This is a genomic window from Hwanghaeella sp. LZ110, assembly GCF_048892525.1.
Lineage (GTDB): Bacteria > Pseudomonadota > Alphaproteobacteria > UBA8366 > Aestuariispiraceae > Pacificispira.
This window is the reverse complement of record NZ_JBLZHT010000011.1, coordinates 1-57,550: the sequence shown is the minus strand read 5'-3', so window position 1 is coordinate 57,550 and position 57,550 is coordinate 1. Positions and strand designations below refer to the sequence as shown.

General features: G+C 55.8%; 56 protein-coding genes, 2 tRNA genes and 1 pseudogene (1 of these 59 cut by a window edge). 30 read left to right on the top strand and 29 right to left on the bottom strand.

What is annotated here, in order from left to right:
* The 6 genes from ACOSDM_RS18315 to ACOSDM_RS18290 all read left to right on the top strand — a co-directional run.
* Positions 1–790 carry the 3' portion of an AI-2E family transporter gene (locus ACOSDM_RS18315; protein WP_420726010.1) on the top strand. The gene continues 302 nt to the left of window position 1, outside the view, so only the last 790 of its 1,092 coding nucleotides appear in the window; the start codon falls outside the window, past its left edge; the stop codon is at positions 788–790.
* A 498-nt stretch (positions 791–1,288) separates the two neighbouring features.
* Positions 1,289–3,139: a ribonucleoside-diphosphate reductase subunit alpha gene (locus ACOSDM_RS18310; RefSeq protein WP_420726069.1), complete on the top strand. Its 1,851-nt coding sequence runs from the start codon at positions 1,289–1,291 to the stop codon at positions 3,137–3,139.
* Between the two features lie 140 nt (positions 3,140–3,279).
* Positions 3,280–3,741: a MarR family winged helix-turn-helix transcriptional regulator gene (locus tag ACOSDM_RS18305; RefSeq protein WP_420726009.1), complete on the top strand. Its 462-nt coding sequence runs from the start codon at positions 3,280–3,282 to the stop codon at positions 3,739–3,741.
* A 31-nt stretch (positions 3,742–3,772) separates the two neighbouring features.
* On the top strand, positions 3,773–4,177 hold the full coding sequence (locus tag ACOSDM_RS18300; protein ID WP_420726008.1) for a DUF1398 domain-containing protein: 405 nt from the start codon (positions 3,773–3,775) through the stop codon (positions 4,175–4,177).
* Between the two features lie 72 nt (positions 4,178–4,249).
* Positions 4,250–4,942 carry a haloacid dehalogenase type II gene (locus tag ACOSDM_RS18295; RefSeq protein WP_420726007.1) on the top strand — a complete coding sequence of 231 codons (693 nt, stop codon included), beginning with the start codon at positions 4,250–4,252 and terminating at the stop codon, positions 4,940–4,942.
* A 57-nt stretch (positions 4,943–4,999) separates the two neighbouring features.
* A complete protein-coding gene (locus ACOSDM_RS18290; RefSeq protein ID WP_420726006.1) occupies positions 5,000–5,725 on the top strand; it encodes an SOS response-associated peptidase in 726 nt (241 codons plus the stop codon).
* Positions 5,726–5,757: 32 nt separating this feature from the next.
* Here ACOSDM_RS18290 and ACOSDM_RS18285 read toward each other — a convergent pair whose 3' ends face one another.
* The 3 genes from ACOSDM_RS18285 to murA are packed head-to-tail and all read right to left on the bottom strand — an operon-like array spanning position 5,758 to position 8,693.
* Positions 5,758–6,531, bottom strand: coding sequence for a creatininase family protein (locus ACOSDM_RS18285; RefSeq protein ID WP_420726005.1), 774 nt, complete (start codon positions 6,529–6,531; stop codon positions 5,758–5,760).
* Between the two features lie 50 nt (positions 6,532–6,581).
* Entirely contained in the window at positions 6,582–7,394 is an 813-nt protein-coding gene (locus ACOSDM_RS18280) for a phosphate/phosphite/phosphonate ABC transporter substrate-binding protein (protein ID WP_420726004.1), read from the bottom strand.
* A 24-nt stretch (positions 7,395–7,418) separates the two neighbouring features.
* On the bottom strand, positions 7,419–8,693 hold the full coding sequence (gene murA / locus ACOSDM_RS18275; protein WP_420726068.1) for a UDP-N-acetylglucosamine 1-carboxyvinyltransferase: 1,275 nt from the start codon (positions 8,691–8,693) through the stop codon (positions 7,419–7,421).
* Between the two features lie 503 nt (positions 8,694–9,196).
* Between murA and ACOSDM_RS18270 the strand changes: the two genes are divergently transcribed.
* Both ACOSDM_RS18270 and queF read left to right on the top strand, forming a co-directional pair.
* Positions 9,197–9,271: transfer RNA gene (locus tag ACOSDM_RS18270), tRNA-Thr, on the top strand.
* A gap of 61 nt (positions 9,272–9,332) precedes the next feature.
* Entirely contained in the window at positions 9,333–9,800 is a 468-nt protein-coding gene (gene queF, locus ACOSDM_RS18265) for a preQ(1) synthase (protein WP_420726003.1), read from the top strand.
* A 4-nt stretch (positions 9,801–9,804) separates the two neighbouring features.
* Here the strand turns inward: queF and ACOSDM_RS18260 are convergent, their stop codons facing one another.
* Positions 9,805–10,005 (bottom strand): hypothetical protein, encoded by a 201-nt coding sequence (locus tag ACOSDM_RS18260; protein WP_420726002.1) that lies wholly within the window; start codon positions 10,003–10,005, stop codon positions 9,805–9,807.
* Between the two features lie 271 nt (positions 10,006–10,276).
* Entirely contained in the window at positions 10,277–10,660 is a 384-nt protein-coding gene (locus ACOSDM_RS18255; RefSeq protein WP_420726001.1) for an Ltp family lipoprotein, read from the bottom strand.
* 233 nt (positions 10,661–10,893) lie between these two features.
* Between ACOSDM_RS18255 and ACOSDM_RS18250 the strand changes: the two are divergent.
* Positions 10,894–11,061 (top strand): annotated as a pseudogene (locus tag ACOSDM_RS18250) (NADPH-dependent 7-cyano-7-deazaguanine reductase QueF); the annotation flags it as partial.
* A 3-nt stretch (positions 11,062–11,064) separates the two neighbouring features.
* Here ACOSDM_RS18250 and ACOSDM_RS18245 read toward each other — a convergent pair.
* Positions 11,065–11,577: an invasion associated locus B family protein gene (locus tag ACOSDM_RS18245; protein WP_420726000.1), complete on the bottom strand. Its 513-nt coding sequence runs from the start codon at positions 11,575–11,577 to the stop codon at positions 11,065–11,067.
* A 132-nt stretch (positions 11,578–11,709) separates the two neighbouring features.
* Positions 11,710–11,952, bottom strand: coding sequence for a hypothetical protein (locus ACOSDM_RS18240; RefSeq protein ID WP_420725999.1), 243 nt, complete (start codon positions 11,950–11,952; stop codon positions 11,710–11,712).
* Between the two features lie 289 nt (positions 11,953–12,241).
* Between ACOSDM_RS18240 and ACOSDM_RS18235 the strand changes: the two genes are divergently transcribed.
* The 7 genes from ACOSDM_RS18235 (at position 12,242) to ACOSDM_RS18205 (ending at position 20,986) form a co-directional block, all read left to right on the top strand.
* The gene (locus ACOSDM_RS18235) at positions 12,242–14,098 is read left to right on the top strand and encodes an SLC13 family permease (RefSeq protein ID WP_420725998.1); all 1,857 of its coding nucleotides are present in this window, start codon (positions 12,242–12,244) and stop codon (positions 14,096–14,098) included.
* Positions 14,099–14,148: 50 nt separating this feature from the next.
* Entirely contained in the window at positions 14,149–15,159 is a 1,011-nt protein-coding gene (locus ACOSDM_RS18230; protein WP_420725997.1) for an amidoligase family protein, read from the top strand.
* Positions 15,156–15,833 carry a gamma-glutamyl-gamma-aminobutyrate hydrolase family protein gene (locus ACOSDM_RS18225; protein WP_420725996.1) on the top strand — a complete coding sequence of 226 codons (678 nt, stop codon included), beginning with the start codon at positions 15,156–15,158 and terminating at the stop codon, positions 15,831–15,833. The genes ACOSDM_RS18230 and ACOSDM_RS18225 overlap by 4 nt, the downstream gene beginning before the upstream one ends.
* Before the next feature lie 157 nt (positions 15,834–15,990).
* Positions 15,991–17,142: a phosphoserine transaminase gene (locus ACOSDM_RS18220; protein ID WP_420725995.1), complete on the top strand. Its 1,152-nt coding sequence runs from the start codon at positions 15,991–15,993 to the stop codon at positions 17,140–17,142.
* A 4-nt stretch (positions 17,143–17,146) separates the two neighbouring features.
* Positions 17,147–18,727: a phosphoglycerate dehydrogenase gene (gene serA, locus ACOSDM_RS18215; protein WP_420725994.1), complete on the top strand. Its 1,581-nt coding sequence runs from the start codon at positions 17,147–17,149 to the stop codon at positions 18,725–18,727.
* Positions 18,728–18,826: 99 nt separating this feature from the next.
* Entirely contained in the window at positions 18,827–20,113 is a 1,287-nt protein-coding gene (gene phaZ, locus ACOSDM_RS18210; protein WP_420725993.1) for a polyhydroxyalkanoate depolymerase, read from the top strand.
* A 54-nt stretch (positions 20,114–20,167) separates the two neighbouring features.
* The gene (locus ACOSDM_RS18205) at positions 20,168–20,986 is read left to right on the top strand and encodes an FG-GAP repeat domain-containing protein (RefSeq protein ID WP_420725992.1); all 819 of its coding nucleotides are present in this window, start codon (positions 20,168–20,170) and stop codon (positions 20,984–20,986) included.
* A 16-nt stretch (positions 20,987–21,002) separates the two neighbouring features.
* On the opposite strand, the gene ACOSDM_RS18200 is transcribed toward ACOSDM_RS18205, so the two are convergent.
* Positions 21,003–22,208 (bottom strand): pyridoxal-phosphate-dependent aminotransferase family protein, encoded by a 1,206-nt coding sequence (locus ACOSDM_RS18200; RefSeq protein WP_420725991.1) that lies wholly within the window; start codon positions 22,206–22,208, stop codon positions 21,003–21,005.
* 176 nt (positions 22,209–22,384) lie between these two features.
* Here ACOSDM_RS18200 and ACOSDM_RS18195 point away from each other — a divergent pair, with 176 nt between their 5' ends.
* A complete protein-coding gene (locus tag ACOSDM_RS18195; protein ID WP_420725990.1) occupies positions 22,385–22,717 on the top strand; it encodes a zinc ribbon domain-containing protein YjdM in 333 nt (110 codons plus the stop codon).
* 253 nt (positions 22,718–22,970) lie between these two features.
* Positions 22,971–23,453 (top strand): hypothetical protein, encoded by a 483-nt coding sequence (locus ACOSDM_RS18190; protein ID WP_420725989.1) that lies wholly within the window; start codon positions 22,971–22,973, stop codon positions 23,451–23,453.
* Positions 23,454–23,489: 36 nt separating this feature from the next.
* Here the strand turns inward: ACOSDM_RS18190 and ACOSDM_RS18185 are convergent, their stop codons facing one another.
* Together ACOSDM_RS18185 and ACOSDM_RS18180 are read right to left on the bottom strand one after the other, a co-directional pair.
* Positions 23,490–24,227, bottom strand: a complete 738-nt coding sequence (locus tag ACOSDM_RS18185; protein WP_420725988.1) for a pesticin C-terminus-like muramidase — start codon at positions 24,225–24,227, stop codon at positions 23,490–23,492.
* A 1,171-nt stretch (positions 24,228–25,398) separates the two neighbouring features.
* A complete protein-coding gene (locus ACOSDM_RS18180) occupies positions 25,399–26,331 on the bottom strand; it encodes a hypothetical protein (RefSeq protein ID WP_420725987.1) in 933 nt (310 codons plus the stop codon).
* Positions 26,332–26,439: 108 nt separating this feature from the next.
* On the opposite strand from ACOSDM_RS18180, the gene ACOSDM_RS18175 reads away from it, so the two are divergent.
* Together ACOSDM_RS18175 and ACOSDM_RS18170 are read left to right on the top strand one after the other, a co-directional pair.
* Positions 26,440–26,904: a hypothetical protein gene (locus ACOSDM_RS18175; RefSeq protein WP_420725986.1), complete on the top strand. Its 465-nt coding sequence runs from the start codon at positions 26,440–26,442 to the stop codon at positions 26,902–26,904.
* Positions 26,905–27,024: 120 nt separating this feature from the next.
* Positions 27,025–27,858: a hypothetical protein gene (locus ACOSDM_RS18170; RefSeq protein WP_420725985.1), complete on the top strand. Its 834-nt coding sequence runs from the start codon at positions 27,025–27,027 to the stop codon at positions 27,856–27,858.
* On the opposite strand, the gene ACOSDM_RS18165 is transcribed toward ACOSDM_RS18170, so the two are convergent.
* The 16 genes from ACOSDM_RS18165 to ACOSDM_RS18090 form a co-directional block, all read right to left on the bottom strand.
* Positions 27,855–28,952, bottom strand: a complete 1,098-nt coding sequence (locus ACOSDM_RS18165; RefSeq protein ID WP_420725984.1) for a hypothetical protein — start codon at positions 28,950–28,952, stop codon at positions 27,855–27,857. The two genes, ACOSDM_RS18170 and ACOSDM_RS18165, sit on opposite strands and share 4 nt — an antisense overlap.
* Before the next feature lie 258 nt (positions 28,953–29,210).
* A complete protein-coding gene (locus tag ACOSDM_RS18160) occupies positions 29,211–29,807 on the bottom strand; it encodes a hypothetical protein (protein WP_420725983.1) in 597 nt (198 codons plus the stop codon).
* Entirely contained in the window at positions 29,804–31,471 is a 1,668-nt protein-coding gene (locus ACOSDM_RS18155) for a peptidoglycan-binding domain-containing protein (protein ID WP_420725982.1), read from the bottom strand. The genes ACOSDM_RS18160 and ACOSDM_RS18155 overlap by 4 nt, the downstream gene beginning before the upstream one ends.
* A gap of 803 nt (positions 31,472–32,274) precedes the next feature.
* Positions 32,275–32,350, bottom strand: a tRNA-Phe gene (locus tag ACOSDM_RS18150).
* 126 nt (positions 32,351–32,476) lie between these two features.
* Positions 32,477–32,695, bottom strand: coding sequence for a DNA gyrase inhibitor YacG (yacG, locus tag ACOSDM_RS18145; protein ID WP_420725981.1), 219 nt, complete (start codon positions 32,693–32,695; stop codon positions 32,477–32,479).
* Positions 32,692–34,077 carry a ribonuclease E/G gene (locus ACOSDM_RS18140; RefSeq protein WP_420725980.1) on the bottom strand — a complete coding sequence of 462 codons (1,386 nt, stop codon included), beginning with the start codon at positions 34,075–34,077 and terminating at the stop codon, positions 32,692–32,694. Before ACOSDM_RS18140 ends, yacG begins: the two co-directional genes overlap by 4 nt.
* A 6-nt stretch (positions 34,078–34,083) precedes the next feature.
* Positions 34,084–34,668 carry a Maf family protein gene (locus tag ACOSDM_RS18135; protein ID WP_420725979.1) on the bottom strand — a complete coding sequence of 195 codons (585 nt, stop codon included), beginning with the start codon at positions 34,666–34,668 and terminating at the stop codon, positions 34,084–34,086.
* Position 34,669: 1 nt separating this feature from the next.
* On the bottom strand, positions 34,670–35,110 hold the full coding sequence (locus ACOSDM_RS18130; protein WP_420725978.1) for an arsenate reductase ArsC: 441 nt from the start codon (positions 35,108–35,110) through the stop codon (positions 34,670–34,672).
* 46 nt (positions 35,111–35,156) lie between these two features.
* A complete protein-coding gene (locus ACOSDM_RS18125) occupies positions 35,157–35,651 on the bottom strand; it encodes a UPF0262 family protein (RefSeq protein ID WP_420725977.1) in 495 nt (164 codons plus the stop codon).
* A gap of 57 nt (positions 35,652–35,708) precedes the next feature.
* Complete coding sequence (gene hisD / locus ACOSDM_RS18120; protein WP_420725976.1) at positions 35,709–37,028, bottom strand: histidinol dehydrogenase; 1,320 nt, start codon at positions 37,026–37,028, stop codon at positions 35,709–35,711.
* Positions 37,018–37,683: an ATP phosphoribosyltransferase gene (hisG, locus tag ACOSDM_RS18115; RefSeq protein WP_420725975.1), complete on the bottom strand. Its 666-nt coding sequence runs from the start codon at positions 37,681–37,683 to the stop codon at positions 37,018–37,020. Before hisG ends, hisD begins: the two co-directional genes overlap by 11 nt.
* A 99-nt stretch (positions 37,684–37,782) precedes the next feature.
* Positions 37,783–39,612: a glutamine--fructose-6-phosphate transaminase (isomerizing) gene (gene glmS, locus ACOSDM_RS18110; protein ID WP_420725974.1), complete on the bottom strand. Its 1,830-nt coding sequence runs from the start codon at positions 39,610–39,612 to the stop codon at positions 37,783–37,785.
* A gap of 28 nt (positions 39,613–39,640) precedes the next feature.
* A complete protein-coding gene (gene glmU / locus ACOSDM_RS18105) occupies positions 39,641–40,996 on the bottom strand; it encodes a bifunctional UDP-N-acetylglucosamine diphosphorylase/glucosamine-1-phosphate N-acetyltransferase GlmU (protein WP_420725973.1) in 1,356 nt (451 codons plus the stop codon).
* 143 nt (positions 40,997–41,139) lie between these two features.
* Entirely contained in the window at positions 41,140–41,355 is a 216-nt protein-coding gene (locus ACOSDM_RS18100) for a hypothetical protein (RefSeq protein ID WP_420725972.1), read from the bottom strand.
* Between the two features lie 272 nt (positions 41,356–41,627).
* The gene (locus ACOSDM_RS18095) at positions 41,628–43,250 is read right to left on the bottom strand and encodes a trimethylamine methyltransferase family protein (protein WP_420725971.1); all 1,623 of its coding nucleotides are present in this window, start codon (positions 43,248–43,250) and stop codon (positions 41,628–41,630) included.
* Between the two features lie 188 nt (positions 43,251–43,438).
* A complete protein-coding gene (locus tag ACOSDM_RS18090) occupies positions 43,439–44,086 on the bottom strand; it encodes a PAS domain-containing protein (protein WP_420725970.1) in 648 nt (215 codons plus the stop codon).
* Positions 44,087–44,642: 556 nt separating this feature from the next.
* Here ACOSDM_RS18090 and ACOSDM_RS18085 point away from each other — a divergent pair.
* A complete protein-coding gene (locus tag ACOSDM_RS18085; RefSeq protein ID WP_420725969.1) occupies positions 44,643–47,105 on the top strand; it encodes a GcvT family protein in 2,463 nt (820 codons plus the stop codon).
* A gap of 61 nt (positions 47,106–47,166) precedes the next feature.
* Here the strand turns inward: ACOSDM_RS18085 and ACOSDM_RS18080 are convergent, their stop codons facing one another.
* Positions 47,167–47,640, bottom strand: a complete 474-nt coding sequence (locus ACOSDM_RS18080) for an Lrp/AsnC family transcriptional regulator (protein WP_420725967.1) — start codon at positions 47,638–47,640, stop codon at positions 47,167–47,169.
* A 127-nt stretch (positions 47,641–47,767) separates the two neighbouring features.
* On the opposite strand from ACOSDM_RS18080, the gene rocF reads away from it, so the two are divergent.
* The 4 genes from rocF (at position 47,768) to ACOSDM_RS18060 (ending at position 51,557) form a co-directional block, all read left to right on the top strand.
* Complete coding sequence (gene rocF, locus ACOSDM_RS18075) at positions 47,768–48,730, top strand: arginase (RefSeq protein ID WP_420725966.1); 963 nt, start codon at positions 47,768–47,770, stop codon at positions 48,728–48,730.
* A gap of 23 nt (positions 48,731–48,753) precedes the next feature.
* Positions 48,754–49,968: an ornithine--oxo-acid transaminase gene (rocD, locus tag ACOSDM_RS18070; protein ID WP_420725965.1), complete on the top strand. Its 1,215-nt coding sequence runs from the start codon at positions 48,754–48,756 to the stop codon at positions 49,966–49,968.
* Between the two features lie 109 nt (positions 49,969–50,077).
* A complete protein-coding gene (locus tag ACOSDM_RS18065) occupies positions 50,078–51,013 on the top strand; it encodes a methyltransferase domain-containing protein (RefSeq protein WP_420725964.1) in 936 nt (311 codons plus the stop codon).
* Positions 51,014–51,113: 100 nt separating this feature from the next.
* Positions 51,114–51,557, top strand: coding sequence for a DUF2948 family protein (locus tag ACOSDM_RS18060; RefSeq protein WP_420725963.1), 444 nt, complete (start codon positions 51,114–51,116; stop codon positions 51,555–51,557).
* 70 nt (positions 51,558–51,627) lie between these two features.
* Here the strand turns inward: ACOSDM_RS18060 and ACOSDM_RS18055 are convergent, their stop codons facing one another.
* Complete coding sequence (locus tag ACOSDM_RS18055; protein WP_420725962.1) at positions 51,628–53,103, bottom strand: peroxidase family protein; 1,476 nt, start codon at positions 53,101–53,103, stop codon at positions 51,628–51,630.
* Positions 53,104–53,361: 258 nt separating this feature from the next.
* On the opposite strand from ACOSDM_RS18055, the gene paaA reads away from it, so the two are divergent.
* Genes paaA through paaE form a run of 5 tightly spaced genes read left to right on the top strand, consistent with a single transcriptional unit; the run spans position 53,362 to position 57,087 of the window.
* Positions 53,362–54,339, top strand: a complete 978-nt coding sequence (paaA, locus tag ACOSDM_RS18050; protein ID WP_420725961.1) for a 1,2-phenylacetyl-CoA epoxidase subunit PaaA — start codon at positions 53,362–53,364, stop codon at positions 54,337–54,339.
* 21 nt (positions 54,340–54,360) lie between these two features.
* Positions 54,361–54,654, top strand: coding sequence for a 1,2-phenylacetyl-CoA epoxidase subunit PaaB (gene paaB / locus ACOSDM_RS18045; protein ID WP_420725960.1), 294 nt, complete (start codon positions 54,361–54,363; stop codon positions 54,652–54,654).
* Between the two features lie 3 nt (positions 54,655–54,657).
* Positions 54,658–55,431, top strand: coding sequence for a 1,2-phenylacetyl-CoA epoxidase subunit PaaC (paaC, locus tag ACOSDM_RS18040; protein ID WP_420725959.1), 774 nt, complete (start codon positions 54,658–54,660; stop codon positions 55,429–55,431).
* A complete protein-coding gene (paaD, locus tag ACOSDM_RS18035; protein WP_420725958.1) occupies positions 55,431–55,967 on the top strand; it encodes a 1,2-phenylacetyl-CoA epoxidase subunit PaaD in 537 nt (178 codons plus the stop codon). The genes paaC and paaD overlap by 1 nt, the downstream gene beginning before the upstream one ends.
* Positions 55,968–55,983: 16 nt before the next feature.
* Entirely contained in the window at positions 55,984–57,087 is a 1,104-nt protein-coding gene (gene paaE / locus ACOSDM_RS18030) for a 1,2-phenylacetyl-CoA epoxidase subunit PaaE (protein WP_420725957.1), read from the top strand.
* A 43-nt stretch (positions 57,088–57,130) separates the two neighbouring features.
* Here the strand turns inward: paaE and ACOSDM_RS18025 are convergent, their stop codons facing one another.
* A complete protein-coding gene (locus ACOSDM_RS18025; RefSeq protein WP_420725956.1) occupies positions 57,131–57,406 on the bottom strand; it encodes a hypothetical protein in 276 nt (91 codons plus the stop codon).
* Positions 57,407–57,550: the final 144 nt, after the last annotated feature.

Sequence of the window (57,550 nt, the reverse complement as noted above, 5' to 3'; positions counted from 1 at the left end):
CGTCACCGCAGCCCTGCCGGGTTATGAAGAAAATATCCGATCAATGCTGGATAACAGCCTCGCCTTTTTTGGCGTGCGGGAGCTTCCCAGCGTGCAGGAACTTATCAAACAGATCGATGTTGGGAAAACCTTGGGCAGCACCGTCAGTGCTGTCGCGGCAATCACCGGCAACATGATGACGGTATTATTCTATATCATCTTCATTCTGTTGGAACAGGTGACTTTCGGGAAGAAGGTGAAGGCCCTGTTCCAGAAGACAGATGATCGCAAGCGCGCACAAGAAATGATCGAAGAGATCACAAAGGACATCCAAACCTATATCGGACTGAAAACCTTTGTAAGCGCGATCACCGGCATATTCAGCTATGGCGTCATGGCGGCGGTCGGGGTGGATTTTGCCGGTTTTTGGGCCGTGCTGATCTTCATCCTGAACTTTATTCCTTATATTGGCTCATTGGTGGGCGTTGCCTTCCCAGCACTTTTGACCCTGGTCCAGTTCGACTCGCTGATTCCTTTTGTTGTCACAGGAACAGTGCTGACCAGCGTTCAATTGGCTGTCGGCAATTTGATCGAGCCACGCCTGATGGGCAGGTCCTTGAATCTCAGCCCTCTAGTCATTCTGTTGTCCTTGGCGATATTCGGCCAGATCTGGGGCGTTGTGGGTATGGTTTTATCAATGCCCTTCATGGTTATTGCCATGATCGTTTGCGCCAATTTCGCTGCGACCCGCCCCGTTGCCATCATCCTGTCGGCATCAGGCGATGTGAACAAGCGCCATCCCTTTCTTTAGCCGCCTGTCTTCCAAACAGAATCACAATAACTTCCCCCGCTTTCCGATGTAGAGCGCATGAGCCTCAATTGAGTCTCAAACTTGTCATTTTTGCCTTTGACACGGACTCGCGGTTCGCTATATCTTGTGTCTCGCAGCAAAGAAGGTCGATATCTTGTGGGTAATATCGTTAATATCCACAGGAATTCAGTCCACAGCCTGTGAATAACGGGAGCAAAAGCGTCCTGCAGTTTGGCCTAACCCTATGCTATTTAGCGGGTTCAGGCAGACCCTTTGGGGGGACGACAAGCTGGGGATAACAGATTGAACCGAGATGGTCGCATCGGACCGAATGACTTGGGGGTAAGACACGTGCCAGACGGATCCATGAAAGCGTCACAAGACGACGCTCTGTTCGAAGACCTCGACGCCAAGCTGAACAAGGCCGCGCAGAATACGCGCGCCCCCTCCCCACAGCAGGAAGCCCCACAGCAGGAAGAAGGCGATCTGGGTATCCAGATGCGTGACCTTAAGCAGAACGAGCGCGGCATCCAGGTTCACGTGGATCGCAGCCGTGATGCGTTGCTGACGGAATTTGGCAAGGCGACTCTTAAAGACCGCTATCTGATGCAGGATGAAAGCTATCAGGACATGTTCGCCCGTGTCGCGATGCATTATGCGGATGACTCGGCCCATGCCCAGCGCCTGTATGATTATATCTCCAAACTTTGGTTCATGCCCGCCACCCCGATCCTGTCGAATGGCGGGACGAAGCGCGGCCTGCCGATCAGCTGTTTTCTGAATGAAAGCAATGACAGCCTGGAAGGCATTGTCAGCCTGTGGAACGAAAATGTCTGGCTGGCGGCCCGTGGCGGCGGCATTGGCAGCTATTGGGGCAATCTGCGCTCTATCGGTGAAACCGTCGGCGGCAATGGCAAGACATCCGGTGTCGTGCCCTTCATCCGCGTCATGGATTCCCTGACGCTGGCGATCAGCCAGGGCTCCCTGCGTCGGGGCTCTGCGGCCGTCTATCTGCCGATCTGGCACCCAGAAGTCGAAGAATTCATCGAAATTCGCCGCCCGACCGGTGGCGATCCCAACCGCAAGGCACAGAACCTGCACCACGGAATCGTCATTACCGACGACTTCATGCGCGCGGTTGAGAATGATGAAGAATGGAAGCTGGTTTCGCCTAAGGATCAGAAGATGGTCCGTATGGTGCGCGCCCGCGACCTTTGGATCCGCATCCTGACGGCACGCATCGAAACCGGCGAACCCTATATCGTCTATGGCGATCACGTGAACCGGAACCTGCCCGAACAGCAAAAGCTGGCAGGATTGACGGTCAAAACCTCAAATCTGTGTTCAGAAATCACCCTGCCGACCGGCATCGATCATCATGGCAAGGATCGCACCGCTGTCTGCTGCCTCTCTTCCCTCAATCTAGAAACATTTCTGGATTGGCAGGATGAGGAGATGCTGATCCCGGACGTGATGCGTTTCCTGGACAATGTGATGCAGGATTTCATCAACAATGCCGGATCCGAGTTTGAAAAGGCGAAATATTCCGCGATGCGTGAACGCTCTGTCGGTCTGGGCACGATGGGCTTCCATTCCTTCCTACAGGCGATGAAAATCCCGATGGAAGGCGTCATGGCCAAGGTGTGGAACACACGCATGTTCAAACATATCCGCATTCAGGCCGATGCAGCCTCCAAGCAATTGGCAGAAGAACGCGGGGCCTGCCCCGATGCCGCTGAATTTGGCATTATGGAGCGGTTTTCCAACAAAATGGCGATTGCGCCCACGGCGTCGATCTCCATCATCTGTGGCGGCACATCACCTGGGATTGAGCCGATAGCGGCGAACAGCTTTACCCATAAAACGCTCAGCGGCTCCTTCACCGTTCGCAACCGGCACTTGAAGGCCCTGTTGGCGGAAAAGGGCAAGGATGACGACGATACCTGGTCTTCCATCTCCATCAATGAAGGCTCTGTCCAGCATCTGGACTTCCTGACCGATGAAGAAAAGGATGTTTATAAGACGGCCTTTGAAATTGATCAGCGCTGGCTGGTGGATCATGCGGGGGATCGGTCCCAGTATATCTGTCAGGCACAATCGCTGAATCTGTTCCTGCCGGCTGACATCCATAAGCGCGACCTGCATCAATTGCATATGCGGGCGTGGAAGCAGGGCGTGAAAAGCCTGTATTACTGCCGCTCCAAATCGATCCAGCGGGCAGAGGCCGACGACACGGTCCGTATCAAGGCATCTGGCACCGTCTCCCTACCCTTTGCGGGTCTGGTGAATGCGGGCGAAATGCCAAAGGCCGTCCAGCCGGATTACGAGGAATGCCTGAGCTGCCAATAATCAGCTTGCGCTCTCTTTAAGAAAACCCTCCCAAATCGGGAGGGTTTTTTCTTTGCGGCACATCAAAAACCAATCCTTCCGACATTAATTGACTAGGAAACTATCCTCGTATAGTTTCCTAGTCAATTATTGGAGGTTTTATGCCCCCCACGCGCCCTATTTCGGACCTTACCGCGCATATCGGCTACTGGCTGCGTATGGTGTCCAATCATGTCTCTGCCGCCTTCGCGGCCAAACTGGCGGACAAGGGGATAACTGTTGCTGAATGGTGTGTCATGCGCGCGCTGTATGATACAGACGCGATACCGCCCAGCCACCTGGCGCAAGGGATGGGACTGACCAGGGGCGCAATCACCAAGCTTGCCGACCGATTGATTGCAAAATCCCTGATCCTGCGCCAGGCCAATGCTCAGGATGGCCGCGCACAAACCCTTGCCCTGACCGAAGCGGGTCGCGCCCTGGTGCCGGACCTAGCGGCACTTGCAGATTTCAATGATGCAGAATTCTTTGACGCACTGACCCCGGAGGAACGCGAAACACTGATCCGTTTGCTGAAAAGCCTGGCCCAACGCGGCCAGATGACCACCATTCCGATTAAATAAGCACAATCCCCCCTCTTTCCGAGACCCCGATATGAACGAACACCACAAAACCATTGCCCAAACCTGCCTTAAGGCGGCGGAAGGAAACACCATGGCCTTTCCACAGATCGTGGGAGCCTTGAGTGACGCTGGATTTGAAAGCTATGCGATCGACTTCCGACGAGCGACCGCAACCTACTATTTGCCCGAGGGGGAGAGCATCGAACTGCCAACACACAGGGTCGATTCAGCAATCGCACCGGCATTTGATACAACCCGCATGCAGGCTGCGATCCGCGACGCACAGCAACAAGTATCCGGCTATACCTATCAGGGATTCTGTGAAAAGGCGGCCATGGCGGGCTGTGCTGGGTATATCGTGTCATTCTGCGGTCGCCGCGCGCTGTATATCGGGCGCAAAGCCGAAACCCATATCGAATATTTCCCAGACCAATAGGCAGCAGCACTTGTCGATAGGCCCTGCCCCTCTCATACTCACAGGGTGTTATCGTATAAGGACCGCCCCTCCGTGGTAAAAGCTTTGATCTTTGATGTCTTCGGAACCGTTGTGGACTGGCGCAATGGGGTTGCCAATGCCGTGCGGGAGGCGGGGTTGCCCGTGGACCCGCTGGCCTTTGCCGATGCCTGGCGCGGCAAGTATCAGCCCAAGATGCAGGAGGTGCGCAGCGGCAATCGCCCCTATGTCGCACTGGATAACCTGCATCTGGAAAACCTGGAAGCGACCCTGGCGGATTTTGGCCTGCAGAAAGATCTCAGCGCCGCGCAAAAGGCCAATCTGAACCGCGCCTGGGAGAAGCTGCCACCCTGGCCGGACAGTGTATTGGGCCTAACCACGCTGAAGCGGCATTTCACCCTCGGGACATGCTCCAATGGCTCGGTCAGCCTGATGACCAATCTGGCCAAATTTGGGTCCCTGCCCTGGGATCATATTCTGGGAGCGGAGATTGCCCAGGGCTATAAGCCGGACCCGAAGGTCTATCTTGCCAGCGCCGCTGCCCTGGACCTGCCGCCCGATCAGGTCATGATGGTGGCCGCCCATAATGGCGATCTGGCCGCAGCCCGCGCGACCGGTCTGAAAACCGCTTTCTTTCCAAGGCCAGTCGAATATGGCCCCGGACAGAAGGGCGATTTGAAGGCTGAGTCAAACTGGGACGTGGTCGCCAATGATCTGGTCGATCTGGCACAAATTATGGTGCGGTAAGGGATCGATCGACTATGCTGCCCCCCATCAAAACTGTAAAAGGCGAGACAGGCTGACATGTGCGGGCGTTATTCCCTGACCACGCCGGTGGACGGCATTCGGAAATTGTTCGGCTTCAGCCAGATCCCGAACCTGCCCGCCCGCTATAACATCGCCCCGACCCAGGCAGTGCTGGCCGTGCGCCGCGATGATCAGGGGCGCAGTGCCTTTATGGCCCGCTGGGGCCTGATCCCCAGTTGGTCCAAAGACCCCTCCATTGGCGCGAAGATGATCAATGCAAGGGCGGAGACGGTTCAGGAAAAGCCATCCTTTAAAACCGCCTTCCGCCGCCGCCGCTGCCTGATCCCTGCGGACGCCTTTTATGAATGGAAAACCATTGGTGGCGCAAAACAGCCCTTCCGCATTGCCTTTGAAGACGCCACTGTCTTCGCCTTTGCCGGATTGTGGGAAAGATGGCAGGGCGCGGACGGATCGGATGTGGAGACCTGCAGCATCGTCACCACAGAGGCCAACGCCGCCCTGGCCGACCTGCACCACCGCATGCCGGTCATCCTGGACAGTGATCTGTTCGAAACCTGGCTCAGCGGCCCGGAAGATGCGGCTGCCGCCACGATGCAGCCCTATACCGGCCCCCGCATCCTGACCTACCACCCCATCTCCCGTGCGCTCAACGACGTGCGCAATGACGATTCCAGCCTGACAGCCCCCGTCACCCTGGACGAAACCCCCGAACCAGACCCTGCGCCAAAGAAAAAACCAACGGATCAGTTATCGTTGTTTTAGAGCATCATGCGCCCGCATGAGCGCACATCACACTAACCATCCATCGCATCGAATTCTGAGAGGAATTCGGCGAAGCGGGTGGCGGCGGTGGTCAGCAGGGTCTCGCCGATTTCTGCGCTGGCGGCTTTGGCATTTCCCGCAGCCCCGTCTTTGTTCAGATCCCCCATCAGCCAGCCCAGTTTGACGGGCTTTCCGCCGACACCGACATGGCTGTGGGTCTTCGCCCAGTCTGCGCCTTTGGACGGGAAATCCTGGGCCTTGGCCATTTTCACACGGTCCGGATGGGCGGCCAGCATGGCGCTGGTTTCCATCTGACCGCCATGGATGCCATGGATCAATTCCTGGGCATCCAACACGCCTTCCTGCCCCGACAGGGCATACCAGGAGGTGTGGGCGGTCAGCAGGCCGTGCTGGGCCCGCAAGTCCCGTGCGACGATGTCCATAACCGACACATTGCCGCCATGGCCGTTGAACAGGACCAGCTTCTTAACTCCTGCCCGCGCAACACAGGCGCCGATTTCCATCCAGACGCGGATCGTGGTTTCGGCAGACAGGCTGAGCGTGCCGGCGAAGTGTTCATGTTCCACACTGCGCCCGATGGCCTGAACCGGCAGGGTCAGAACGGTCAAGGCCGGATCGACCTTATCTGCCACCCGCGCCAGCACGGCCTGGGCCAGGTCGGTATCGACCGATAGCGGCAGATGCGGGCCATGCTGTTCCGTCGCCCCCAGCGGCAGCACGGCAATGGTGCGCGCCAGGTCCAGCCCATCAAATTCTTCTGTCGTCAGATCAGCCCAAGGGCGCATTGTCATCCTATCGGTAAGCATGTCGTGAAAAGTCTGTCACGGGGGCCGCCTCAGGCCAAGACCGGATAGCCCAGCGCCTCCGCCTGGCTGCGAAAATCCAGCATGGTTTGATAATCCGGTGTGTCGCAGGGAATGAATCCCTTCAACAGCAATCGATCCCGCACCGGGGCAAGATCGGGGTCTGCGCCTGCTGCGATCAGGGCCGCCTGTACCTTCTGAAAGGTCTGTTCATCCGCCTCAATCCGCACCGCATAGGGCAGCGAGGGTGCGGGGGCGGTCCAGGTCAGAATGCGCAGGGTCTTCGACGCCTCCGGCTGATAACGCCGCATCAAGGCCCAGGTGACACTGTCGATCGCGGCAACATCCGCCCGCCCGGCCGCAACCGCCTGCATGGACAGGACATGCCCGCCGGACACAAGAACCTGTGAAAAGAACGCCTTTCCCTCGGCCAGGGGGGCAACAGAATGGCGCAGGGCATTCATGCCGGAATGGGAATTCCAATTGTTGATCGCGACACGGTGCCCGCGCAGATCCGCCAGGTCCTGATAGTCCGAATGTGCATGAACAATCACCGCACTGGAATAGGTGCCGCCCGCACAGCCTTCACAGTTAAAGACCGGCGTTGCCACCGCCCGCAGGTCCTGCTGCAATTCTGTCATCAGGGGATAGCCGCAGGTTTGCGTGACCAACAGGTTCGGATTGCGCCAATTGCGCTCATTATCCTCAATGCGGGTCAGGTGGTCCGGCACATCTGGCAGGTCCTGATCGCGCAGGTGACGGGCGATCCCCTGCCACCACGCATCGGTATCGGCCTTCAGGAAGGGCAGATCATATTGCGGCAGGCTGGCAATCAGACGGCCCATAGCCCCCTCCCCAAATCCGGCACCTTATCCCGCCATGCGTTCAATTTGCGCCCCACAGGCAGCCAGTTTCAGATCAAGCCGCTCATAACCGCGATCCAGATGATAAATCCGGTTCACAAAAGTCTCGCCCGTTGCAACAAGACCGGCGATCACCAAGGCGACTGAGGCGCGCAGATCGGTTGCCATGACCGGCGCGCCGGTCAGGCGGGTAACGCCCCGCACCATGGCAGAGCGCCCATGCAGGTTGATATTGGCCCCCATGCGGCTGAGTTCAGGCACATGCATGAAGCGGTTCTCAAAAATTGTTTCGGTCAGCATCGACGCGCCCTGGGCGGTCGTCATCAGTGCCATCATCTGGGCCTGTAAATCGGTGGGGAAGCCCGGATAAGGTTCCGTCATCACATCGGTCCCAACCAGCGCGCCACAGCGGATGCGCATGCCATTGGGGACGGCATCGATGATCACCCCCGCGGCCTGCATCGCCTCAATCGCCGCGCCCAATGTTTCCGGCAAGGCACCCACAAGGGTCGCATCCCCGCGCGTGGCGGCAATTGCCATCGCATAGGTGCCGGTCTCAATCCGGTCGGCCATAACCGTGTGCTGTGCGGCGTTCAGGGCATCAACGCCCTCAATCACAATGCGGTCCGTGCCAGCGCCGGTAATCTGGGCCCCCATCGCGATCAGGCAATTCGCCAGATCGACGATTTCCGGCTCCCGCGCCGCATTGAATAATTGTGTGCGCCCCTTAGCCAGGGTGGCCGCCATCATCAGGTTTTCCGTTGCCCCGACCGACACAAAGGGGAAGGTCACATCGGCACCGACCAGCCCCTGGGGCGCAGCAGCGACGATATAGCCACTCTCCAGCTCAATCTCCGCCCCCAACTGGGTCAAACCTTTGAGGTGCAGATCAACCGGGCGGGTGCCAATCGCACAGCCACCGGGAAGGGAAACCCGCGCCTTGTGATGCTTCGCCAATAGCGGCCCCAGCACCAGGATACCGGCCCGCATCTTGCGCACGATGTCATAATCGGCGACCGTGTTGTTCAGGCTGCCCGCCGTCAGGGTCAGTCGCTGTGCGCCTGCTTCCCCTTCCGGCTCTTCAAACTTTACGCCAATGCCCAGGCTGTCCAGCAATTGCGCGGTGGTGCGGATATCCGCCAGGCGCGGCACATTGTCCAGGGTCAGGGCATGATCTGACAGGATCGACGCACACATCAGTTTCAGGGCAGCATTCTTTGCGCCGCTGATCCGGATTTCCCCCTTCAGCGGTGTACCGCCCATAATGCGAACCTTGTCCATGCCGGATGTCTTTCCTTCTGCCGGATGCGGCACCCCTGCCATCAGGGCCGACTCATTCAGGCTATTATTTAGATCATGGGGGGACATGCAAACCTCTCAATTGGGCAAAAGGACAGGATATACCAGACAGGCGGATCGACAGGGTTTCAGGACGGAAACAGTCAGCCCTTATTTCGGGAACAATGCTGATATCAAAAGGCGAGACTAAGGCAAAAGTCAGGTGTTTTTGGACCCGTCTTCAACATCCGATGATTCGGCCTGGTTTTCCAAGCGTCTCGCGCGTTGTTGCGCCTTTCTTTTCAACAAATTCGCACGCAGGGTCGCCGCCTGCCGCTGAAGGCGTGCGCGCTCTCGTTCCGATGTCTTGTTGTCTGTCGCCATACGCAGGAAATGCCGGGTGGCGGCGGCGAAGTCAAGTCCGTGTCCGAAGCGCTTGCACCGGTCCAAACCTTATGGCATACACCGCCCCGCTTGGGCGAGACATCGCCCGCCGCCACGATAACGCTGTCGTAGCTCAGGGGTAGAGCACTCCCTTGGTAAGGGAGAGGTCCAGGGTTCAATTCCCTGCGACAGCACCATTTTTCTCACTTTTCGTATTCTTAAATCGGCCTTTTGGGCTGGTATGGATTGGGTGATCCCATGGCAAACGATGATATTTACAAAGACCTTTCGCAATTGGGGCAGAAGGTGGCTTTGCCGGGGTCTCCTGACGAGGCGGAGCTGGAGCGGGTGGCTAATCCACAGCAAGGGGTGGCCTATGCGGTGCGGTTTGTGGCACCGGAATTCACCTCGCTGTGTCCGATGACGGGCCAGCCGGACTTCGCGCATCTGGTGATTGACTATGTGCCCGGCGATTGGCTGGTGGAGAGCAAGTCGCTGAAACTCTATCTGGGATCATTCCGCAATCACGGGGCGTTTCATGAGGATTGTACGGTCAGCATTGCGCGGCGCTTAGTGGACTTCCTGCAACCGGTCTGGCTGCGCATCGGCGGGTATTGGTATCCGCGCGGCGGGATTCCCATTGATGTCTTCTATCAGACCGGGCCCGCCCCGGACGGTGTCTGGATCCCCGATCAAGGCGTCCCCCCCTATCGCGGGCGCGGGTGAAGGATTACTGCGACAAGGCCTTATAGGCAGCCGTAAACCCGTTCAGCGAGATGGGGATCGCAATCGATGTATCCGGGTTGGCAGCCCTGGCAAAGGCTGAAAATTCTACCTTGAAACTTGTCTGACTGTTGGGTGGATCATTCTGAAACTGCCATTCGACGATGCCCAAGAAGCTGAGGCAATGGTGCGCGCATAAGCACGCCACTTTTCCCTTGGCCTAAGCTACGGCCCAAATCAGCTACAACAATGCTAACGCTTTTGACGAAGTTCTTCTGAAGCACTAGTTTTGGGATTTGAAAGTTTCATTTAGCCCCGTCAGGGCTTCGCTTTCTCTAATATGCTTGACGGCAGCTATGCTGCGTGCGTCGCTGGCGATAATTGACACGCCATAACGTGGTGGGGGTTCCTTCGTTCGATTTGGTTCATCAAAAGTTAATCACCAGAAACCTCAACGTAGTATGTAAATCACATAGGCCTCAACAGGCACCGGCTTGTTCTGCTCCATGCGTTGCTTGGCTTCTTGTAAACTTACCCCCCACAGATGACGAAAGTTGCTCGATTAGGCCGTTGCATGAGAAACCCATCATACTTAGGTATTGTTTGGCCAATCTAACTGCTTGCTCATTCCAATCAATAGAAAGGCTGTCAACCGCCGCCGTGGCATCAGCAAGTTCATATCCGTCACCATACGAAGACGCCAATTGCTGTATAAGGCCTTCACGAGAAAACCCTCCGATTCTTAGATAAGACTCTGCAGACCTGACAGCATTTTTCTGAGGGCCGGACAGATTCTGGGCTGAAACAATTGACGCGCCTATCAATGTAAAAAGAGCAATAGCTCCAACAGTTAGTTTAATCATAGTATCCTCAATTTACTATTTTTAATAAACATAGCGTATTTTTCATTCCACTCAAAATCAAGCTTGTAATCTGAATAATTGTATGTCGCGTGTAAACACACCAAGCGCTAAACCCGATAGATTTGGTTTTGATGGCTTGCGAGAAATAATAGACATATAGAAAGCGAGGCGCTGATATGTGCCCATTTGTCCTTCGCCATGCTAACGGCATTGAAGGGCGGCGCGTGTGCTGAATTGCGCGGCGCTTAGTGGAGTTCCTGCAACCGGTCTGGTTGCGCATCGGCGGGTATTGGTATCCGCGCGGTGGGATTCCCATCGATGTCTTCTATCAGACTGGGCCCGCCCCGGAAGGGGTCTGGATCCCCGATCAAGGCGTCCCCCCCTATCGCGGGCGGGGCTGACCCTTACTGTGCCAGGGCCTTATAGGCGGCGGTGAAACCATTCAGGGAGATGGGTATCGCAATAGGCGCATCGGGATTGGCGGCCCTGGCAATAGTGATGGTTGCCCGCGCGCCGGCCTGCATCGATTGGACCTGGTCAGCCGTCAGCGCCATATTGGCGACGCAGCCGGCCGGGGCGCAGAATTCATAGACATAGCGCAACCGCTCCCCCTGATCGATTTGCAGGGCGACCCCTTCCGGCAGGGCCGTGCCCAAGGGCACAATAACCGTACCCCCGGCTGGAATATTGGGGTCGGATTGCAGCCGGATCAGGCTAAATTCCACGATGGGTTTTCCAGTGGCATCCGACCCGTTCTGGACCATGTAGCAATCGCTGTTATCGGCGGAATCGCACAGAATCCTCCAATCTCCGAATTGCCCGACCACCCGTTCCTTCTGTGCAGTGGGCGTCGTTTGAGCCTGGGCCGTGGAAAATGACAGCAGAGCAATCACAACCCAAATCATCAACCGAACCATACCCTGCCATCCTCATTGCTGAACCTATGCGTCACCCTAGCATTTATGGTGCCGGGGACCCAAGCCTCTCACTTTGCAAAATGGACCAGCATTCCGCCCCCGGAATAGGATTCGGGACGGGCTGAGAACAGCCTAGCCGCGTGGCTGATAGACTTTCGGGTCAAACCAGATTTTCTGTTCGTGAATTTTCCCCAACAGGCCGCGAATCTGCTGAATTTCCTGCATCAGGTCTGCGGAACTCGTGCCCTCTTCCGAGTCGGATTGACGGGCATTCATGACACGGCGGGTCAAATCCCCCACACGCCGGGTCAGGGACACTTCGATGAAATCGATATCCTGGATATCCAATTCAAAATGCGTTCTGAACTTCGCCATTGGGGGCCCCTTCCATTCTTAACCACACTTGCCCGATACAGCACAGCTGAAAGGCATGATGATGCTTATAAAAGGATAGACGGAGTCAAAGCTGGGTCAATATAAATTTCCCAGATGCGACACCCAGTGACTAATATGCGACCCTTGCTCCGGGATGCGATAGATTTCATTCACGGACTTCAGGCCGCATCGTACCGATTGTCCATGCTGGGACATAACGATAGGCTTTAAAGTGCAGCGCCGTGCCGATGGCATTCACGCCAGGAACGACCCAAAGGGGAATTGGTTTATGGATTTTACCGATGTGAAGACGCTGGAAATGATCCTGGTCTTCATTCTTATTGGGGGTGCCCTATACTTCTATGCCACGGAAAAGCTGGCGCTGGAGGTGACGTCGCTGGCGGTGATCTGTGCGCTGATGGTGGTGTTCCACCTGTTGCCGGTTCCAGGCCCGGACGGGAAGAACCTGCTAAGCGCAAAATCCCTGCTGACCGGATTTGCCAATCCGGCCATGCTGACGGTGCTGGCGCTGCTGATTCTGGGCGAAGGATTGAACCGGACAGGCGCGCTGGACAGTGCTGCGAAACTGGTCAATGCCGTATCTCAGGGACGCCCGATTGCCGCCATTGGTTTGACGCTGTTGATGGTGTGCAGTGTCTCGGCGGTGCTGAACAATATTCCCGTTGTCGTCCTGTTCATACCGATCATGCAGGCCCTTGCCGTACGCTCAGACCGACCGTCTGGCCGATATATGATGCCGCTCAGCTTCGCGGCTATTCTGGGGGGCATGACCACGCTGGTCGGATCGTCCACCAACCTGTTGGTGTCCAGCGCGATGATCGAGTTGGGGGAGCCCGGATTTAGCTTTTTCAGCTTCACGGTACCGGGACTGGTCGTAGCTGCAGTCGGCATGGTTTATGTTGTTTTCATCCTGCCCAAGCTGTTGCCGGAGCGCGCCAGCAAGATTGAGGCATCGCAACGCGAGGCAAAACAGTTCAAAGCACAGATCACTGTGCGACATCATGGCAAACTGGACGGCATGACGCCTTCTGCCGGATTCTTTCCAGAATTGAACAATATCACGGTTCTGTCGGTTGAGAGCGAAGGCGAGGTTCGCCTTCCCCCTTATGATGAAATCCCGCTACAGCCCGATGACGTGCTGATCGTTGCGGCGACACGCGACCGGCTGTTGCAGTTTCATAAGGAAAATCCCGGTGCGATCACCCCCGACATCATGATGCGCAGCGGTCTTGCCCGCATGATTGATGCCGATGCCCCCTGGAAATCAGGCGCGCAGTCGGTGGCGGAAGTCATGGTCACCCCGGCATCCCGCATGGTGGGGCGGACACTGGATACGATCGGGTTTCGATATCGCCATGACTGTGTCGTGCTGGGGGTGGAACGGCGCAGCCGCATGGCACGCACCAGACCCACTGAAATCCCTTTGGAGCCAGGCGATATTCTCCTGATCCAGGGGCGCCGGTCGGATATTGAGGCCCTGCGCGGCAGCCAGGAAGTGGTTTTGATGGAATGGTCTGCCGAAGACCTGCCCCAGCCGCATCACGCGAAACGCGCCGGGGCGATCTTCCTGGCCACGATTGCCGCCGCAGCAACCGGCCTTCTGCCGACAGAGGTTGCCACCCTGACCGGGGCGGCGGCGATGGTGATTTGTGGTGCGATGACAGCGGAAGAAGCGATCCGCGCGATTGACCATAAGATCATTCTGTTGATCGCCGCGGCCCTGGCGCTGGGCGCTGCGATGCAGGCAAGTGGCGGGGCGAGTTTCCTGGCTCAGGGGTTGGTCTATGTGCTGGGCGGAACAAGCCCCGCTATTGTCCTGTCCGGCTTCTTTCTGCTGACGGCAATTCTGGCCAATGTGCTATCGACGAAGGCCACGGCGGTTCTGTTCACCCCGATTGCCGTTGCAGTGTCGCACACCATTAACGTTCCAGCGGAAGCCTTTGCAGTTGCAGTGGTTTTTGCCGCCAACTGTTCCTTCGCCAGCCCGGTTGGATATCAGACAAACCTTCTGGTCATGGCCCCTGGCGGATATAAGTTTAAGGACTTTCTGAAGGCTGGCGCACCCTTGTTGATCCTGTGCTGGCTGGCCTTCAGCCTGTTTGCGCCCTTCTGGTTCGATCTTTAAATCACCAGCACATTCTGTAAGATGGTGCAGAGATGATAGTGAACCAAACCATGAAATCCGCCCTCGCCCCCCCCTGTCGCACCTCTGACGGCGTACAGGATCGGCGTGTGGGAATTGAAATCGAATTCGCCGCCTTAAAACCACGCGATGCTGCCACGCTTGTCACACAGCGATTTGGCGGAAAAGTGGTCGAAGTAGATCCCCATCGCTATGAAATTCAGGAAGGCCGCCATGGTGTTTTCCTGGTCGAATTGGATGCACAATACGCACATCCAAATGAGAAGCTGAGTGATGTCGAAAAGCGCAAGCCCTGGCTTTCCGAAATGGCCAACTGGCTGCGGGACCTGGATACCGAAGCCAGCCGGTTGATCGGCGATCTGGGCGGGGACCTGATACCGTGCGAGGTGGTTTGCCCCCCCATTCCCTGGACGGAGCTGAACCAAATAGAAGATCTTTATCGCGCCTTGCACAAGGCTGGGGCGGCTGGAACCGATGAAGGTTTGCTGTATGCCTTTGGACTGCACATGAATGTGGAAACCAGCGGCACGACCGTTGGGCATATATTGCCGACACTAAAGGCCTATCTGTTGTTAAGCCCCTGGTTGAGAAGTGCGATACAAGTTGATGGAACTAGAAGGATTTTCCCCTATATAGACCCCTTCCCGTCAAGTTATATCAAGCGGGTATGCGCCCCAGATTACACGCCGGATCTGAATGCAATGATTGGTGATTATCTGTCTTTCAATCCAACGCGAAACCGCGAATTGGACATGTTACCCCTGTTTAGTCATCTGCGTGCGGCGCGGGTTTCTGGCGCCGTGGATGACCCACGCATCAAGGCACGACCCGCCTATCATTGGCGATTGCCAAATGCGCTGTTCAGTGGCCAGGAGGCGGGGCCCCTTGCAGAGTGGTCACGCTGGGTGACAGTTGAACGCCTTGCTGCCGATTCCGATGGGTTGGATAAGGCATGTGAATCTTTTCAGGGCCTGTCCCCGCTTCCCCTGACAGATGACGTCGAAGTCTTTTCTACTGACCTGGCGAAGGCCTATTGCCCATGACGCGCCCTATCATCGGGGTCACGACCAGTCACTTGCGCGGATGGCGTTCCTGGCAATTTCAGCGCTTGGCGATCTGGCGAGCCGGGGGCCGGGCCAAGCGGCTGACGGCATCGCGTGTCCCAAACCCGAAAGACTGTATTTTAAGTCTGGATGGTTTGGTGATCGGGGGAGGAGACGATATCGACCTGACCCTGTATGGCGGCACCCTGGATCTGAAAATCAGATACGACCCGGAACGGGACGCATTAGAGCGCGCGCTGCTGGAAGCGGCCACAGACCAGCCATTGCCCATTCTGGGCGTCTGTCGGGGCGCGCAAATGCTGGCCCTATGGCGTGGTGGAAACCTGATTCAGGATATTTATACCCATTATCCGGACCTGCCACGCATTCGAACCGTCTTCCCGAAACTCAGCATTACTGTCCAGGAAAATACAAAACTGCAATCCATCCTTCAGCGGTCATCCCTGCGGGTGAACAGTCTGCATCACCAATCGATCAACGCCCCTGGCGATGGGATGCGTATCGTCGCCCAGGACCCGCGGGGGGTGACACAGGCGATTGAACATACCGGGGATCGATTCATGGTCGGCGTTCAATGGCATCCAGAATATATGCCACAAAAGCCAGCCCAACTGCGCCTGTATAAGGCCTTGATCGCGGCGATACAGCGCTGAGAATATATGCGACATATTTTCCTTATTTTGCGACACATTGGGCATTGACGACGCGCCACGGCGTGCCTAGCTTTCGCGCAGCTGATTGGCATGAGGGTTTTGCCCGTGACCGTCATCAGCAACGATCCCGCCTTGCCCGTCCTTGGAGACCCCGCCTGTGACCCAGAAACCAGACACCCGCCCCGCTAATCCCAATTTCTCTTCTGGCCCCTGCGCCAAGCGTCCGGGATGGAGCCCTGACGCGCTGAAAGATGCCCTGGTCGGGCGATCCCATCGATCCGGTCCAGGAAAGGCAAAGCTGAAAGAGGTCATTGACCGCACACGCGCCATTCTGGACATTCCGGCAGACTACAGAATAGGGATTGTGCCTGCGTCAGACACGGGCGCGGTGGAAATGGCACTGTGGTCCCTGTTAGGGCCGCGCGGCGTTGATATGCTGGCCTGGGAAAGCTTTGGCAAAACCTGGGTCAGTGACGTGATCAAGCAATTGAAATTGAGCGATGTCCAGGCCATTGAAGCAGATTATGGCCTTCTGCCGGACCTGACCAAAACGGCAAAGGATCGGGATATCGTTTTCACCTGGAACGGCACGACCAGTGGGGTCCGTGTCCCTAATGCGGATTGGATCGCTGAGGACCGTAGTGGACTGACGATCTGTGATGCGACCTCTGCGGCCTTTGCCATGTCCCTGCCCTGGGACAAGCTGGATGTCACAACCTGGTCGTGGCAAAAGGTTCTGGGCGGCGAAGGAGCCCATGGCATGATCGTTTTGTCGCCGCGCGCCGTTGAGCGGCTGGAGACCCACACACCCGCCTGGCCAATGCCAAAGATCTTCCGCATGACCAAGGGCGGTGAACTGATCGACGGGATTTTCGTTGGGGAAACCATCAATACGCCGTCTATGCTGTGTGTTGAGGACGCGCTGGACGCCCTGCGCTGGGCAGAGAGCGTTGGTGGTGCACAAGGCATGATCGACCGCTCCCAGGCCAATCTGGCGGTCATTCAGGACTGGGTTGAAATGACAGATTGGATCGAATTCCTGCCAGTCGACCCCGCCACCTATTCGAACACGTCGATCTGCCTGAAACTGTCAGACCTGTGCCCGCTGGAGGGGGAAGCCCGCGCCACGGCCCCCAAGCGGATGGCAAGCCTGTTGGACAAGGAGAATGTCGCAAAGGATATCAATGGCTATCGCGATGCCCCGGCCGGGCTGCGGATCTGGGGCGGTGCCACTGTGGAAGCCAGCGACACCACCGCGCTGATGCCCTGGCTGGACTGGGCCTATGCCATGATCACAAAGGAAGGCTGACCCCATGCCGAAAATCCTGATTTCCGATAAGTTAAGCGACCGCGCCGTCGATATCTTTCGTCAGCGGGGGATCGAGGTTGATTTTGAGCCAGGCCTGTCCGCTGAAGACTTGCTGGCCCGCATCGGGAATTATGACGGCCTGGCGATCCGGTCCGCCACAAAGGTGACAGACGCTGTGCTGGCGGCAGGGAATGGCCGGTTAAAGGTCGTCGGGCGCGCGGGCATTGGCGTCGATAATGTCGATCTGGCCGCCGCCACCCGCTTTGGCACGGTGGTGATGAACACGCCCTTTGGTAATTCCATTACCACAGCAGAACATGCCATTTCCATGATGATGGCTCTGGCCCGCCAAATCCCCGCCGCCGATGCATCCACCCGGGCCGGGAAGTGGGAAAAGTCCAAATTCATGGGGGTGGAGCTGTTTGGCAAAACCCTTGGTCTGATCGGGGCCGGGAACATTGGTGCCATCGTTGCAGACCGCGCCCAGGGCCTCAAAATGAAGGTCGTGGCTTTTGATCCCTTCCTGTCGCCCCAGCGCGCCCGCGATCTGGGGGTCGAAAAAGTTGATCTGGACACATTGCTGGGTCGTGCCGATTTCATCACGGTGCATACCCCACTGACCGATGGAACCCGAAATCTGATTGACGCCGCCGCCCTGGAAAAATGCAAAACAGGCGTTCGCATCATCAACTGCGCGCGGGGCGGTATTGTTGACGAAAAAGCACTTAAAGACGGCCTGGAAAGCGGCAAGGTTGCCGGGGCCGCCCTGGATGTCTTTGTTGAGGAACCCGCGCGGGATAATCCGCTGTTTGCCCTGGAAAATGTCGTTGCCACCCCGCATCTGGGTGCTGCGACAGAAGAGGCCCAGGAAAATGTCGCCCTGCAGGTCGCGGAGCAGATGTCAGATTACCTGCTGACCGGCGCGATCACCAATGCGCTGAATATGCCTTCAATTTCTGCCGAAGACGCCCCGCGCCTTCAGCCCTATATGGCTTTGGCCTGCCAATTGGGAGCCTTTGCCGGACAAGTCACCGAATCAGCGATTAAAGCGATTACGATGGAATTTGAAGGCCATGTTGCCAAGCTGAATGTAAAGCCCCTGGTTCAGGCGGCCCTGGCGGAGGTGATGAAGCCCTTTTCCGAAGCGGTTAACATGGTCAATGCCCCGGTATTTGCCCGGGAACGCGGCATAGACGTGTCTGAAGTCATTCATGACCGCCCCGGCGATTACCAGACCCTGATCCGGCTGACCCTGACAACAGAACGGTTTACACGATCCGTATCGGGCACGCTGTTTGGTGGGAAACTGCCGCGGCTGGTCAATATCAAGGGCATTGCAATAGAAGCAGAACTGTCCCCCAATATGCTGTATATCACCAATCATGATAAGCCGGGCCTGATTGGGGGCATTGGCTCCATTCTGGGCGATGCCGGGGTGAATATTGCCACATTCCATCTGGGCCGGGCGGATGCCGGCGGCGATGCCATCGCGCTGATTTCAATTGATGAGGCCCTAACGCCGGATCTTCTGGGGAAACTTCAGGAACTGCCACAGATCAAACAGATAAAATCCCTCACTTTCTGAGGTAAAGCGCTGTTATTTCAGGATAATATTTTTTCCTTTCGCACCTGCAGCATAAACCTATATCATAGGGACCGTTCTAATCGTTACTAAGGACACCTGATGCTCTATTCATTCCACGATGCGCGGTCTCGCGCGCTAATGCCGCTTCGGTGGATGGCGGAAGCAACGCGCATCACCTTCGACAGCCCGTTTCACCCGATGAGCTGGACTCCCGTTGGCCGCATGTTGGCCGCAGGCTCCACCGTGCTGGAAAGTCTGATTGCTATTCGTGGCAAGCCGGAATGGCGGATCGACACTGTTGAAATTGACGGCCAGGATGTGCCTGTCACCATCGAACCAGACCTGGAAGCGCCCTTTGGCGATCTGGTTCATTTCAGCAAACCTGCGAAGTTCAAGGGTCAGCCCCGGATTCTGCTGGTGGCCCCGATGTCCGGTCACCACGCCACTTTGCTGCGCGATACCGTGCGCGCCCTGATCGTTGAAAACGATGTCTGGATCACAGATTGGCGCGATGCCGCTGATATTCCGGTTGAGGAAGGGCGCTTTGGCGTCGACACCTATATTCAGTATCTGCGCGATTTCCTGTCCCATCTGCATCAGGAAAGCGACGCGCCTGTCCATATCATGGCGGTCTGTCAGCCAGCCCCGCTGGTCCTGGCGACTGTCGCATTGTTGGCAGAAGAAAAATCCCCCACCCTGCCCGCCAGCATGATTCTGATGGGCGGTCCCATCGACACACGGGCGGCGGCAACGGCTGTCACCCGCGTTGCGGAAAACCGCACAATGGCATGGTTCGAACGCAACATGATCCACCGCGTGCCGGCCCGCTATCCCGGTGCCAATCGCAAGGTTTATCCTGGCTTTTTACAGCTTCATTCCTTCTGGTCCATGAACCCGGCCCGCCATGCGGGCGCACATGTGAAAATGTTCAATCAGTTGCGCAAAGGTGACGATGAGTCTGCCGAGCGGACACAGGCTTTCTATGATGAATACATGTCTGTTGCCGATGTGCATGCGGATTTCTTCCTGGAAACGGTAGAGCATGTCTTCAAACGCCATTCCCTGCCCACGGGAACGATGATGTGGAATGATCGCCTGGTGAAGCCAGAGGCAATCACGACAGTTGGACTGCTGACGGTTGAAGGGGAATTGGATGACATATCCGCCCCGGATCAGACCGAAGCCGCTCATGATATCTGTGCCAATATCCCGGAGTCTCTGCGCGATCATATGTTGCAGAAGAATGTCGGGCATTACGGCATCTTCAACGGCCGACGCTGGCGTGAAGATATCTGCCCCCGGATCGGCAGCTTCATTCGGAAGATTGAGGCGATGAAGACCGAACCTGCAAAAGAAGCAAGTGACGGACAGCAAAACGCTGCTTAAGCTTGGCGTATGAAGCCAGTCTTACCTTTCATCCTCATGGTGATACTGTTGCCCATGACAGCAGTGGCCCAAGAGCGCCTGCCCGGCGGCGGTGTCGCGGAAGCAACCGGCCTGCGGGCGTGGTATGCCGAACCGACAGAACGCTATGCCCATGGTATTCTGGATGATGCGATTGAGGCCGGAAGCCTGATTGCAGAGCGGGACGGCAAGACCTATCGCTATGACCTGCCCGATGACAGCGTATTTGAGGATCTGACGCCGCGCCTTGTTGATGCCAATGGCGATGGGCAACTGGAAATCCTGACAATCAAATCCTACCTGACCAGCGGGTCCACGATTGCCCTGTATGGCATCCAGGACGACACGCTGGTACCCCTGGCAGAAGCAGCCCCCATCGGCACTTCCAATCGATGGCTGAACCCGGCGGGGGTTGCGGATTATGATGGGGATGGCAACCCGGATATCGCAGTCATACAAACCCCACATATCGGGGGCATCCTGATCCTGTATCATTGGGATGGCACCTCACCAAAGATTGTCGAGCGGGGCCGGAAATCTGGCTATTCCACCCACAAAATTGGATCAACGGTGCTCAACATTGCGCTAACGGTCGATTGGAATGGCGATGGCGTGATGGACCTGTTGCTACCCCGCCAGAACCGCACCGATATCGTACCAGTCTATTTGATCGGGGATACTTTCACAGAGGGCGAAACCTATCGGATGCGCCGGGAGATCACGGGACGTTTGGAATTAATGGGTAACTTTGTCAAAATCCCACTGCGCGGCGGCCTGACAAAAACCATCACCCGCCCCTACAATCCCGCCGAAAAGGCAAAGAAAAAAGAGAAAGCCCTGCATTCGACCGATTGAAATCGTGTTGTAGGGGCTATTCCGCAGCCTGAGACAGGGTATCAGCAACAGGGCTGTTCAGGGACGCGATTGCGGCATCCATGGCACCCTGACCCAAAGGCACATCATGGCGGCGCAGCACGGTTTCAATCCCCGCCAGCGCGCCCAGGATCATCGGCTCATTAATATTACCCATATGACCAATGCGGAAGCCCTTGCCCCGATAGGGCCCAATGGCGGACCCGATATGCAGGTTCATTTCCCGGCCGGCAGCCCTGATTTCTTCCGCATCAATCCCCTCTGGCGTCAGAATGGCCGTGACTGAATCCGCGCGATCAGCCGGATTTTCTGCATTGAAGCGCATGCCCCCTGCCTCGCACCAGACAGAAACCGCCGCCCTAACGCATCGCGCCAGCCTTGCATGGCGCGCGATCACAGCGTCCAGGGTTTCTTCCGCAATCATGTTCAGGGCTTCGCGCAATCCGAAAATGTGATGTTCCGGCGCCGTGCCACAGAATCGCTGATAATGCTCACCCGCGACCCGTTCCTGCCAATCCCAATAGCGGCGGGGCATCTTTGCTGACTTACCCGCAGCCATTGCCTTGTCATTGGCCGCAACCAGCGCCAAGCCTGCAGGCATCATCAACCCTTTCTGAGACGCTGCGACCGTGACATCCACACCCCAGGCATCCATTGGAAAGGCCGTCGTGCCAAGAGAGGCAATCGTATCGACACAGAACAAGGCCGGATGCCCTGCCGCATCAATCGCCTTGCGCGCCGCCAGCACATCGCTTTTCAGGCTGGTGGCGGTATCGACATGCACGAACAGCACGGCCTTGATCTTATGAGCTTTATCCGCGCGCAGAACCGCTTCAATCGCATTCGCATCAATGGCTTTGCGCCAGCTGTTTGGGACCGTTTCACAGACCAGCCCCAAGGCCTGCGCCATCGCTCGCCAAGCCTCTGAGAACACACCCACTTCCGGGATCAGCACAGTGTCGCCGGGTGAAAGAATATTGCTTAATGCCGCTTCCCAGGCCCCATGACCATTGGCCCCATACAGATGCACGATCCCTTTGGTTTGGAAGATCGCCTTTACATCCTCAAAAACCGCGTCACACAGGGCAATGAATTCAGGACCGGAAAAGTCCACGGACTGACGATGCATCGCATTCAGAATGCGGTCAGGCACCGGCGTCGGACCAGGGCTCAACAAAAACTGAAATCCGCGCTCAATCACCATGGAATGCTCCTGAAAAACCCGGTATGGAAGAATAGGCTATTCCTACTCCAATTATGCCGTTGGTCAATCTCAACAGAACGACCCTTGCGACCTATTGCCCGACCGGGTGGTCAACCGCAGGCGAATGCCGCTATAGAGACCATCAATCCCATCTGCTATATTGGATATTTGATCTTATGAGCGACCTACCCCCCTGCCCCGCCTGTGCGTCCACTTACACCTATGAGGCTCAAGGCCTATTCAACTGCCCAGAATGTGGCCATGAATGGTCCGCCAATGCCAGCGCCGGCGCATCAAAAGTCTGGCGCGATGCCAATGGCAATGAATTACAGGATGGCGATACCATCACGGTCATCAAGGACCTGAAGGTCAAAGGCTCGTCCTCTGTCGTTAAGGTCGGCACCAAGGTTAAGAACATCCGCCTGGTTGAGGGCGATCACGACATCGACTGCAAAATCCCCGGCATCGGCGCCATGGGCCTGAAATCCGAATTCGTGAAGAAGAGCTAAAGCAATATCAGGCCATAGCCTCGCTGAAAGCCTATCTGGCCGCACCTTCGGGAAAACCCGTGGAGATCCTCATCGGGCGTCGCATCCTGCCGATGCGCCTTATCGATTGGGAAATGCCCCGCCCAGGCCAGCGCTGCCCTGCAAGGCATAATACTATCTTCCCGTGCGCTTCCAGAGTGACAAGTTTTGCAAAACACCCTACGATTTCTTGGCAATCCGTCAGGCGTACTCTTGCACTAAAGGGACCCACAAATTGATCTTTAAAAACAATATGATCCTCTTTTCTTGCCTTCTTGCCGCTTGCACAACAGTGGAGAATATACCCGAAACGGAACATACCATCACACCCATGGAGTTCTATCAGTCCTTCAACATGCGGACAATTTATAGCTCCTTGGGACCACGTCTTCGCTATTACTGTGAGAGCTTCCCCCATCAATTCTTCAATATTGTAAAAAAATCAGATAACTATCTAGAGCTCGCTATTGAGGGTCATTCTCAATGGTTTATTACGTTTTCGTCTGGAAACAGCATTACTCTTACAGATAACGCCCACGGTGCGACTTATCTTACATCGACACAATATGATTTAGCGATCACAGAATCGCATGATGAATGGCATGCTATTGCTGGCAAGACTGTGTATCCAGGGTCACCCGAGGCTGATGAATTGGAACCAATGGGGGAATTTATCCGCATCGCTTCAGATTGTAATTTATATCAAAAAAACGACTGAGACTGATGGCTTCTAAAACCTACCTTAAAGAATTCTTTATGGTGTAGTCTTCCTCAGATAGTCAGCCTCCCTGTTCCTCCTCGACGGATAATTATCCTGAAAATTTCGAAGCTCACCCTCTATAGCCTTAGCATTCCCAGATAAGAGATGTCCCCAAAAATTAGGTGTCGTTGCATATAGATGTCCATGCTGAAGCGCCACACTCAGAGCGACAGTTTTCATTTTGTCCGGCAGGCTTGCGAAAGTGGAAGTGCTTCCTTGTTTTGCCATCTCTGCATCGTACCGTTGGATGAGGTCTCCCGCGATTTGGCTATACTTCGCATCTGTCAGTTGCTCTGCTTCTGTCTGGGTCAAGGAAATAGGATTATTCGCGAGATAGGTTTGCGCCTGTCCCCGCTGTAATCCCAGATAGGGTTTCAGCTTCTGCGCCAGCGCGGGGTCCAATCCATGGTTCTGCGTGAGTTTGTTAAGGTCATACTCATTCATTTGACCCAAATCGACGCCTGCACCGATTGTCACTCCACTGTTCTCAATCGGAACACCCTTCTTTTCAGGTACATATCCTTGCGTCTCAAAACCTTCTTGAGCATGCAGGAAGGAGAGATCCATTCCTGCCAGTGATTTTGGCAGATTTGGCTTGGCAGCAGGACCTATTTGTTGCGCGGACGCTGAGGGGGTTGCTGCCCCTGCATTTCCAGAGGGCGTGCCCTGCGCTTGTGCCAGTTGCACCGGGGGCGGGGCGTTGGACTTATCAGAGGAGGCAGCCCTTGCCATGTTCGCCTGGGGCACGCCCTGTGATGGCGCGGCAGAGCGGGGCTCGCTTATCGTAGCCGAGGCCCTCTTGATCAGGGGAGAGATGAGATCGTTGAGACGCGATTCAGTCTCTCCACCGGGACGAGAAAGGCCATCGGTCTTCAGGCCATAGTCTCGCTGAAAGCCTCTCAGACCCCAAGTCAGATCTTCATCCGTCGTCGGGTTCCCTAGATAGGCCTTTTCAACCGGGTAATGGCCGGGCGGGAGAAATGCTGAGGCCCTACCCACAACACTATTTTTCCGTGCATTGTGCAGGTGACAGTTTTTGAAAAGCGTCTTACACTCGATCCATCAGACACAGTCTTGCAGTATAGGACCCGTTCCATTGAACTCCTTTCGCTATAGAATTCCCATCTTTCTTTTCATAATCGCCTTGCTTCAATGCGCTTGGCTGTCAAATCTATGGGCTGAGGATACGAATTTTGAGCCAAATCAAAACGGCAAAATCGGGGGGTGGCCAACGGAGTTTGACGGGCGATATCCCGTTGGCACACCGCCGGGCGATGGGTGGAGTTTTGTATCGGGGGACGGCCAAAAGTTCTCCAGTGCCTGCATCGGCAATTTGCGCTCCCCACAGTGTTTGGTCGACACCATGATGGCCTGCGCTGCATGGTCTGATCTGGATGCTGGCTGTATTGGCCGAAGCCCTCTTGATCAGGGGAGCGATGAGGTCATTCTGAACCCGAGACCCACAACGCGAAGCCTTCAAGGCTAAACGGCGAGAAGATGCGCATGAACATAGCCGCGAAAGAGGCCCATCATTAGATCGGTCATCCTGCGATGCTAGGAACAGTAATTGTCTAGGTCGCTAGAGGGAGGAAGGGGCGGTTGAGAGTAAAAGGAACCACACGTCCAAAAATCCGCAGTCGATCTATAAGGAGTGAATTTAGATACGGAGAACTATCTCAAGTATCTTCGCGCCAGAGCGACGATAAGATAGAGTACCGCGCCCGAGAGCAGGACAATGGCGAACGTCGAGAATGCCCAAAGAGAAAACAACTCAATTAAGGCAAGCCAGTCATCCGAGTACGCTTTTTGTGGGTCGTGTTGGAGCGCGACGTAACACATCACCGCTCCAACAAGAATTCCCATTATGGCTCCGCACCCGACCAGAAAAGACGATCTTTTGAGATTACTCATTTTCCCACGGTCTTTCCCTGTAAAGCCTTTCCACTCTCGCCCCATAGTCAGTCACTTTTTCTACCGCCAGATTGTTGTACAGAGTAGCAATTTTTCGAATGTCACCGTGCTTCAAGCGTTCCGATATCCCCTTTACGATCTTGATGCCAGTCCTGATGTTCAATTCGGGATTTTTTAACTGCTCGCGACTTACACCCATTCCTTCCCAATATTCGACGTTTACGTTCATTGGTCGAAGTGATCCCGGCTCAGAAACCGCGTCCTTTATGCGATCATAGTAACCATGGGTCGTCTCCATGTACACAATCGCCTTAACGAGATCTGGATCGACACCTGCCTCTTCTGCTTCCTTTTCAATAAGGTCTTGGTACTCACCGACCTCGCTCATCGCAGGCCATTCGAACCACGGTTTGTCGCCATCCGCATCTGGATTCTCAGCAATGGGAAAAGTTGCCGGCGTGTTATTCACAATAGCATCACGACGTTCACGATTATCCGTCAGTGATGGCATCTTGTCGCTCGACACCGACGCCGCCCTCTTGTCTTCTCCTTTGAACTCCGAGCCGTGGTCAGGTTGTTCTTCTCGTTCGTCAATGATTTCTGGGTCGTTCCCTGAACCGCCACTGCCTCCATAAATGTTTTCCTCTTTACGTTCTTGGCGGAAAAACTTCAGCGAAGCAGCGCCGTGTTGGGCCTGGTTTTGTGAAACTCTCTCATCCTCAGCCGCCAACTGGATCATCGGCTTAATGATCTGGTTGATGCGGGCTTCTGTCGCGCCGCCGGGACGAGAGAAACCGTCGGTCTTCAGGCCATAGTCCCGTTGAAAGCCTCTCAGGCCCCAGTTCAGATCTTCGTCGGTCGTCGGGACGCCCAAATGGGCCTTTTCAACCGGGTAATGGCCGGTCCAAGCCAGCGCATTCTTCAAGCGCAACACCATCTTTCCGCGCATTAGCCGAGTGACAGGCTTTTCAAAGGCGTTTACACTGGATCGGTATTTATTCAGGTACAGTCTTGCAGCATAGGGTCCGTTCTATTGATCTCCATTCGCTATGGCATCGCCCTCATTGTCTTCCTGAGCCTTTTAGGCTTTACGCTTTCAGCGCGCGCCGAAGAACGTCTGCCGGACCTAACGGCAGATGAAATCATTGAACATTGCTGGGCGATTTCTGAAGAGTTGAGGTCTCAGCCGAATACACAAGCGATCAGGGCTGGTCAACTGGATACAGCCTTGTGTTTAGAAAATGCTATCATTGACTACGCATCGGACTTTATCGACCCTGATTCACTCAGCCGCGACGACATAGCAAACAAAATGGAACAGACCCGATTTGCAATAGGCGGGCTTTATTGGAGCCTCTATAATGAACACCGAGGCTGTTCCTTCCCATCCTGTGGAACGATTTTCTACTCCTTTCATAACCAAATGGTATCCGAAAGTTATATTTTGATATTAAGGAACATTATGGACCAGCGCGAAGACTATAGGGGAAAGTTCTAACCAGGTATTGGAGAAGCCGCTCTGGCATCTTTGGCGATTGATCCCTCAGCACAGTTTTATGTTCACACCGGAAGATACTTTTGCAAAGATGACCTGCCTGCAATCATAGGAAGTATGACGATGACACTTGGACTTACCTGCCTTGCTCTGTTCCTGATCGGGTTGGTTCAATGCATTGGTCTGTCTGTGTCTTGGGCTGAAGACACACCTTTAAATCAAAATGGCAAAATCGGGGGGTGGCCAACGGAGTTTGATGGACGCTATCCGGTTGGTACACCACCGGGCGACGGGTGGAACTTTGTATCGGGTGACGGCAAGAAGTTCTCCAGCGCCTGCATTGGTAAACTGCGCTCCCCACAATGCCTAGTCGACACCATGATGGCCTGCGGTGCCTGGTCCGATCTCGACGCTGGATGGCCCTCCGAAACCGACGCGGAAGAGGTCTTCAATCACCCAATCTGCCATGCATTGCAGAATTATCCTGGCAAACCTGGGGTTGGCATTGCAACGTTCACTGGACCAGGCTTTGATCCCGACAACTGGATGATCTACTATAAAACTGACCAGCGGCTTGTTGATCGAACCTGGCTGATTGATCCTGATCTTCCCTACCACCTTTGGGGGGGCAATTTATTTCATCTTCGGCCTGATGATACTGCTATCATTGCTTTCATGGTGATATGCGAGACTCAAAGCCCATTGCTTTCAAAAAATAAAACGGATGACATCCCTCTTTACCCCCGGAACAATAGTCCGTTGTCACAGTGCTGGGATGGCACTTTGGAAGCCGAAGTATTATTTGCCCGAAAACGCCCGGACAAAGAGGAGTGGTATGTCGGGAATTTTTTCGACGTGGGGCAACAGGGCTCATCAGGTAAGCCCTGGCCCAAGCTGGATGAATGGTACGCACAAGTCTATCCATCCGTTCTACCCGGGATGAAGTCTCGCTTTTAGGGAAGCCGATAACTATCCAGTCGCGCATTCTCGCCATTAATATTGGGATCCGTGGCGCGGAAAGCACTCCTACCATCCATCAAATTGTCGATGAACTGTTTCCGTGTCGCTGGGTCCTTTGCCAAGTCGCCCATCGCTTTGAGCGACTCGGACCCCAATATTGAATCTTCAACCACAGATTTCTGGCGACCTTGCTCCGCATAAGTCTTGTTTATTGCCTCTTGGATTAGTTTTGTGCCGTTTGGCCCTCCTTCTCGGAACACGGTGTCCGCAACGGCGATGACTGTGCTCTTGTCTCCAATCGTAGTTTTAAAGACTTCTGCACCACTGATTTTTCCATCCGATGCTTTAGATGGACCGACAGCACTGTCTATATAAATCTTGTAATAGGCGACTTGCTGTTCCGATGAAAGCTGATCAGGGGTCATTCCAGGCTTTATACCAGCCGCTTGGAGGCGAGGGCCTACCCATTTCAGTTTAGGGTCTAGTTTTACACGTTCTTGAAACTTGATAAGCGTATCAGCCGTGATCCCAGCGACCGTGGTGCCATCTCGCTTTCCCCCACCTTCTGCGGAATAAATAGAACCGTAGATTTCTCTCTCCAGGGGATCTGTAATCCCCTGCGCATCTATTGCGGAATGAAAACCAATCCAATCGGATTGCGTCACCCGCGTTGAGGGGGTGCCGGAAGGTCCCTTATAAGTTGGTATCCGTGGCAGCGTGCTTGGGCTTGTTCCTGGAGCCCCTGCATTTCCAGAGGGTGCAGTTTGTGCCTGTGCAAGTTGCACTGGGCTCGGGGTGTTTGATGGGTCAGGAGAATTCGCTGCCGCCACTTTTGCCTCAGGCGCATCAAAAGTGGGCGCGGCAGAGCGAGGTTCGGCAGCATTGGCTGAGACTTTTTGGATCAGGGGAGAGATCAGGTCGTTCAGTCGCACCTCGGTCTCTCCGCCCGGACGAGAGAAACCGTCGGTCTTCAGGCCGAAGTCCCGTTGAAAGCCTCTCAGCCCCCAATTCAGATCTTCGTCGGTCGTCGGGTTCCCTAGATGGGCCTTTTCAACCGGGTAATGGCCGGTCCAGGCCAGCGCATTCTTCAAGCCGACAACATCCTGGCCCCGATTGACCTGCCCCTGCCCCACGCCGCCCCCCAGACGCAGCGGGCGGCCATTCCAGTCAACTTTCTGGATGGCTGTCTTAACCTTAGGCTTTGGCGTGTAAAAAGGGTCCGTCAGTTCTGGATCATAGGCAAATGGAGCGGACGCCTTCGCAGGGCGCTTGGGCTTATAGGGATCTTCATGTCAGGTCAGGTTTACACGTTCAGAATGGCCCTGCGCCAAATCCCAGAAATCGTCTCATCACTGCAGGGTATCGGCATCATCCGATGCAAGCTTGCCGCCCACCGTGATGACCTCCTCCATGAACCCGCATGTGTCTGAGTGTAGTTTGCTCTGTTGATCAGATACCTCCCAATCCCGAACGCGTTCTGCATATTGCCGAAAATCGGACATGTTTTGACCGTCCAAGAGGCGACGATGGAAAATCCTGTAGGCTGCTTGTGCGGATACAATGTAGCCGCGTCCCCCCACTTCCGCACCGCTGCCTGTGAATTTTGACCAAAATGGATCCGCGTACGGCAGATAGAATCCAAGGGGCACCGCCAATGTCCCGTCCTTACGAACTTGGAGTTCTATATCTGGATATCTTTCGTCCCATAAAAGTGCAACTTCTCGCAGAAATTCCTTGGAATACAGGCCGTATAGAAGTTCGAAGTCGTTATTCTTCTCGCGAAAATCATGTTCAAAGACACGACATGTCGCAATAAAATCGACCTCAATCCAGTTCCAAGCGGCCCAACTCATGCCGCGCCAGACCGGCCCCCACGCAACATAAACAAGAGCGATCACGATAATCGCGACTGCACTTCGTTTGAGGATCAAGAAGGGGTTTTTCACGGACCGTACTCAGGTTCTAAATCCTGCCATTCGACATTCTCTTGGACTAAATCCCCACCGACAATTCGAAACTTTACTGTCATCTTCTGAGCCCAAGCAGCTTTACTATCGTACTCTGCCGCCCGACCTTCATCTGTTAGTGCGTTCATTATTGGATCGGGAGATGATTCTCCATCAAAGTCATATCGATCATTCCAGTTATGATTGATGACGCCGGTAACAGTTAATGCGTCACCATGTCTAGAAGCAGTAAAACCGTCTTTGATATCCGAAGACACTTTGTTCGTTCCAAATGCAAGCGCCTCATCGAGGTTTCCTTCCAAAACATGATCAAACGTTGAGGTGTTTCTTGTCCAACGGTCAGCTGACCCAAATGCACCTTTAGGCTTTTGCGGGACTATCTGACGCACATCTCCATCCTTCAGGCCTAAAAGTTGCTGCCGATAGTTGTACTTTATTGTCGTGCCGTCGTCCAAAGCAACTGTTTTATCTCTTGTAAGGCTATCCACGAACCGTTCCTGATTCTTCTGTTCCGCCTCTCGGATGAAGGGGCGTTCACGGGCTTTGTCTCGGGAGTAAGTGCGATCTTTTCCGGTTCCGTCGAGGAAGTGATCAAGGTTGTCGGCGGCGTTGTCCAGGCCAGCGGCGCGGCCCGCGTCGGCACCGAGGCGCAGTACGCCTTCGGCCGCATCCAGGGCGCCACCTCTCACTCTATCCCCGACTTCATTCGCCGCGTGCTTGACATCGCCAACCAACTCCTCCGCTGCGCCTTGAGTCTGTTTTCCCGCCTCCTCCAACGCCCATTTCGTTGGATTTTGCCACCCTGATGGTCGATAGCCCGAAGCGTCCGACACTTGCACCGAGCCAGACTTTGCATCCTCCGTTCTGGCATCGGTACTCATTCCAGTCTGCATCAGCAGATTGGCGCCAGTTGTCGGTTCATCTGGTCGAAATTCGCTTGTCGTCGCCGAGGCCCTCTTGATCAAGGGAGAGATCAGGTCGTTCAGTCGCACCTCGGTCTCTCCGCCCGGACGAGAGAAACCGTCGGTCTTCAGGCCGAAGTCCCGTTGAAAGCCTCTCAGCCCCCAATTCAGATCTTCGTCGGTCGTCGGGTTCCCTAGATGGGCCTTTTCAACCGGGTAATGGCCGGTCCAGGCCAGCGCATTCTTCAAGCCGACAACATCCTGGCCCCGATTGACCTGCCCCTGCCCCACGCCGCCCCCCAGACGCAGCGGGCGGCCATTCCAGTCAACTTTCTGGATGGCTGTCTTAACCTTAGGCTTTGGCGTGTAAAAAGGGTCCGTCAGTTCTGGATCATAGGCAAATAAAGTGGAAACCTTCCCAGGGCGTTTGGACTTGTCGGGATATTCATACTGGTTCAGATCCTTCCTCTGGACCAAATCATGTGCCGTGTTTGCAAGATGGGAATTGAGCGTCTTCTCCGTCGGGCCGCCCGGTCGGGCATAGCCGTCAACCGTCAGGCCATTCCTTTTCTGAAACGCCTTCATCCCATCGAACATTGGCGTGTCTGGGTATGGTGTCATGCCATAGGCGGGCGCCTCATAATGGCCCAGCTTGTTCAGACCTTGTTTCATATTCAGCACATCATCGCCATTGGCGGCAGAGGACGACCGCAAGACGTTGTTCAATTTGAAACCAAACATATTTACCCCACTTTTGTTCCAATTTGTAGTATGAGAAAGACCCCCTGCCCTTCTCTTCAAAACGGCATCTGTCACACCATGCGTTACAGAAGTTGCATATTATTTTACAAAAAACTAAAAATTGTCAATATATAAAAAGAACAAATTATAAATTAATGTATAAATTATTGAAATGTTTGATTTATTGCGGTATCATATTCGTATGCGCTGGCCGCCCTGGACTCCCGCCTACGCGGGAGAGACGAGGGTGTGAGCCTTGCCGCTCTTGAAGGTTTACCGCAAAGGACGCTTAGAAGGCGCAGAGGACCCAGAGAGGCAGAAGCGTGCACTTTTTCGTCACCCCGGACCCTGATCCGGGGTCCAGAGCAACAAGCGCGATTGGTGCCTGTAGCCCTGGACTCCCGCCTGCGCGGGAGAGACGACGGTTTAGGGGTCCATTCTCATCCTGAGGAGGCGCGTTAGCGCCGTCTCGAAGGAGGGGCTGTAAGTGGGGTGGTTACAGGAAGGCCACCCTTCGAGACGCTGCGCCCCTCAGGGTGAGGGCGCATTTGGCTAATACTATGTCATCCCGGACTTGATCCGGGATCCAGGGCGGCGGGTTTAGTTTTGTGCCTGTGGCCCTGGATACCCGCCTGCGCGGGCGTGACCAGGTATGACAATGATTCAGTGAAAAATGGTGCGCCGGTTCAAACTTCGTTCGAACCTATCATCTAAACAAAGGGCACCATTTTAAAAAAATGGTGCGCCGGTTCGAACTTCGTTCGAACCTATCATCTAAACAAAGGGCACCATTTTAAAAAAAATGGTGCCCGGGGACAGAATCGAACTGCCGACACAGCGATTTTCAATCGCTTGCTCTACCGACTGAGCTACCCGGGCACGCGCTTGGTGGGTCGGTCTTGTTCCACCGGAATGCAGAGGGTTCTATGAGAATTGCACCGGTCTGACAAGCCTTGTTTGGAGCAAAGGCGTGAAAATGTCCTCGCCCTTAAGCACCTGATATTCTCAGTCCTGATCGGTGCGATCCGGGTCCTCTCCCGTGACTGTATCATTGGGGCCCTCGTCCGTTTCGATGCGATAGACGCCGCCCAGCCAGCGGTGCAGGTCCACATCCTGACAGCGCCCGGAACAAAACGGCTTGGTATCGGTGGCCGAGGGTTTGCCACAGATCGGGCATTTCTGTTTGTTATGCTTGTCGATGCGGGGTCTGTCAGGGTCCATCATGCGGGATCACGCTCCAATCTGACATCCAATTTGGCGGCACCGGGTTTCAGGATCAAGGGCTGGCCGAGGCGCTTCTCACACGCTTCCCGTGCCGCCTTCATATTGCCATTCAGCACGGCAGCCGCTGAGTCCGGCAGGGCAACAACCGGCTTTCCGGCCCCTTGCAACCGCAACGCCCGGCGCAAGGCATCGGCTGCCAGTGCATCGGGGGCCGCTGGGGGATAGGCCACCGGCGATAGACATAGATCGGCCAGGCTGGGTCCCATACGCTGGCGGGTGATTTCTACCAGGCCCGAGGGTGATATTCCCAGAACATCGCTGTGCGTCTCCGCATTCTTCAACCGACTGCGCAGGATATCCAGGAATGTCTTCATCTTGCCACGCCCGGTCAGGCCCGCGAAATCGATCACGATCAGACCACTGAGGCGGCGCAGGATAATCTGGCGTGCGATTTCTTCTGAGGCACGGCGGTTCAGGCGGTGGATCGCCTCATCCTTGGTGGAGGCCCCCGCCTCTCCCGCGCCCATATCAACATCGATTGACGTTAAGGCCCTGGTCTGTTCGATGGTAAGGCGACCCCCGCCGGTCAAGGTGACCTCTGCCCCCAGCGCTTGTTCAAGAATATCGCTGAGCCCCGATGCATCGAAAATCGGCGCAGGGTCATTGTGGAAGGCCAATCCCTCAGACAAGTCCGGGAAGTATTCCGCACACAGCTTTTCCGCCGTCGCGAAGTCCAACCGATCATCCAGGGCAACCCGTGCCTCAGGCCCCGCATCGCGCAGCATGGTCTCAATAAACGGGGTTGTGGGCAGCAACAGGGCGGGCGCTTTCTCCGTCTTTGCCCTGGCCTGAATGTCCGCCCAGGTTGCGCGCAATCGGTCTGCCTCCGCCTTCAATTCCGCACCGCTGACGGTCCAGGATGGCCCGCGCAGGATCAGGTCCGTGGGATCGGCTATCCCGCTCTCAGCGGCTGCCAGGGCCTCGGCCCGGTGCTTCCCCTGACCCAGGGCCCTGGCGCATTGCAGGCCGCCGCCGCGACCCGGTTGGAGGCCCAGATAGCGGCCCCACAGAACAGGCTGACGTACGGCCGCTGGCCCCTTATCGTCATGGGCATCGCGGGTGATCTGGACCAGGACGGCCTCCCCCTCGGTGATATCCTTTGCCTTGGACAACAGGCCAATCCCCGCCGCGCCCAGATCCAGGAAGGCCGCGCCCAGGCGCTTATCAACAGCCTTCACCCGCGCCAGTAAGATTGCGCCGATCAGACGGGGACGGGTCACACGCTCAATATCCAGCCCCAGGGCCAGGCCATTGGCATCCAGATGCCCGGCCCGGCGCTCTGCGGGGCTTCCTTCAATGTATATTTCTGCTGCGCCCGTCATAGGTCGTTAATCCTCAAATCCGATAGATGTTAAGAGCGCTGCGGTCTCAAACAGGCCAAGACCGACCACATTGGAATAAGATCCGTTAATCCGGCGTATAAAGGCAGCAGCGCGCCCCTGAATGGCATAGCCACCTGCCTTGCCCTGCCATTCGCCAGAGGCCAGATAGGCGGCAATTTCTGTCTTATGCAGACGTTTGAAAACAACCGCAGTTTCAACCATCCGCGTCTTGACCGTTCCATCCGGGGCGATCAGCACGATACCGCCATATACCGTATGACGGCGACCAGATAATTGCTGCAGGCACTCCCGCGCGGTCTTTTCATCCTCTGCCTTTGGCAGGATTCGACGCCCCAGTGCCACCACCGTATCGGCGGCCAGAATGGCGGCGGAGTCGTCCAGACCGGCAGCGACCGCTTGCGCTTTCTCCAATGCCAGGCGGGCGGCATGGGGCCGCGGCAATTCTCCCCGCTGGGCAGATTCGTCGATATCCGCCGGATGCACAGCATCAGGCACAATCCCGATCTGGGCCAGTAAATCAAGACGGCGGGGGCTGGCAGAAGCCAGGATCAACTTTGGTTTAGCGTTCAAATCAGGATACCGGGAAAGTTTTTAAGAGACGTTGATGGATCTGGTCGCGCACTTGGCGATAGGCGTCAAGCCTCTGTTCACGACTGCCTTCAATGATGGACGGGTCGAATGTGTTCCAGAACACGACCTCACAGGCCATGGTGCGGGTCAATTCAACCGCATGGTGCTGGGCTTCCGGGGACAGGGCAATGATCGCGTCAAAGAAGGTATCTTCCAATTGATCGAAGGTCTTGGCGGTGTGCTTGGACATATCAACGCCAATTTCGGCCATGACTTCGACCATCATCGGGTCCAGCTCCCCACTGCGGGCGCCGACGCTGTCGACATAGATTTTCGTGCCATGCATTTTCTTCAACAATCCTTCGGCCATGGGGGAGCGAATAGAATTCATTGTGCAGCAGAACATCACCGCATCAGGCAGGTCGTCGGCTGAGAATATCATGCGCGCCCCTTCCCTGATCTCTGTTTCGCCTCGCCCCTTTTATCCGTTAACCGCGAATATGCAGGACACAGACCAGCGTAAACAGCCGCCGAGAGGTCGCTTTATCGATCTCAATTTTATCTTTCAGGGCATCGACCAAAACCTCCGCGCCCTCATTATGTAACCCGCGCCGCGCCATATCGATGGTTTCGATCTGGCTGGGGGAATGTTTCTTAATCGCGTCATAATAGCTTTCGCAGATCTGGAAATAGTCCCTGACGATGCTGCGAAACGGTGATAGCGGCAGCGAAACCGTAGTCAGATGCGCATCACCCTCGTCATCGATCTGGAACAGCACCCGTTTGCCATCCTCAATCGCCAGGCGCACCTTATAGGGACCGACATAATCGCCAATGGGCCGGAACCGGTTCATGTCCAACAGGTCATACATCGCGACCTTGCGCTCATGCTCCACCTCAACAGCACGGCGCACGACGCTTTTCTCGTCCAGCGTCAGGGCAACAATCTTATCGGTCGCGTCGTTGAAACTAGTGTCGCTCATCGTCGATACTCCCTTTGAATAGGCTGTCGGGCGGGAGTTTAATGCAGTCGCCACCGCTTAGCGAGACGGCATATTCAGGCGCAGCGCCACGGAAAGTCCGTGGGCACCCAGCCCTTCCGCCTCTGCCAGACGCACCGCAGCCGGGCCGATCTGAGTCAGGCTGTCTGCATCGCATTTCACGATGGAGGTCCGCTTCATAAAATCGACGACACCCAAGCCGCTGGAAAACCGCGCGCTGCGGGCCGTTGGCAGGACATGATTAGGCCCTGCAATGTAATCGCCAATGGCTTCTGGCGTATAGCGACCCAGGAAGATCGCACCGGCATTGCTGACCTTGTCACACAGGGCTTCCGGCTCTGCGACCGCCAGTTCCAGATGCTCCGGCGCGATGGCATCGATCAGCGGCACGGCAGCACCCAGGTCCGGCACAACAATGATCGCGCCGTGCTGGGTCCAGCTTTCCCCGGCGATAGCCTTGCGGGGCAATGTTTCCAGACGCCGCGCCACGGCGGCTTCGACCGCATCGGCAAAATCGGCACTGTCCGTGATCAGGATGGATTGTGCGGATGTGTCATGTTCGGCCTGGCTTAACAGATCGACAGCGATCCAATCAGGGTCGTTCTGTGCATCGGCGACCACCAGGATTTCTGACGGGCCCGCGATCATATCAATCCCCACCGTGCCGAAGACGCGACGCTTGGCCGCTGCGACATAGGCATTGCCCGGCCCAACGATGGTAGAGACCGGCTGTATCGTCTCTGTCCCATAGGCCAGCGCCCCTACGGCCTGAGCACCACCGATGCGATAGACCTCATCCACGCCAGCAAGCTTAGCCGCCGCCAGAACCAGCGGATTGGTTACATTATCAGGGGTTGGAACAACCATCACCAGCCGCTTCACCCCAGCGACCTTAGCAGGCAGGGCATTCATCAGAACGGAACTGGGATAGGCCGCCGTACCCCCCGGCACATACAGGCCAGCCGCAGCAACCGGCGTCCAGCGCGCGCCAAGGCGCACCCCGATCTCGTCCGTATAATCTAACCCGGCCGGCAGGGTCTTTTCATGGAAAGACCGAATCCGGTGTGCCGCCAGTTCCAGCGCATTGATCAATTCCGGATCACACGCATCCGCTGCCGCATCCAGGGCGGATTGAGGAATGCGCAAATCATCAACCGTGATCGCCACCCGGTCAAAGCGGTTGGTATAATCCACCACCGCCGTATCGCCCCGGCTGCGCACATCCTCCAGGATAGCCGCGACCGTGCGATCCACATCTTCATCCATCTCCCGCTTGCTGTGCAGCAGGTCATCGAAGGCAGCATAAAATCCCGGCGCATCAGCAAGCAACCGGCGAGATACGGGATAATCATGCGGCACGTTGTGCAACCTCCTGAAAACGACTGACCCAGCCGCCAACTTCTTCCGACCGGGTTTTCAAGGCGGCCCGATTGACGATCAGGCGCGAAGTGACCTCCGCCACGGTTTCAACCTCTACCAACCCGTTTTCCTTCAAGGTCCGGCCAGAGGAGACCAAATCAACGATGCGGCGACACAGGCCCATGCCCGGTGCCAATTCCATTGCCCCATTCAATTTGATACATTCGGCCTGCACACCCCGACGCGCGAAATGCTTGCGGGTGATGTTCGGGTATTTTGTGGCGACACGAATATGGCTCCACCGGCTGGGATCATCGCCGGCAACCAGCTCAGCCGGCTCTGCCACGGCAATGCGGCAATAGCCGATATTCAAATCCACCGGCGCATAGATTTCAGGATAGTCGAATTCCATCAGAACGTCATTGCCCGCAATGCCCAGATGCGCCGCGCCAAAGGCCACAAAGGTCGCCACATCAAAGCTGCGCACCCGGATAATCGACAGATTGGGTATATTGGTATCGAATTTCAGCAGTCGGGACGACGGATCATCAAAGGCCGGTTCCGGCACAATGCCAACACCGTCCAGCACCGGGCGCAACTCGTCCAATATCCGCCCTTTCGGCAGGGCCAGCACCAAAGGTTCATTCGCGGTCATAACGAAAATTCCGGATCAACGGTGAAACAGGGCCGTTACATGGCACACCGCCCCCCCGGTTTCCAGTGTTTATCTGACGCTGGCAGCAAAATGAAGCCGTTACTCCACCGTCACAGCCTTTGCCAGATTGCGGGGTTGATCGACATCCGTGCCCTTGATGACAGCGGTGTGATAGGCCAGCAATTGCACCGGGATGGTATACAGGATTGGTGCGACATAGGGGTCGACCTTAGGCAGTTCGATACTGGCAAAGGGTTTTGCCATGCGGGTCATTTTAGCAATACCATCGGCATCGGACAGGAAGATAACGCGCCCGCCCCGGCTGACCATTTCCTGCACATTGGATGCCGTCTTCTCAAACAGCGGGCCAGAAGGCGCGATCATGATGATCGGCACATTTTCTTCGATCAGCGCGATGGGGCCATGTTTCATCTCACCCGCCGGATAGCCTTCGGCGTGGATGTAGGAGATTTCTTTCAGCTTCAAGGCCCCTTCCAAGGCGATGGGGAAAGAGGAGCCGCGCCCCATGAAAAAAACGTCCCGCGCCTTGGCAACCGTCTGCGCGATCTCACGGATATACTCATCATGCACCAGAACTTCGGCAGCACGACCAGGCACTTCCGCCAGCGCAGCGGCCAGAACAGCCTCCCGCTCCCGCGACAAGGTGCCCCGCGCCTTTGCGATGGCAATCGCCAGACAGGACAGAACCGTCAATTGCGTGGTGAAAGCCTTGGTCGAAGCGACCCCGATTTCGGGACCGGCCAATGTCTGGAGCACCGCATCGGAACTGCGCGCAATGGTCGATTCCGGCACATTGATGATGGACAGGATATGTTGCCCTTCGCGCCTGGCATACCGCAGGGCTTCCAGCGTATCCATCGTCTCCCCAGATTGGCTGATGAACAGGGCCAGGCCATCCTTAGGCAATGGGGTTTCACGATAGCGCAATTCGGATCCGACATCGACTTCGACCGGCAGGCGCGCCAATTCCTCAATCCAGTATTTCGCGACGCATCCGGCATAGGACGCCGTGCCACAGGCCCCAATGGTAATTTTGGAAATCCCAGCCAGATCAAAGGGCAGGTCCGGCAGGGTTATGGTCTGGGTCGCCGGGTTCAGCATGGAATGCAGGGTATCGCCGATCACGGCGGGTTGTTCATGAATTTCCTTCTGCATGAAGTGCTGATAATTACCCTTGCCGATCATTGCACCAGACACGGCGGTTTCAACGATCTTTCGGGTGACGGGGGCACCATCGGTGTCAAAGACTTCCGCCCCTTTGGGGGTCACGACGGCCCAATCGCCCTCTTCCAGATAGCTGATACGCCGGGTCATCGGGGCCAGCGCCAGGGCATCGGAGCCAAAAAACATCTCCCCATCGCCATAGCCAATGGCCAGGGGACTGCCGCGCCGCGCGCCGATCATCACGTCTGGGTGGCCCGCAAAGATCATCACCAGGCCAAAGGCCCCTTCCAGCATGGGCACGGTGCGCGCCACGGCCTCTTTCGGGCTGAGGCCCTGATTCAGGAAATCGGTGACCAGATGCGCGACAACTTCGGTGTCGGTTTCACTGGTATAGACGACATCCTTATCGGCCAGCCCCTCCCGCAATTCCTGATAATTCTCGATAATGCCATTATGGACGATGGCAACGCGATCCGTCGCATGGGGATGGGCATTCCCCTCTGATGGTACACCATGGGTGGCCCAGCGGGTATGACCGATCCCTGTCGTGCCAGACAGCGGGGTATCCTCCAGCACTTTTGCCAGATTGTGCAATTTTCCAGGCGCGCGGCGGCGGTCGATTGCATCCCCCACCAGGGTTGCGATACCCGCCGAGTCATAGCCGCGATATTCCAGGCGCTTCAAACCATCGACCAGGATGGGCGCGACCTGTGATTTCCCTAAAATGCCAATAATACCGCACATAAATTATCGTCTTTCCAGAATGAAAGGTTCAGGTTTTCTTCAGCGCCTCTTTACGCGCCTTCAGGCGGGCGCGCAATTTGGCGGCCAGGCCGGGCAGGTCCCGCTGGTCGCCCCGCGCAATGGACAAGGCATCGGGCGCAACCGTGCGGGTAATCGTGGATCCCGCGCCGATGGTTGCGCGTGCGCCAATCGTTACCGGCGCAACCAGGGCACTGTTGGAGCCGATAAAGGCCTCCGCCCCAATGACTGTTTGATGCTTCAGGTATCCATCATAATTGCAGGTAATGGTGCCAGCCCCGATATTGGCGCGTTCGCCAACAGTAGCATCGCCGATATAGCTGAGATGGTTCGCCTTGGCCCCTGCCGCGAATGTCGCATTCTTGACCTCGACAAAATTGCCGATCCGCGCTTCCTCACCGATATCAGCACCCGGGCGCAGCCGCGCATAGGGACCCACCACCGCGCCCCGCCGAATGACACAGCCTTCCATATGACTGAAGGCCTTGATGGTCACATCACCCTCGACCACAACATTGGGACCAAAGACGACATTCTGACCGATGGTAACGTCCTGGCCCAGCACGGTATCCCAGGAAAAATAAACCGTCTGGGGGTCCTGTAATGTCACCCCAGCATCCATCGCGGCCAGCCGGGCACGGGCCTGCCATTGCGCCTCAGCAGTCGCCAATTCGCTGCGGGAATTGATCCCCCGTAACTCTTCCTCTTGCGCCAGAATGACGCGACAGGACAAATCCTGTGCACGGGCGATGGCGACAATATCGGTCAGGTAATATTCGCCCTTCACATTGTCATTGCCGATGCGATCCACCAGATCGAACACGCGCGCGGCGTCAATCGCCATTACGCCGGAATTGCACAGGCCGATCTTGCGGGTCGCATCATCGGCATCATTGTATTCAACAATCGCCTGCAGGTCGCCCGAAGGATCAACAACCAACCGGCCATACGCGCCTGGATCTTCGGGTTCGAATCCCAGCACGACAACTGCCGCGCCAGCCTCGCGCTCCTCTACCATCGCAGCCAGGGTCTGGGGCGCAATAAAAGGCGTGTCGCCAAACACAACCAGAACAGTGCCGCGTTCGACTGTTTCCAAAACCGGCCGCGCCGCCTTCAGGGCATCCGCAGTGCCCAACTGTTCCTTTTGCAGGACGGTCGGGACGGGTGCCACCGCCTGGGTCACGCTGTCCATATCCGGGCCGACAACCACCGCGCACTGTTCCGCACCCAATTGCTGTATCGCCGCCAACAAATGCCCAACCAGCGATTTTCCTGCAATTTCATGCAGCACCTTCGGGCGGGCGGATTTCATGCGTGTGCCCTTCCCGGCGGCAAGGATCACGGCGGCAATCGGATGTTCAGACATAGGGCGAAACCAAGCTTGCAGAAGTTCCGGAAACGATTCTACATCGTGTAGGCAGAATACCTGCCATAGACCAAGGCTTGGGCCAAGTCACAAGGTGTTTCAAGCCATGTCGGATTGTTACAATATTTTACAGGGGCTGCCGATTATTTCTTGGGCATCAACGTGTCTAACAGATCCAGAACCTTACGGCGCTTTTCAGAACTTAAGCCTTCCAGACCATCACTGATCGCCAATTGCATGTCCAAACTATAGACACCTCGCAACCGACCCGCCCGCACCAGGCTGTCGGCCAGTTCATGCCCCAGCTCCAACGACAGCTTGTCACGGACTTCTGAAATCTGATCGTTCTTAGTCACCATGCTCTGCCCCAATCCACCCACAGAGACGAGTAGTCTTAGAAATCTAAGCCTATTACAAGATTCTGTTCAAGGGGGTTAAAAATCGGGCAAACTGAGACACAAATCTGGGCTTAATCATTGATAACATGGTTAATTTTTTAAACCGCATTTAACGAGCACCAATCAAATTTGCCGAATCTGACATCATGGCGAAAAAGCAAAAGCCGGATGACACAACAGAATATGCAGCATCATCCGGCTTAAGCTTGACTGAATGTAACTATGCGGGCGGATTAATAGCTCGCGTCGGGCATCGACTCTTTGCGCTGTTTGATGAAGTCCAGCAGAGCCTCGTCAACCGCAGGATCAATGGCCGGGGGAATATAGTCGTTCAACATCTTCTTCCAGCGCGCATTTGCCCGTTGATTCATATCCAGGCTGCCTTCCGCCTCCCATTGTTCATAGGAATTGTTGTCCGCCAGTGGGGAGCGATAGAAGGCGGTTTCAAAATTCCGCTGTGTGTGGTTACAACCCAGATAGTGCATGCCCGGCCCAACTTCGCGGATGGCATCCATGGCCTGGCCGTTTTCTGTCATGTCCACACCGTCCAACAAACGCACCAGCATTGCGGCCTGATCCGCATCCATGACAAATTTTTCGTATCCCATGGACAGACCGCCTTCCAGCCAGCCTGCGGTATGCAGCATGAAATTCACGCCCCCCAAAGCCGCAGTCTGCAATGTGTTGGCCGATTCATACGCCGCCTGCGCATCGGCAATCTTGGACGCGGTGAAACCACCGCCCGAGCGGAACGGAACACCCAGACGCCGCGCCAATTGTGCCGCCCCATACAGCACCAGCGATGGTTCCGGTGTGCCAAAGGTCGGCGCGCCCGACTGCATGGAAATAGACGATGCAAACGTACCAAAGATTGTCGGTGCGCCGGGCCGAACCACCTGTGTCAGGGCCATCCCGGCCAAAGCCTCAGCATAAAGCTGCGTCAATGTCCCCAGCACCGTGACCGGGCTCATCGCGCCTGCCAGAATGAAGGGAGAGATTACCGTTGCCTGATTGTTGCGGGCATAGACCTTCAAGGCACCCAGCATCGTATCATCCCAAACCATGGGAGAATTCGCATTGATCAGATTGATCACCACGCAATTCTGATCGACGAAGTCTGCGCCAAACAGGATCTTGCACATATCGACGGTATCTTGCGCCCGTTCCGGTGCCGTGACCGACCCCATGAACGGTTTGTCAGACCAGCGCATATGGCTGTAGACCATATCAAGGTGACGCTTATTCACGGGAATATCGACAGGCTCACACACCGTTCCGCCGGAATGATGCAGGCCGGTCGACATATAGGCCAGCTTCACGAAATTACGGAAATCCTCAATCGTGCCATAGCGACGCCCCTTATCCAGGTCGCGCACGAAGGGGGGGCCATAGGCCGGGACTAGAACTGTGTTCCCCTCCCCCATTTTAACCGTGCGGGCAGGATTGCGTGCATGCTGGGTAATCAGCGACGGGGCCGTATCCTGAACAAGCTTTTTGCACAGACCTTTTGGGAAATGCACCCGTTCGCCCTGCACGTCACAGCCCTGATCGCGCCACATCTGCAGGACTTCTTCGTCACCGCGAAAATCCAGGCCGATTTCTTCCAGAACGGTGTCTGCGTTGCGTTCAATCAGATCCAGGCCATCTTCATCCAGCAGATTGAAGTAACCGATCTTGCGGGTGATATAGGCGGGCGCCCCTAAGTCGCCGGTTGCACGCGCTGCCTGACGGGCGGCGCGACCACTGCCACCGCCGCGCCCATGACGCCGCGCACCGGACTCCGTACCTGCATCTGTCGCAGACCCTGCGCCAGCCGACGTATCGAGCAAATTGTCACCCATCATCATCCCTTTCATCGTCACCCTTATGGATGACTTATCGACCAACCATTACAGTCTTGCCGCTGTGTCTGGATCGTCTGACAGCCAACAGCAGAACCGTATGGGGACGTTATTGCGCGTCCTGTCGGTTCAGACGTGCGAAATCGCGACTTACTTATCGTCAAGCCGCGTCATTCGATCCATAACCAGTCTTAAATCAAGGATCAGAAAGAAAAGGTTGAGGTCTCGCCTTGACCGTATCCCGGCGAAATCAGGATTGGGACACTAAGCCCCAGAATGCGAGAAACGGATTGTGACTCATCACACAACGGCACAAGAAAACGCTCCCACTCCACAATCGCCTCGGCTCTTCTCAACCGATGCTTGGTATACAGGGGCTGTTTGCTCTGAAGTATGGCCCGGTAGCACGTCATAAGATAGGCACGGCAGGACGGACTGGCCGGCAGGTCGGACACGAGACGCCCAGTCCAGTCAAACCCGATAAAATCTGCAACACGACTGCCAAAAACCCGGAACTGAAAATCTTCGCCACCGTCGATGACATCCATATACATCATGAACCCCATCGCGGCGCGAAACTTAAAAACATCGAAATCATTGACGTTTGGTACAGCATTTGGCTGGGGACTTGGCATTTCAGACCATGCCTCGTAGAAACGCTGCATCATCAAGCTTGGCAGGCCATCCTTATCAGGTGCCCATGTCAGAGTTAATGGCTCATGCGTATCGCTCTGAAAATGCGAAAAAACGGCATCAGCGTCGCCTTGCAACAAGGCATTCAGAACGCCCGGCGCTACGCAATAGTCGTTTCCATCACGCTCTTCTGGCACTGTCTGGTTTACATGTACCATTGATTGAATTCACCTCAACAAAATTGAATCGTTTGATCGCTTCGGCAAGCCAATGCAGGCCGCGCGGAAATGCGATAAACCACGTCCAACACAATTTCAGGGCGATTGAATTTGCCCCCCCAAAAAACCGTATTCGAACTGTGTTCAGGAATCAACCAGCATTATACTTTAAATGTTATAATGTATAATTCCTGATACATTGACCTTAATTCTTTTCTGGATAAAAACTCACTAAAACATCCAGAACTTCGCCCTTGAACAATAATTTATGCACCAACTGAACCACGAAAAACAACACCACCCTAAGATAGAATTATCGTTTTTTCGACACAGGTTGTCGGGCACCCTGGAACCAACAGGGCGCGCCCTAAATATCAGCGCTGTTTCGGTGATATTCATTTAAGAATCTACAAAGATGTGGCGTAGGATTTGGTGTGAACGTCGCAAACGTGAAAGCGATATCCAACTGTATTCAACATTCTGCGCATCGTAAACAGCACACGAACCGAAGGGGTCGGTCAGACCTCTCGGACCATTGGGAAGGGTCGCTTTCATCATGCAAAGCCATGCACGGGTAGTCGTTATTGGGGGAGGCGTAGTTGGCGTTTCCGCATTGTATCATCTGGCCAAAAAGGGCTGGAGCGATGTCGTGCTGTTGGAACGCAAAGAGCTGACATCCGGGTCCACCTGGCATGCGGCGGGCTTGTTGCCATTGTTTAACATGAGCTATTCCGTCGGTCAGGTTCACAAATATTCTGTAGACTTTTATCAGGAGCTTCAGAAAGAGACCGGCCAGGATGTCGGCTTTGCCAAGGTATCCAATATCCGCCTAGCACAGACTCAGGACCGAATGGACGAATACCGCCAATATGCCGGTGTCGCGGCAACAATCGGTATCAATGTCGAATTTCTGACCCCGAAACAGGTCAAGGAAATCTGGCCCTTATGCAACATTGATGGCCTGGTCGGTGCGATCCAGCATCCGGATGACGGTTATATTCAGCCTGCTGACCTGACCATGGCTTTGGCACAGGGCGCACGATCCCGTGGGGCGACGATCCACCGGAACACTGCGGTGACCGCCATTACCCGCACCCCGTCTGGCGAATGGTGCGTCCATACCGACAAGGGCACGATTACCTGCGAACACATCATCTCTGCGACGGGCAGCTTTGCCCGCCAGACTGGCGCGATGGTTGGCCTGGACATTCCGGTCATTCCGGTGGAACACCAGTATATCGTAACAGACGACCACCCCGATCTGGTTGCGCGCAAAGACCAGGGCCTGCCGGAATTAGGCGTACTGCGGGATTCCGATAATCAGTGGTATATGCGCCAGGAAAAGGGCGGCCTGATCCTGGGCCCCTATGAGAAAGGTGCGCCTGCCTGTTATGTCGACGGCCCGTCGGCGGAGTGTGAATACGAATTGTTTCAGGAAGACTTGGACCGATTGGAACCTCATATCGAAGGCGCGATGTTCCGAGTTCCCGCCTTCGGAGAAGTGGGCGTCAAGAAAGTCTATAACGGCGCAATCTGTTATACGCCCGACGGCAATCCCATCATCGGACCGGCCTGGGACCGCCCGAATTTCTGGCTGTCAGAAGGCCACAGCTTCGGCATCACTGCCGCCGGTGGCGCGGGCTGGCAATTGGCCGAATGGATTGTCGAAGGCGAACCCACCATCGACATGCTGGGCGTTGATCCCCGTCGCTTCGGCGATTACGCGACCAAATCCTATTTGGTAGAAAAGAATGAAGAAGCCTATAATCACGTCTTCATCACCCATTATCCAGACGAAGAGCGCCCCGCCGCGCGCCCGCTGCGCCGCACACCGATCTATGACCGCCTGAAAGATCTGGGCGCGGTATTCGGTGCCAGCTTCGGCTGGGAACGTGCCAATTTCTACGCCCCTGAAGGAACACCACAGACGGACCATTATTCCTTCCGGCGCTCTAAATGGCACGATGCGGTTGGCCTGGAATGCAAAAACGTGATGGATAATGTCGGCATCCTGGACATGACCGGTTTTGCAAAATGCCGCATCTCCGGCCCAGGTGCCGAAGCCTTCCTGGACCATCTAGTCGCCAATAAGCTGCCCAAAAAGATCGGTCGGCTGGGCCTTGCCCATTCACTGAGCGTCCGTGGTGGCGTGCATTCGGAATTCACCATCCTTCGGGAAGAACCGGATTACATGACCGGCGACCCCAGCTTCTATATCGTGTCGGCCGGGGCGTATCAGCGTCTGGACCATGACTGGATCAAGAAGCATATGCCAACCGACGGATCGGTCCGGTTCGACAGCCTGACCAATTCCATGGGTGTTCTGGTTATCGCAGGTCCCAAGGCCCGCACCTTGATGCAGCGTGTCAGCCCGCGCACGGATTTCTCCAACAAGGGCTTCCCCTGGCTGTCCAGCCAGAATATCGATGTAGGCAATGCCCCCTGCCGGGCAGCGCGCGTCAACTTTGTCGGTGAATTGGGCTGGGAATTGCATCACCCGATCGAATATCAGGTCCATATCTTTGATAAGCTGATGGCGGCGGGTGCCGATCTGGGGATCAAGCCCTTTGGGATCCGCGCCATGGACTGCCTGCGCATCGAAAAATCCTATCGCCTGCCAGGCCGTGAGCTTTCCATTGAATATGCGGCGTTGGAATCCGGCCTGGATCGCTTCGTTCACCTGGATAAGGGCGATTTCCTGGGCCGCGATGCCCTGGCGGCCTGGAAAGACCGGGGCTTCAAATGGGCCTTCACAACACTGGAAGTGCATGACACAACAGACGCCGATGCATTGGGATCAAACCCGATCACCTTGAACGGGGATGTCGTGGGTCGTTGCACATCGGGCAATTATGGCTTCCGGCTGGAAAAATCCCTGGCGCTGGCCATGATCCGCCCGGACCTGACCAAGCCCGGCACGGAACTGGAAATCGAAATCCTGGGCAAAGTTCATCGCTGTACCGTTGTGGAAGAAAGCCCCTTCGATCCGGATAACACCCGCCTGCGCGCAGACGGCTAGTCTTACGCAATAATGGGCTGCCGGGATGGATCAATGCCACCCGGCAGCCTTTTTTATGCGGTTACTTCAGCAGCGTTTCCAGCGGCAACCCTGCGAATTCTTTGGTTCTGTCCAGGACGACATGGCTGGATATACGGACCTTTGCCGAACCGTCTTCGATCTGGCGCTCACTGATGCGGTGATAATCAGCAATGCTGCGACAGACGAACCACAGCATATAGTCAAAATCGCCGCTGACCTTAAAGCACTGAACAATTTCAGGGATTGCCGCAACCTGCGCCTCAAAGGCACGGTAATCCTGATGGCTGGCAGTATCCAGGCTGACAGTCGTCAGGACCATCACATTCGGGCACAACCTATCCAGGTCAACCTGCGCAATGAATGGCCCGATAACCCCATCGCCTTCCAGCTTGCGAAACCGCTGTAAGCAGGGGCTGGGCGACAGGCCGACCCTATCCGCAAGGGCCTGGTTCGTGATCCGACCATTGCGCTGAATTTCAGTAACAATCCGCAGGTCCGTCGCGTCCACAGCCATACCGCATTTCCTTTCTATAACACCCAATGCAACAGCAGAATCTGCCGTAAATGACCGACAGATAAATGGGATATTTTGACCAGTCTCTGCCATAATCCCCTTCATTCATGGATGGAGAGCTTACGATATGGCTAAAAACGCTGCAAAAGATTCTATCGCATCCCCCCCGAAGATATCCCTGATTGGCGCGCCCAGCGATATCGGGGCCGGTCATCGTGGGGGGTCCATGGGACCGGAAGCGCTGCGGGTTGCAGGACTGCTGCAGGCCTTGACCCGCATGGGCTATGATGTGGAAGATCGCGGCAACCTGAACGGGCCGATCAATCCTGACACGCCACCGGTCAACGGATATCGCCATCTGCCGGAAACCATTGAATGGTGCACCGCGGTGCGCGATGGCGTTTATGGCATCCTGAAAGATGGCCGAATGCCGATCCTGCTGGGTGGCGATCATGCCTTGGCGATTGGATCCTTGTCTGGCATTGCCACCTACTGTGCGGAGCGTGGGGAAGACTATTCCGTCCTGTGGCTGGACGCCCATGCCGATTACAATACCGCCGATGTCTCCCCCAGCGGCAATATCCATGGCATGCCCCTGGCCGTCGCATCGGGCTACGGTCCAGAAGGACTGACAGGGCTGGGGCCGAAAACCCCGTTCCTGAATCCAAAGCGCGTGGTGCAGGTCGGCATCCGATCCGTGGATTCGATTGAAAAGAAACTGGTTGTGGCGTCTGGCATGGATGTGCACGACATGCGTCGCATCGACGAAAACGGCATGCGCCAGACGATGAGCGACGCCCTGGACAAACTGGCCAGCCTGGGCGGGCATGTTCATGTCAGCTTCGATGTGGATTTTCTGGATCCATCGATCGCACCAGGCGTTGGGACGACGGTGCCAGGCGGGCCAACCTATCGCGAAGCACAGCTGTGTATGGAAATGATTCATGACAGCGGCTTGATGCGGTCCCTGGACCTGATGGAGCTAAACCCGGCTTATGACGTGAAAAATGCCACCGCCGATCTGACGGTTGATCTGGTTGAAAGCCTGTTTGGACAGCAGATCCTCAGCCGCACGGATTCCGCACTGTAAATTTGTTTTTTTAGGAGTGATTTATGATGAACGCTGTTGCCGAAACCACTGATTTTCTGGCTGTTGAATCCGAATTGGGGGCCCACAACTACAAACCCCTGGATGTTATCCTGACCAAGGGCGAAGGAGTCTGGGTCTGGGATGTGGATGGAAAGAAATATCTGGATTGTCTGGCTGCTTATTCCGCCGTCAATCAAGGGCATTGTCACCCGCGCATTCTAAAGGCGATGGTCGATCAGGCATCCAAATTGACGCTGACATCGCGCGCCTTTCGCAATGATCAACTGGCCCCGTTTTATGAAGAAATCTGCGCCCTGACCAATTCATCCAAGGTGCTGCCCATGAACAGCGGCGCCGAAGCGGTCGAAACCGCTGTGAAATGCGTGCGCAAATGGGGCTATGAGGTCAAAGGCGTTGCAGAGAACCAGGCGGAAATCATTGTCTGTAACAATAACTTCCACGGGCGCACCTTAAACATCGTTGGCTTTTCCACCGATCCGTCGGCGCGCAAGAATTTTGGCCCCTTCGCGCCCGGCTTTCGGGTTGTGCCATTCGGAGACGCCGCTGCGCTAGAGGCCGCCATTACACCCAACACCGTGGCTTTCCTGGTCGAACCCATTCAGGGCGAGGCAGGCGTCATCATCCCCCCCGAAGGCTATATTCAGGCCGTGCGAGAGATTTGCACACGGCATAACGTCATGCTGATCCTGGACGAAATCCAAACCGGGCTGGGCCGCACGGGCAGGCTGTTGGCGGAAGAACATGAAGGCGTGGTTGCGGACCTGACACTGGTTGGCAAGGCCCTGTCTGGGGGCTTCTATCCAATCTCTGCCGTACTCTCCAACTCCGAAGTGCTGGGCGTATTGAAGCCCGGTCAGCATGGCAGCACCTTTGGCGGCAATCCCCTGGCCTGTGCCATTGCCCGTGAATCCCTGAAGGTTCTGGTCGAAGAGGGCATGATTGAAAATTCCGCCAAACAGGGCGCGTATTTTCTGGAAGGTCTTAAAAAAATCCGCAACAACGCCATCCGGGACGTGCGCGGGCGCGGCCTGATGCTGGCCGTGGAATTTCACCCGGAGGCAGGCGGCGCGCGGCGCTACTGTCTTGAATTGAAGGAATTGGGCATCCTGTGCAAGGAAACCCACGAACACACCATCCGCTTTGCCCCACCCCTGACCATCACCCGCGATGAAGTCGACTGGGCACTGGAGCGGATTGAGCGCGTCCTGACCCAGTAACACGTCAATTCCGGTATCGGCCGCATCTTGTTTTGGGTTGTGTTCAAACAGCAAACAGATGACTGTGCCTGCATTACAGACAGGCGCCCTTCCAACCCAAGATGGTGTAATGCTTTCAAATTTACAGACCCGAATTAAGCTGCTGTTCAAGCTGCCGATCGCCGTTTCGATTGTCCGAATTCTTGGTAAACTGGGCATTCAGAATTCGACCCTGCGGCGGATCGACTTTCTATCTGCGCCCGATGCCAGCAGGCCAACCAAGGCAACGGAGATTCTGTTCCACTGGATGGACCAGGTCGGGGCCAATCCCAGCGAAGTTTTAAAGAAGGCAGCAGGCGGGACCGTTCTGGAAATCGGATGTGGACGCTATGCCGGTTTCGCCCCCATTGCGACACTGTGCAACGCATCCAGGTATATTGGGATTGATCCAGGTTTGGACCCCGCTGTTCTGAAACACCGCAAGGTCGCGACGGGTTATTTCCTGCCAGGACTTGAGCAATCGTCACAATACCTGCGAAAACATCAGACTGGGCTACCTCAACTCCCCTCCCCGGACATAAAAACACTCAATCAACTCTATCAGATTTGTGATTTCCGAAGGGCGGGAATTGTGGAGGCGATGAGCACAGGTGAACAGGTAGATTTGTGCCTATCGATTTCCTGCCTGGAACATATTCAGGGGTTTGAGGAGGCTGCAAAAACAATGGCCGCCCTATCCAAACCCGATACGCTGCATATCCATATCGTTAATTTTTCCAACCACTTGTCCAAAGACAAACCTTTCCAGGGGCTCTACGACAGACCCTTCCCGGAATTTGCCAAGGCGCATAGTGACCTGATCAATGGGCTGCGTGTAACGGATTTGGAACAGATCTTTGAAAACGCAGGCTTATCTTTGCAAATGATTCCCTTGGATATCGGGCCGGATGCCCTGCCTGATTCCATTGATTCCTACTGGACCGAGAAATACAATCTTGACGCACTGTCCACGCGCGTTGCGATGTTCACCACGCTGCCGGTAAAGCAAAACCCTGCTGCACGGTAGCTTACCCACTCTGTCGCTAATGATTTGCCCCCCTCGACACTGCTGGTGGTAGCTTGTACAGTTCGGAATGAATCGCAGTTTGCTTGGGGGAGTATCTCGTATGATCACCGCTGACGCCGCGCCACTCCGCTTGCGGGCGTTTGACCTTGAGGATTTGGGGGTTGTCTCCAGCATGGTGCAGGATGCGCTGGTCCCGGGTCGTGATATGAAATATCTGTCGGAAGAGCGCAGCTTTATGCTGGCGCTGAACCGATTCCAATGGGAATCTGCGGGCGATACGCCCCCCTATAGCCGCAGCCATGCGGGTCTGCGGTTCGATCATGTAACCCATGTGTCACGGCGCGGCATTGGACCCGACAGCGCAGATAAAATCTTCGCCCTGCTGGCCATCGCCTATCACGACAATGCTGTGATGCTGACTTTCTCGGGCAATGCGGCAATCCGCCTGACGGTCGAGAAACTGGCGATTGGATTGACCGATCTGGGCACACCCTGGCCGACGCAATGGAAGCCTGGGCACGATCCCGATGCCAGGGCAGACTAAACGCTGCCACAGCGGCTCAATCGCGACGACGAGAGAATCCGACCAGCATGTCCAAGCCTGCAACGCGCCTTCACTGCGTCGAGAATAGTATCTTACCAATCGTATCAAGCACATGGCCGCTGGCGAGATTTACCGCGTCTGGACGCCAATTGCGATTAGCTCCCAGGAAGCTGCGCGAATCCAATTCCTGCAGGCCAATCAGAACTTCGGCGACGATGCGTGCGCCAACCGGCCCAAGCCCCTCGCATTTGTCAAACACGCCTGGCGCCGTCTCGCGCCCAATTACCTCCGCCTCCGCCAGGATATAGAGCCAAAGCGGCGCGCCCTGAATGACGCTATTACTTGATAGGTCGGTTATCGCCGCCATCACCGTATCGATCTCGCTTTGTGGTCGATCCATCGCCACTGCTACCGTCTCTCCTGCCGGGAGCCTTAGACTGTTGCCGCGCAACAGATTTCGGGTCGCCAGCGACGAGACACCGGACTGGACGAAGGGTAAATCCAGCAGATCGCTCGCCAGTTGTGTATCCAGAGCGGCGGCGCGTTGGAACTCGATGTCGGCACCAACGTCCAATAGCGCCGACCAATTCACAATCGCGTCTTCGCTAGTAACCGGTGAAAAGCCGCGCCCCAGGGCTGGTCCGAAGAATTTGTGCTTGTTGTTATGTTGCTTGGTGGCGATTTCCTGTGGCACCATGGAGTGACCGAAACGATAGGCGGCGACCGAAAATTCCACCGGAATGAAAGGAACCTCTGGGCAGTAGAATTGCCGCCCATGAGTTAGGATATTCTCCACCATTGGGCGTCCGCACATCGCCACCATAAAGTCGAAAACCACCGCCCATTGATAATGCCATGTGGTTTTCCGGCGCGCCTCCTCATACAAGTCTTTCCCTTCAATCGTGCCCTTGCCTGCCTCCTGATACTCCTTGATGACACGCCGACAGTTCTGATTGTGGAAGCGTATCATGCCTAATTGCATCTGACTGACGATGCGGTTTTCGTCATTGCGCGGATCGCCGATAATCGCAGAACCGCGATCACCGTCATTGCCGTTGGGCGACCGCAAAAGGTCATTGTTGACCAGAGGATCGTCGCCCGGTTCGGCCTGACCGGTCAGCAATTCAGCGCCGGCCAAATCACCATTCTGTCGATACAAATAGGGATGCGCCTCCGGGCCATCGCCATAGATGCAATCCAGATCTAGCGTCGGGGTTCTCACATTCTCCAATGTGTCCACCGGCAACACTGTTTCGAAATTCGACGTCGTATCCAAAGTGATGTCATGATCGATAAATTGTCCGAAAATCACCATACCCGCAGCGACGTCAGACTTCTTCTTTTTCCCAGCATCGTCCATGGGCCCACCTTTGGCGCCGATATCATGCAGAACGCTGGCCGGCACGTAAGACGGCGGTAACTGCGGAAACATGCGACCAAAACGGTCTTCCCGATGCGACTCTGAATGACTGTGATGGACGCAGAATGCGTCGATGCCTACGAGGGGCACCAAACCATGATAGTGCTTCTGATCCCCTTTGCTCATGATCCGCTCTCCTGATGCAATAGTTGTTTCTTCGTTCTTGAATCCCCACCCAAGCTTCTGAAGGTTACCACAAGAAAGCTTCAAAATTGTTATAATTAAATTTTAACCGTATAAGTACACAATATTCGAAAATCACTAATGATTTAAACGGCTTTCCATGGCCCGCACGATCTTTATGAAATGATACAAAATTATTGAATAATTCTCCGAAAAGTGTATCATAATGAAAATTGAAACTTCCACATTTAGGACTCGATCATGGCCGACGCTCAGGAACTGTCCCAAAACGATATGCGAGGCACAGCGCGGTTTCAGGCGTTGTTGGACGCCGAAGAAAAGATCGAACCCCGGGACTGGATGCCAGACGGCTATCGCAAATTGCTGGTCCGTCAAATCTCTCAACATGCGCATTCCGAAGTGGTGGGCATGCTGCCGGAAGGAAACTGGCTGACCCGCGCGCCGACGCTGAAGCGCAAGGCCGTGCTGCTGGCAAAAATTCAGGACGAGGCTGGGCACGCCCTATATCTCTACAGCGCCTGCGAAACTCTGGGCACACCCCGCGATGACACGATTGAGGCGCTGCACGACGGGCGTGCGAAATATTCTTCCATCTTTAACTATCCGACCCCGACCTGGGCCGATATCGGTGCCATTGGCTGGCTTGTGGATGGGGCTGCCATCGTTAATCAGGTGATGTTGTGCCGCTGTTCCTATGGCCCCTATGCCCGCGCGATGGAGCGGATTTGTAAGGAAGAGAGTTTCCACCAGCGTCAAGGCTATGAAATCATCACCACCATGGCCAAAGGCACACCGATTCAAAAGAAGATGGTGCAGGATGCACTGAACCGCTGGTGGTGGCCGTCGTTGATGATGTTCGGCCCCCATGACAGCGAGTCGACCCATGGCAATCAAAGCACCGAATGGAAGATCAAGCGGCGCTCCAATGACGAGTTGCGCCAGCACTTTGTCGATATGACCGTGCCCCAGGCGGAAATCCTGGGCCTGACCGTCCCGGACCCGGATTTGAAATGGAATGAGGACCGTGGCCATTACGATTTTGGCCCGATCGATTGGGACGAATTCAAACGGGTGCTGAAAGGCGGCGGCCCGGTTGGCAGAGAACGCATCGCCGCACGCCGCAAGGCCTGGGAAGATGGGGCCTGGGTGCGCGAAGCCGCAACCGCCCATGCCGAAAAGCGCCGCCAACGGGCCCAGACCGCGCAAGCTGCCGAATAAATATAAGACAGAGGAAACATCATGTCCGCATCTTCAAGAGATTGGCCCTTGTGGGAAATCTTCATCCGCAGCCGCCAGGGCTTAAGCCACAAACATGTTGGGTCCCTGCAGGCCGTCGATGTCGAAATGGCGATCCAGAATGCCCGCGACGTCTATACCCGCCGCCGCGAGGGGGAGAGCATCTGGGTCGTGAAATCCAGCGATATCCATGCTTCCCAACCCGAAGAGCGTGGTCCCTTCTTTGACCCCGCAGATGACAAGATTTTCCGCCACCCGACCTTCTATACGGTGCCAGACGGCGTGGAGAATATGTAAGCCATGGCAACAGATACCAAAATCGACCGCAAAACCCTGACCGAGTATTTACTGCGTTTGGGCGATACCAGCCTGATCCTGGGCCACCGCCTGAGTGAATGGTGTGGTCATGGCCCGGTGCTGGAAGAAGACATCGCCCTCTCCAACATCGCGCTGGACCTGATCGGTCAGGCACGCCTGATCTATGATTATGCCGGACAGGTTGAAGGCGAAGGCCGGGATGAAGATGCGCTGGCCTTTACCCGCGATGTCACCGATTGGCGCAATCTGCTGCTGGTAGAACAGCCCAATGGCGATTTTGCGGTCACCATGGCACGGCAATTCCTGATCGACTGCCTGAATGTCGAACTGTTCGCAGCGCTGAGCAAAAGCAGTGATGCGCAACTGGCTGCCGTCGCCGCAAAAAGCCTGAAAGAAGTGACCTATCACCGCCGCCATTCCGGGGAATGGGTCATCCGCCTGGGCGACGGCACAGACGAAAGCCACAACCGCATTCAGCAGGCCTTTGATCATCTGTGGATCTTTGTCGAAGAACTGTTCGAAGAAGATGCGGTGGATGCCGCCATTATTCAGGCCGGGATCGGCCCGTCGGTAAAAAGCCTGCGCCCCGCCTGGGACACAATGGTTGACCGGGTGTTTGCAGAGGCTGGACTGACCCGCCCGACCAGCGACTTCCCGCGCTCAGGCGGCCACAAGGGCGAACATTCCGAATATCTGGGCTATATCCTGGCGGAACTGCAATTCATGCAGCGCGCCTATCCGGGGATGACCTGGTAATGACCCGTGTTACCGCTCTGGATGACCACCGCCCCTCCCCCGCAGAAGCCGCAATCTGGCATCTGCTTGAGGAGGTGCCGGACCCGGAAGTCCCCGCCCTGACCGTTCTGGACCTGGGCGTCGTGCGCATGGTTAGCGTGGGGGATAGGGGCCAGGTGTCTCTGGACGTGACGCCAACCTATTCCGGCTGTCCGGCGACCGCAGCGATCAATATGGCGATCCGCGACCGGCTGTTGCAGGCGGGTTATGAGGATGTGCAGATCAAGACCGTGCTATCCCCCGCCTGGACCAGCGATTGGATCAGTGCGGCGGGCAAGGAAAAGCTGCGCGCCTATGGTATTGCGCCGCCGGTTGGAACCGCTGCGGGCGAAGGCGCTGGGCGCGGCATCCTGTTTGGTGCAGACCCTAATGTCCCCTGCCCCCATTGCGGCAGCGTCCAGACCCAACGGGTCAGTGAATTCGGCTCCACGGCCTGCAAGGCACAATATCGCTGTACCGACTGCCTGGAACCCTTCGAATACTTCAAGTGCATTTAGCTCAGGAGCCCCTTGAATGGTCGCGTTTCACCCTCTTACCGTGATTGATATCCGCCGCGAAACCGAAGAGGCGGTCTCCATCCTGTTTTCCGTTCCGCCTGCACTGCGGGACGCCTATCGCTTTGCGCCGGGCCAATATCTGACCCTGCGCACCCGGATTGAGGGCGAGGAACTCCGCCGCAGCTATTCCATATGCAGCGGTATCAACGACAATGAATTGCGTGTCGCGGTGAAGACGGTGCCAGAGGGCAAATTCTCCCATTTCGCCAACGCGCATCTGGCCGTCGGCGATACGCTGGATGTCATGACACCCGACGGTCGCTTCACCGCCCCCATCGAACCGGAGAAGGCCAAGCGCTATCTGATGATCGCCGCGGGCAGTGGCATCACCCCGATCCTGTCGCTGGCGAAAACCTATTTGCACGCAGAGCCAAAGAGCCAGGTCACCCTGATCTATGGCAATAAATCTGCGGCCTCTATCCTGTTTCTGGAAGACTTGCAGGGGTTAAAAGACACCTATCCGACCCGGTTCAGCCTGATCCACATTCTCAGCCGCCAGCCGCGCGAAGTCCCGCTGTTCAATGGCCGCATTGACCGGGAAAAGTGCCGGGCCCTGTTCTCCGGACCCGGCGCACCGGTAGACCCGGTCCAGGCCGATGAAGTGTTCCTCTGTGGCCCCCAGGGCATGGTGGACGACGCCACCGCCGCCCTGTCCGAAGCGGGCGTTGCGCTAAAAAAAATCCACACCGAACTTTTCACCCCCGCCGATGGCGGTGCCGCCATCGCCAAAGCCCGCGCCCAGCGCGCAGAGCGCCTGAGCACAGAAGACCGCGCCAAACTGCGCCATGTCACGGTGATCTATGACGGTATCGAAATCGAACTGGATCTCGCCTCAGACGGCATCCCCATCCTGGACGCCGCCATGGAACGCAGCGCAGATATCCCCTATTCCTGCAAAGGCGGCATGTGCTGCACCTGCCGCTGCAAAGTCCTGGTCGGCGACGTCGCCATGGACGTCAACTACGCCCTGACCAAAGAAGAAACCGACGCCGGCTTCGTCCTCGCCTGCCAGTCCCACCCGATGACCGACGAGGTGGTACTGGATTTTGATGTGAAGTGAGGGGGGATCCAAAAAAATAGGTCAAAAAGTAATTACTTACGGACTATGTCAATCTAGTTCTGAGATGCGCGGGAAGATATCCAATCACAACAACTTGATCTTCTTCGTCCCAAAAAAAATAAATTCTCAGGCAGTTTCTTTGATCCTTATCATTACCTTTTTTCAAATGCTTGACTAATTCCCGTTTTCTTCCATTGTAATCTACAAAATACTCATCCCCAAATTCGCCTGACCGGGCCCCAGAAAATGTATTTGAAAGTTCAATGCCAAGATGTTTAGTCTGCTGGGAAAAATCATCTTGTCCCCCACTAATTTTCATTTCTCGATACTCTTTTGCTAGGCTCAGGACCCATAAACTGGGTTCCCTTGGCGCTGCAAATCTGATTCAGACCTTCCATGAACAAGGAGGTTCTGATGAGCACTCATCACTTTTGGCTATCGGATTCACAATTCGAGCGTCTTC

Bases quoted from the DNA above. Each gene is read 5' to 3' on its own strand.
- ACOSDM_RS18310 (WP_420726069.1), top strand. From the start codon at position 1,289: ATGCGTGACCTTAAGCAGAACGAGCGCGGCATCCAGGTTCACGTGGAT.
- ACOSDM_RS18305 (WP_420726009.1), top strand. From the start codon at position 3,280: ATGCCCCCCACGCGCCCTATTTCGGACCTTACCGCGCATATCGGCTAC.
- ACOSDM_RS18300 (WP_420726008.1), top strand. From the start codon at position 3,773: ATGAACGAACACCACAAAACCATTGCCCAAACCTGCCTTAAGGCGGCG.
- ACOSDM_RS18290 (WP_420726006.1), top strand. From the start codon at position 5,000: ATGTGCGGGCGTTATTCCCTGACCACGCCGGTGGACGGCATTCGGAAA.
- ACOSDM_RS18285 (WP_420726005.1), bottom strand. From the start codon at position 6,531: ATGCGCCCTTGGGCTGATCTGACGACAGAAGAATTTGATGGGCTGGAC.
- ACOSDM_RS18280 (WP_420726004.1), bottom strand. From the start codon at position 7,394: ATGGGCCGTCTGATTGCCAGCCTGCCGCAATATGATCTGCCCTTCCTG.
- murA (WP_420726068.1), bottom strand. From the start codon at position 8,693: ATGGACAAGGTTCGCATTATGGGCGGTACACCGCTGAAGGGGGAAATC.
- queF (WP_420726003.1), top strand. From the start codon at position 9,333: ATGGCAAACGATGATATTTACAAAGACCTTTCGCAATTGGGGCAGAAG.
- ACOSDM_RS18255 (WP_420726001.1), bottom strand. From the start codon at position 10,660: ATGATTAAACTAACTGTTGGAGCTATTGCTCTTTTTACATTGATAGGC.
- ACOSDM_RS18245 (WP_420726000.1), bottom strand. From the start codon at position 11,577: ATGGTTCGGTTGATGATTTGGGTTGTGATTGCTCTGCTGTCATTTTCC.
- ACOSDM_RS18240 (WP_420725999.1), bottom strand. From the start codon at position 11,952: ATGGCGAAGTTCAGAACGCATTTTGAATTGGATATCCAGGATATCGAT.
- ACOSDM_RS18235 (WP_420725998.1), top strand. From the start codon at position 12,242: ATGGATTTTACCGATGTGAAGACGCTGGAAATGATCCTGGTCTTCATT.
- ACOSDM_RS18230 (WP_420725997.1), top strand. From the start codon at position 14,149: ATGAAATCCGCCCTCGCCCCCCCCTGTCGCACCTCTGACGGCGTACAG.
- ACOSDM_RS18225 (WP_420725996.1), top strand. From the start codon at position 15,156: ATGACGCGCCCTATCATCGGGGTCACGACCAGTCACTTGCGCGGATGG.
- serA (WP_420725994.1), top strand. From the start codon at position 17,147: ATGCCGAAAATCCTGATTTCCGATAAGTTAAGCGACCGCGCCGTCGAT.
- phaZ (WP_420725993.1), top strand. From the start codon at position 18,827: ATGCTCTATTCATTCCACGATGCGCGGTCTCGCGCGCTAATGCCGCTT.
- ACOSDM_RS18205 (WP_420725992.1), top strand. From the start codon at position 20,168: ATGACAGCAGTGGCCCAAGAGCGCCTGCCCGGCGGCGGTGTCGCGGAA.
- ACOSDM_RS18200 (WP_420725991.1), bottom strand. From the start codon at position 22,208: ATGGTGATTGAGCGCGGATTTCAGTTTTTGTTGAGCCCTGGTCCGACG.
- ACOSDM_RS18195 (WP_420725990.1), top strand. From the start codon at position 22,385: ATGAGCGACCTACCCCCCTGCCCCGCCTGTGCGTCCACTTACACCTAT.
- ACOSDM_RS18185 (WP_420725988.1), bottom strand. From the start codon at position 24,227: ATGGCAAGGGCTGCCTCCTCTGATAAGTCCAACGCCCCGCCCCCGGTG.
- ACOSDM_RS18170 (WP_420725985.1), top strand. From the start codon at position 27,025: ATGACACTTGGACTTACCTGCCTTGCTCTGTTCCTGATCGGGTTGGTT.
- ACOSDM_RS18155 (WP_420725982.1), bottom strand. From the start codon at position 31,471: ATGTTTGGTTTCAAATTGAACAACGTCTTGCGGTCGTCCTCTGCCGCC.
- yacG (WP_420725981.1), bottom strand. From the start codon at position 32,695: ATGATGGACCCTGACAGACCCCGCATCGACAAGCATAACAAACAGAAA.
- ACOSDM_RS18140 (WP_420725980.1), bottom strand. From the start codon at position 34,077: ATGACGGGCGCAGCAGAAATATACATTGAAGGAAGCCCCGCAGAGCGC.
- ACOSDM_RS18130 (WP_420725978.1), bottom strand. From the start codon at position 35,110: ATGATATTCTCAGCCGACGACCTGCCTGATGCGGTGATGTTCTGCTGC.
- ACOSDM_RS18125 (WP_420725977.1), bottom strand. From the start codon at position 35,651: ATGAGCGACACTAGTTTCAACGACGCGACCGATAAGATTGTTGCCCTG.
- hisG (WP_420725975.1), bottom strand. From the start codon at position 37,683: ATGACCGCGAATGAACCTTTGGTGCTGGCCCTGCCGAAAGGGCGGATA.
- glmS (WP_420725974.1), bottom strand. From the start codon at position 39,612: ATGTGCGGTATTATTGGCATTTTAGGGAAATCACAGGTCGCGCCCATC.
- glmU (WP_420725973.1), bottom strand. From the start codon at position 40,996: ATGTCTGAACATCCGATTGCCGCCGTGATCCTTGCCGCCGGGAAGGGC.
- ACOSDM_RS18100 (WP_420725972.1), bottom strand. From the start codon at position 41,355: ATGGTGACTAAGAACGATCAGATTTCAGAAGTCCGTGACAAGCTGTCG.
- ACOSDM_RS18095 (WP_420725971.1), bottom strand. From the start codon at position 43,250: ATGAAAGGGATGATGATGGGTGACAATTTGCTCGATACGTCGGCTGGC.
- ACOSDM_RS18090 (WP_420725970.1), bottom strand. From the start codon at position 44,086: ATGGTACATGTAAACCAGACAGTGCCAGAAGAGCGTGATGGAAACGAC.
- ACOSDM_RS18085 (WP_420725969.1), top strand. From the start codon at position 44,643: ATGCAAAGCCATGCACGGGTAGTCGTTATTGGGGGAGGCGTAGTTGGC.
- ACOSDM_RS18080 (WP_420725967.1), bottom strand. From the start codon at position 47,640: ATGGCTGTGGACGCGACGGACCTGCGGATTGTTACTGAAATTCAGCGC.
- rocF (WP_420725966.1), top strand. From the start codon at position 47,768: ATGGCTAAAAACGCTGCAAAAGATTCTATCGCATCCCCCCCGAAGATA.
- rocD (WP_420725965.1), top strand. From the start codon at position 48,754: ATGATGAACGCTGTTGCCGAAACCACTGATTTTCTGGCTGTTGAATCC.
- ACOSDM_RS18065 (WP_420725964.1), top strand. From the start codon at position 50,078: ATGCTTTCAAATTTACAGACCCGAATTAAGCTGCTGTTCAAGCTGCCG.
- ACOSDM_RS18060 (WP_420725963.1), top strand. From the start codon at position 51,114: ATGATCACCGCTGACGCCGCGCCACTCCGCTTGCGGGCGTTTGACCTT.
- ACOSDM_RS18055 (WP_420725962.1), bottom strand. From the start codon at position 53,103: ATGAGCAAAGGGGATCAGAAGCACTATCATGGTTTGGTGCCCCTCGTA.
- paaA (WP_420725961.1), top strand. From the start codon at position 53,362: ATGGCCGACGCTCAGGAACTGTCCCAAAACGATATGCGAGGCACAGCG.
- paaB (WP_420725960.1), top strand. From the start codon at position 54,361: ATGTCCGCATCTTCAAGAGATTGGCCCTTGTGGGAAATCTTCATCCGC.
- paaC (WP_420725959.1), top strand. From the start codon at position 54,658: ATGGCAACAGATACCAAAATCGACCGCAAAACCCTGACCGAGTATTTA.
- paaD (WP_420725958.1), top strand. From the start codon at position 55,431: ATGACCCGTGTTACCGCTCTGGATGACCACCGCCCCTCCCCCGCAGAA.
- paaE (WP_420725957.1), top strand. From the start codon at position 55,984: ATGGTCGCGTTTCACCCTCTTACCGTGATTGATATCCGCCGCGAAACC.
- ACOSDM_RS18025 (WP_420725956.1), bottom strand. From the start codon at position 57,406: ATGAAAATTAGTGGGGGACAAGATGATTTTTCCCAGCAGACTAAACAT.